Source organism: Bacillus sp. JJ1532 (assembly GCF_036965085.1).
Taxonomy (GTDB): Bacteria; Bacillota; Bacilli; order Bacillales; family Cytobacillaceae; genus Cytobacillus.
This window is the reverse complement of sequence record NZ_JBALOW010000003.1, coordinates 183,825-236,182: the sequence shown is the minus strand read 5'-3', so window position 1 is coordinate 236,182 and position 52,358 is coordinate 183,825. Positions and strand designations below refer to the sequence as shown.

Annotated in this window: 88 protein-coding genes, 1 tRNA gene and 1 riboswitch (1 of these 90 only partly in view); of the genes, 17 read left to right on the top strand and 72 right to left on the bottom strand. The window is 36.8% G+C overall.

Annotation, left to right across the window (positions count from 1 at the left end; translation table 11 throughout):
* The 3 genes from V7122_RS02690 to V7122_RS02680 form a co-directional block, all read right to left on the bottom strand.
* On the bottom strand, positions 1–209 hold the 5' portion of the coding sequence (locus tag V7122_RS02690; RefSeq protein WP_335525742.1) for a hypothetical protein. Its footprint begins 208 nt before the window's first position; 209 of the gene's 417 nt are visible here — the first part of the coding sequence; it begins with the start codon at positions 207–209; its stop codon lies off the left edge, out of view.
* A 135-nt stretch (positions 210–344) separates the two neighbouring features.
* Positions 345–914, bottom strand: coding sequence for a replication-relaxation family protein (locus V7122_RS02685; protein WP_335525741.1), 570 nt, complete (start codon positions 912–914; stop codon positions 345–347).
* The gene (locus tag V7122_RS02680) at positions 862–2,160 is read right to left on the bottom strand and encodes an FtsK/SpoIIIE domain-containing protein (RefSeq protein ID WP_335525740.1); all 1,299 of its coding nucleotides are present in this window, start codon (positions 2,158–2,160) and stop codon (positions 862–864) included. The genes V7122_RS02685 and V7122_RS02680 overlap by 53 nt, the downstream gene beginning before the upstream one ends.
* Positions 2,161–2,449: 289 nt before the next feature.
* Here V7122_RS02680 and V7122_RS02675 point away from each other — a divergent pair, with 289 nt between their 5' ends.
* Together V7122_RS02675 and V7122_RS02670 are read left to right on the top strand one after the other, a co-directional pair.
* Positions 2,450–2,674 carry a helix-turn-helix domain-containing protein gene (locus V7122_RS02675; RefSeq protein ID WP_335343984.1) on the top strand — a complete coding sequence of 75 codons (225 nt, stop codon included), beginning with the start codon at positions 2,450–2,452 and terminating at the stop codon, positions 2,672–2,674.
* Positions 2,675–2,690: 16 nt separating this feature from the next.
* On the top strand, positions 2,691–2,843 hold the full coding sequence (locus V7122_RS02670) for a hypothetical protein (protein WP_335525739.1): 153 nt from the start codon (positions 2,691–2,693) through the stop codon (positions 2,841–2,843).
* Between the two features lie 39 nt (positions 2,844–2,882).
* Here the strand turns inward: V7122_RS02670 and V7122_RS02665 are convergent, their stop codons facing one another.
* Both V7122_RS02665 and V7122_RS02660 read right to left on the bottom strand, forming a co-directional pair.
* Positions 2,883–3,122 (bottom strand): YolD-like family protein, encoded by a 240-nt coding sequence (locus V7122_RS02665; protein WP_335525738.1) that lies wholly within the window; start codon positions 3,120–3,122, stop codon positions 2,883–2,885.
* 2 nt (positions 3,123–3,124) lie between these two features.
* Complete coding sequence (locus V7122_RS02660) at positions 3,125–3,343, bottom strand: hypothetical protein (RefSeq protein ID WP_335525737.1); 219 nt, start codon at positions 3,341–3,343, stop codon at positions 3,125–3,127.
* Positions 3,344–3,445: 102 nt separating this feature from the next.
* Here V7122_RS02660 and V7122_RS02655 point away from each other — a divergent pair, with 102 nt between their 5' ends.
* The 4 genes from V7122_RS02655 to V7122_RS02640 all read left to right on the top strand — a co-directional run bounded on the left by V7122_RS02655 (position 3,446) and on the right by V7122_RS02640 (position 6,205).
* Positions 3,446–3,778, top strand: coding sequence for a YolD-like family protein (locus tag V7122_RS02655; RefSeq protein WP_335525736.1), 333 nt, complete (start codon positions 3,446–3,448; stop codon positions 3,776–3,778).
* Positions 3,779–4,132 (top strand): hypothetical protein, encoded by a 354-nt coding sequence (locus V7122_RS02650; protein WP_335525735.1) that lies wholly within the window; start codon positions 3,779–3,781, stop codon positions 4,130–4,132.
* Positions 4,133–4,289: 157 nt separating this feature from the next.
* Positions 4,290–5,834 carry an HIRAN domain-containing protein gene (locus V7122_RS02645; RefSeq protein ID WP_335525734.1) on the top strand — a complete coding sequence of 515 codons (1,545 nt, stop codon included), beginning with the start codon at positions 4,290–4,292 and terminating at the stop codon, positions 5,832–5,834.
* 128 nt (positions 5,835–5,962) lie between these two features.
* A complete protein-coding gene (locus V7122_RS02640) occupies positions 5,963–6,205 on the top strand; it encodes a hypothetical protein (RefSeq protein WP_335525733.1) in 243 nt (80 codons plus the stop codon).
* Positions 6,206–6,262: 57 nt separating this feature from the next.
* Here V7122_RS02640 and V7122_RS02635 read toward each other — a convergent pair whose 3' ends face one another.
* Positions 6,263–6,436 (bottom strand): hypothetical protein, encoded by a 174-nt coding sequence (locus V7122_RS02635; RefSeq protein WP_335525732.1) that lies wholly within the window; start codon positions 6,434–6,436, stop codon positions 6,263–6,265.
* Between the two features lie 206 nt (positions 6,437–6,642).
* Here V7122_RS02635 and V7122_RS02630 point away from each other — a divergent pair, with 206 nt between their 5' ends.
* Positions 6,643–6,819, top strand: a complete 177-nt coding sequence (locus V7122_RS02630; RefSeq protein ID WP_335525731.1) for a hypothetical protein — start codon at positions 6,643–6,645, stop codon at positions 6,817–6,819.
* Positions 6,820–6,915: 96 nt separating this feature from the next.
* Here V7122_RS02630 and V7122_RS02625 read toward each other — a convergent pair whose 3' ends face one another.
* The 36 genes from V7122_RS02625 to V7122_RS02450 all read right to left on the bottom strand — a co-directional run bounded on the left by V7122_RS02625 (position 6,916) and on the right by V7122_RS02450 (position 30,729).
* Positions 6,916–7,755: an N-acetylmuramoyl-L-alanine amidase family protein gene (locus V7122_RS02625; RefSeq protein ID WP_335525730.1), complete on the bottom strand. Its 840-nt coding sequence runs from the start codon at positions 7,753–7,755 to the stop codon at positions 6,916–6,918.
* Between the two features lie 15 nt (positions 7,756–7,770).
* Entirely contained in the window at positions 7,771–8,004 is a 234-nt protein-coding gene (locus V7122_RS02620) for a holin (RefSeq protein WP_335343974.1), read from the bottom strand.
* Positions 8,004–8,300 carry a hypothetical protein gene (locus tag V7122_RS02615; protein ID WP_335343973.1) on the bottom strand — a complete coding sequence of 99 codons (297 nt, stop codon included), beginning with the start codon at positions 8,298–8,300 and terminating at the stop codon, positions 8,004–8,006. The genes V7122_RS02620 and V7122_RS02615 overlap by 1 nt, the downstream gene beginning before the upstream one ends.
* A 98-nt stretch (positions 8,301–8,398) precedes the next feature.
* The gene (locus V7122_RS02610; RefSeq protein WP_335343972.1) at positions 8,399–8,764 is read right to left on the bottom strand and encodes a hypothetical protein; all 366 of its coding nucleotides are present in this window, start codon (positions 8,762–8,764) and stop codon (positions 8,399–8,401) included.
* A 238-nt stretch (positions 8,765–9,002) separates the two neighbouring features.
* On the bottom strand, positions 9,003–9,311 hold the full coding sequence (locus tag V7122_RS02605; RefSeq protein WP_335525729.1) for a hypothetical protein: 309 nt from the start codon (positions 9,309–9,311) through the stop codon (positions 9,003–9,005).
* Between the two features lie 183 nt (positions 9,312–9,494).
* Complete coding sequence (locus tag V7122_RS02600) at positions 9,495–9,638, bottom strand: hypothetical protein (protein WP_335525728.1); 144 nt, start codon at positions 9,636–9,638, stop codon at positions 9,495–9,497.
* 34 nt (positions 9,639–9,672) lie between these two features.
* Positions 9,673–9,807: a hypothetical protein gene (locus tag V7122_RS02595; protein ID WP_335525727.1), complete on the bottom strand. Its 135-nt coding sequence runs from the start codon at positions 9,805–9,807 to the stop codon at positions 9,673–9,675.
* Positions 9,807–10,028, bottom strand: coding sequence for a hypothetical protein (locus V7122_RS02590; protein WP_335525726.1), 222 nt, complete (start codon positions 10,026–10,028; stop codon positions 9,807–9,809). The genes V7122_RS02595 and V7122_RS02590 overlap by 1 nt, the downstream gene beginning before the upstream one ends.
* Positions 10,028–10,948: a hypothetical protein gene (locus V7122_RS02585; RefSeq protein WP_335525725.1), complete on the bottom strand. Its 921-nt coding sequence runs from the start codon at positions 10,946–10,948 to the stop codon at positions 10,028–10,030. The genes V7122_RS02590 and V7122_RS02585 overlap by 1 nt, the downstream gene beginning before the upstream one ends.
* Positions 10,948–11,496, bottom strand: a complete 549-nt coding sequence (locus V7122_RS02580; RefSeq protein ID WP_335525724.1) for a putative phage tail protein — start codon at positions 11,494–11,496, stop codon at positions 10,948–10,950. The genes V7122_RS02585 and V7122_RS02580 overlap by 1 nt, the downstream gene beginning before the upstream one ends.
* The gene (locus V7122_RS02575; protein WP_335525723.1) at positions 11,489–12,580 is read right to left on the bottom strand and encodes a baseplate J/gp47 family protein; all 1,092 of its coding nucleotides are present in this window, start codon (positions 12,578–12,580) and stop codon (positions 11,489–11,491) included. The genes V7122_RS02580 and V7122_RS02575 overlap by 8 nt, the downstream gene beginning before the upstream one ends.
* Positions 12,580–12,984, bottom strand: coding sequence for a DUF2634 domain-containing protein (locus V7122_RS02570; RefSeq protein ID WP_335525722.1), 405 nt, complete (start codon positions 12,982–12,984; stop codon positions 12,580–12,582). Before V7122_RS02570 ends, V7122_RS02575 begins: the two co-directional genes overlap by 1 nt.
* Positions 12,981–13,334, bottom strand: a complete 354-nt coding sequence (locus tag V7122_RS02565; protein ID WP_335525759.1) for a DUF2577 domain-containing protein — start codon at positions 13,332–13,334, stop codon at positions 12,981–12,983. The genes V7122_RS02570 and V7122_RS02565 overlap by 4 nt, the downstream gene beginning before the upstream one ends.
* 1 nt (position 13,335) lies before the next feature.
* Complete coding sequence (locus V7122_RS02560) at positions 13,336–14,292, bottom strand: XkdQ/YqbQ family protein (protein ID WP_335525721.1); 957 nt, start codon at positions 14,290–14,292, stop codon at positions 13,336–13,338.
* Positions 14,289–14,972 (bottom strand): LysM peptidoglycan-binding domain-containing protein, encoded by a 684-nt coding sequence (locus V7122_RS02555; protein WP_335525720.1) that lies wholly within the window; start codon positions 14,970–14,972, stop codon positions 14,289–14,291. Before V7122_RS02555 ends, V7122_RS02560 begins: the two co-directional genes overlap by 4 nt.
* Positions 14,973–16,982 (bottom strand): tape measure protein, encoded by a 2,010-nt coding sequence (locus tag V7122_RS02550; protein ID WP_335525719.1) that lies wholly within the window; start codon positions 16,980–16,982, stop codon positions 14,973–14,975.
* 168 nt (positions 16,983–17,150) lie between these two features.
* A complete protein-coding gene (locus tag V7122_RS02545; protein ID WP_335343959.1) occupies positions 17,151–17,564 on the bottom strand; it encodes a hypothetical protein in 414 nt (137 codons plus the stop codon).
* Position 17,565: 1 nt separating this feature from the next.
* Positions 17,566–17,910: a hypothetical protein gene (locus V7122_RS02540; RefSeq protein ID WP_335525718.1), complete on the bottom strand. Its 345-nt coding sequence runs from the start codon at positions 17,908–17,910 to the stop codon at positions 17,566–17,568.
* 299 nt (positions 17,911–18,209) lie between these two features.
* A complete protein-coding gene (locus V7122_RS02535) occupies positions 18,210–18,638 on the bottom strand; it encodes a phage tail assembly chaperone (RefSeq protein ID WP_335343957.1) in 429 nt (142 codons plus the stop codon).
* Positions 18,639–18,694: 56 nt separating this feature from the next.
* Positions 18,695–19,168 (bottom strand): phage tail tube protein, encoded by a 474-nt coding sequence (locus V7122_RS02530; protein WP_335343956.1) that lies wholly within the window; start codon positions 19,166–19,168, stop codon positions 18,695–18,697.
* Between the two features lie 13 nt (positions 19,169–19,181).
* Positions 19,182–20,417 (bottom strand): phage tail sheath family protein, encoded by a 1,236-nt coding sequence (locus tag V7122_RS02525; protein WP_335525717.1) that lies wholly within the window; start codon positions 20,415–20,417, stop codon positions 19,182–19,184.
* A gap of 86 nt (positions 20,418–20,503) precedes the next feature.
* Entirely contained in the window at positions 20,504–20,701 is a 198-nt protein-coding gene (locus V7122_RS02520) for a hypothetical protein (protein ID WP_335343954.1), read from the bottom strand.
* A gap of 4 nt (positions 20,702–20,705) precedes the next feature.
* A complete protein-coding gene (locus tag V7122_RS02515) occupies positions 20,706–21,128 on the bottom strand; it encodes a phage tail terminator family protein (RefSeq protein ID WP_335525716.1) in 423 nt (140 codons plus the stop codon).
* A complete protein-coding gene (locus V7122_RS02510) occupies positions 21,115–21,666 on the bottom strand; it encodes an HK97 gp10 family phage protein (RefSeq protein WP_335354953.1) in 552 nt (183 codons plus the stop codon). Before V7122_RS02510 ends, V7122_RS02515 begins: the two co-directional genes overlap by 14 nt.
* A complete protein-coding gene (locus V7122_RS02505; protein ID WP_335525715.1) occupies positions 21,666–22,025 on the bottom strand; it encodes a hypothetical protein in 360 nt (119 codons plus the stop codon). Before V7122_RS02505 ends, V7122_RS02510 begins: the two co-directional genes overlap by 1 nt.
* The gene (locus tag V7122_RS02500; RefSeq protein WP_335343950.1) at positions 22,026–22,379 is read right to left on the bottom strand and encodes a hypothetical protein; all 354 of its coding nucleotides are present in this window, start codon (positions 22,377–22,379) and stop codon (positions 22,026–22,028) included.
* A 2-nt stretch (positions 22,380–22,381) separates the two neighbouring features.
* A complete protein-coding gene (locus tag V7122_RS02495) occupies positions 22,382–22,552 on the bottom strand; it encodes a DUF7210 family protein (protein ID WP_335343949.1) in 171 nt (56 codons plus the stop codon).
* A gap of 44 nt (positions 22,553–22,596) precedes the next feature.
* Positions 22,597–23,646: a major capsid protein gene (locus V7122_RS02490; protein ID WP_335343948.1), complete on the bottom strand. Its 1,050-nt coding sequence runs from the start codon at positions 23,644–23,646 to the stop codon at positions 22,597–22,599.
* 16 nt (positions 23,647–23,662) lie between these two features.
* The gene (locus V7122_RS02485) at positions 23,663–24,022 is read right to left on the bottom strand and encodes a hypothetical protein (protein WP_335525714.1); all 360 of its coding nucleotides are present in this window, start codon (positions 24,020–24,022) and stop codon (positions 23,663–23,665) included.
* Between the two features lie 14 nt (positions 24,023–24,036).
* Complete coding sequence (locus V7122_RS02480; RefSeq protein ID WP_335354957.1) at positions 24,037–24,636, bottom strand: phage scaffolding protein; 600 nt, start codon at positions 24,634–24,636, stop codon at positions 24,037–24,039.
* Between the two features lie 95 nt (positions 24,637–24,731).
* The gene (locus V7122_RS02475) at positions 24,732–25,721 is read right to left on the bottom strand and encodes a minor capsid protein (protein WP_335525713.1); all 990 of its coding nucleotides are present in this window, start codon (positions 25,719–25,721) and stop codon (positions 24,732–24,734) included.
* Positions 25,722–25,743: 22 nt separating this feature from the next.
* Positions 25,744–27,183 (bottom strand): phage portal protein, encoded by a 1,440-nt coding sequence (locus tag V7122_RS02470; protein WP_335525712.1) that lies wholly within the window; start codon positions 27,181–27,183, stop codon positions 25,744–25,746.
* 9 nt (positions 27,184–27,192) lie between these two features.
* Entirely contained in the window at positions 27,193–28,521 is a 1,329-nt protein-coding gene (locus tag V7122_RS02465) for a PBSX family phage terminase large subunit (RefSeq protein WP_335525711.1), read from the bottom strand.
* Positions 28,490–29,389 (bottom strand): terminase small subunit, encoded by a 900-nt coding sequence (locus V7122_RS02460; RefSeq protein ID WP_335525710.1) that lies wholly within the window; start codon positions 29,387–29,389, stop codon positions 28,490–28,492. Before V7122_RS02460 ends, V7122_RS02465 begins: the two co-directional genes overlap by 32 nt.
* Before the next feature lie 69 nt (positions 29,390–29,458).
* Positions 29,459–29,968 (bottom strand): hypothetical protein, encoded by a 510-nt coding sequence (locus V7122_RS02455; RefSeq protein ID WP_335525709.1) that lies wholly within the window; start codon positions 29,966–29,968, stop codon positions 29,459–29,461.
* 350 nt (positions 29,969–30,318) lie between these two features.
* The gene (locus tag V7122_RS02450) at positions 30,319–30,729 is read right to left on the bottom strand and encodes a sigma-70 family RNA polymerase sigma factor (RefSeq protein ID WP_335525708.1); all 411 of its coding nucleotides are present in this window, start codon (positions 30,727–30,729) and stop codon (positions 30,319–30,321) included.
* Positions 30,730–30,875: 146 nt separating this feature from the next.
* On the opposite strand from V7122_RS02450, the gene V7122_RS02445 reads away from it, so the two are divergent.
* The gene (locus tag V7122_RS02445) at positions 30,876–31,043 is read left to right on the top strand and encodes a hypothetical protein (RefSeq protein ID WP_335525758.1); all 168 of its coding nucleotides are present in this window, start codon (positions 30,876–30,878) and stop codon (positions 31,041–31,043) included.
* A 102-nt stretch (positions 31,044–31,145) separates the two neighbouring features.
* Here V7122_RS02445 and V7122_RS02440 read toward each other — a convergent pair whose 3' ends face one another.
* Both V7122_RS02440 and V7122_RS02435 read right to left on the bottom strand, forming a co-directional pair.
* Entirely contained in the window at positions 31,146–31,814 is a 669-nt protein-coding gene (locus tag V7122_RS02440) for a hypothetical protein (protein ID WP_335525707.1), read from the bottom strand.
* Positions 31,815–32,250: 436 nt separating this feature from the next.
* The gene (locus tag V7122_RS02435) at positions 32,251–33,609 is read right to left on the bottom strand and encodes a DNA cytosine methyltransferase (RefSeq protein ID WP_335525706.1); all 1,359 of its coding nucleotides are present in this window, start codon (positions 33,607–33,609) and stop codon (positions 32,251–32,253) included.
* 78 nt (positions 33,610–33,687) lie between these two features.
* Between V7122_RS02435 and V7122_RS02430 the strand changes: the two genes are divergently transcribed.
* From V7122_RS02430 to V7122_RS02425, 3 genes are all read left to right on the top strand, one after another.
* Complete coding sequence (locus tag V7122_RS02430) at positions 33,688–33,864, top strand: hypothetical protein (RefSeq protein WP_335525705.1); 177 nt, start codon at positions 33,688–33,690, stop codon at positions 33,862–33,864.
* 160 nt (positions 33,865–34,024) lie between these two features.
* On the top strand, positions 34,025–34,189 hold the full coding sequence (gene sda, locus V7122_RS25690) for a sporulation histidine kinase inhibitor Sda (RefSeq protein ID WP_438824074.1): 165 nt from the start codon (positions 34,025–34,027) through the stop codon (positions 34,187–34,189).
* 27 nt (positions 34,190–34,216) lie between these two features.
* A riboswitch (cyclic di-GMP riboswitch) is annotated at positions 34,217–34,302 on the top strand.
* Between the two features lie 67 nt (positions 34,303–34,369).
* Entirely contained in the window at positions 34,370–34,729 is a 360-nt protein-coding gene (locus tag V7122_RS02425) for a response regulator (protein WP_335525704.1), read from the top strand.
* A 52-nt stretch (positions 34,730–34,781) separates the two neighbouring features.
* Here V7122_RS02425 and V7122_RS02420 read toward each other — a convergent pair whose 3' ends face one another.
* The 21 genes from V7122_RS02420 to V7122_RS02320 form a co-directional block, all read right to left on the bottom strand.
* Positions 34,782–34,955, bottom strand: a complete 174-nt coding sequence (locus V7122_RS02420; RefSeq protein WP_335525703.1) for a hypothetical protein — start codon at positions 34,953–34,955, stop codon at positions 34,782–34,784.
* A 58-nt stretch (positions 34,956–35,013) separates the two neighbouring features.
* Positions 35,014–35,727: a hypothetical protein gene (locus V7122_RS02415; protein WP_335525702.1), complete on the bottom strand. Its 714-nt coding sequence runs from the start codon at positions 35,725–35,727 to the stop codon at positions 35,014–35,016.
* Between the two features lie 26 nt (positions 35,728–35,753).
* Positions 35,754–36,125: a replication terminator protein gene (locus V7122_RS02410; protein ID WP_335525701.1), complete on the bottom strand. Its 372-nt coding sequence runs from the start codon at positions 36,123–36,125 to the stop codon at positions 35,754–35,756.
* A 12-nt stretch (positions 36,126–36,137) separates the two neighbouring features.
* The gene (locus V7122_RS02405) at positions 36,138–36,548 is read right to left on the bottom strand and encodes a RusA family crossover junction endodeoxyribonuclease (protein ID WP_335525700.1); all 411 of its coding nucleotides are present in this window, start codon (positions 36,546–36,548) and stop codon (positions 36,138–36,140) included.
* Positions 36,548–37,099 carry a dUTP diphosphatase gene (locus tag V7122_RS02400; protein ID WP_335525699.1) on the bottom strand — a complete coding sequence of 184 codons (552 nt, stop codon included), beginning with the start codon at positions 37,097–37,099 and terminating at the stop codon, positions 36,548–36,550. Before V7122_RS02400 ends, V7122_RS02405 begins: the two co-directional genes overlap by 1 nt.
* Positions 37,100–37,287: 188 nt before the next feature.
* Positions 37,288–37,416, bottom strand: a complete 129-nt coding sequence (locus V7122_RS02395; protein WP_335525698.1) for a hypothetical protein — start codon at positions 37,414–37,416, stop codon at positions 37,288–37,290.
* Positions 37,406–37,645, bottom strand: a complete 240-nt coding sequence (locus V7122_RS02390; RefSeq protein ID WP_335525697.1) for a hypothetical protein — start codon at positions 37,643–37,645, stop codon at positions 37,406–37,408. The genes V7122_RS02395 and V7122_RS02390 overlap by 11 nt, the downstream gene beginning before the upstream one ends.
* A complete protein-coding gene (locus V7122_RS02385; protein ID WP_335525696.1) occupies positions 37,645–37,860 on the bottom strand; it encodes a hypothetical protein in 216 nt (71 codons plus the stop codon). Before V7122_RS02385 ends, V7122_RS02390 begins: the two co-directional genes overlap by 1 nt.
* Before the next feature lie 231 nt (positions 37,861–38,091).
* Positions 38,092–38,304 (bottom strand): hypothetical protein, encoded by a 213-nt coding sequence (locus tag V7122_RS02380; RefSeq protein WP_335525695.1) that lies wholly within the window; start codon positions 38,302–38,304, stop codon positions 38,092–38,094.
* Positions 38,288–39,226 carry a DnaD domain protein gene (locus V7122_RS02375; protein WP_335525694.1) on the bottom strand — a complete coding sequence of 313 codons (939 nt, stop codon included), beginning with the start codon at positions 39,224–39,226 and terminating at the stop codon, positions 38,288–38,290. Before V7122_RS02375 ends, V7122_RS02380 begins: the two co-directional genes overlap by 17 nt.
* Before the next feature lie 25 nt (positions 39,227–39,251).
* Positions 39,252–39,413: a hypothetical protein gene (locus V7122_RS02370; protein ID WP_335525693.1), complete on the bottom strand. Its 162-nt coding sequence runs from the start codon at positions 39,411–39,413 to the stop codon at positions 39,252–39,254.
* Positions 39,410–40,216: a recombination protein RecT gene (gene recT / locus V7122_RS02365; RefSeq protein ID WP_335525692.1), complete on the bottom strand. Its 807-nt coding sequence runs from the start codon at positions 40,214–40,216 to the stop codon at positions 39,410–39,412. Before recT ends, V7122_RS02370 begins: the two co-directional genes overlap by 4 nt.
* A 14-nt stretch (positions 40,217–40,230) precedes the next feature.
* Positions 40,231–41,166 (bottom strand): YqaJ viral recombinase family protein, encoded by a 936-nt coding sequence (locus V7122_RS02360; protein ID WP_335525691.1) that lies wholly within the window; start codon positions 41,164–41,166, stop codon positions 40,231–40,233.
* A 99-nt stretch (positions 41,167–41,265) separates the two neighbouring features.
* Complete coding sequence (locus tag V7122_RS02355) at positions 41,266–41,466, bottom strand: hypothetical protein (protein WP_335525690.1); 201 nt, start codon at positions 41,464–41,466, stop codon at positions 41,266–41,268.
* 214 nt (positions 41,467–41,680) lie between these two features.
* On the bottom strand, positions 41,681–41,872 hold the full coding sequence (locus tag V7122_RS02350; protein WP_335525689.1) for a hypothetical protein: 192 nt from the start codon (positions 41,870–41,872) through the stop codon (positions 41,681–41,683).
* Positions 41,863–42,126, bottom strand: a complete 264-nt coding sequence (locus V7122_RS02345) for a helix-turn-helix domain-containing protein (RefSeq protein WP_335525688.1) — start codon at positions 42,124–42,126, stop codon at positions 41,863–41,865. The genes V7122_RS02350 and V7122_RS02345 overlap by 10 nt, the downstream gene beginning before the upstream one ends.
* A gap of 146 nt (positions 42,127–42,272) precedes the next feature.
* A complete protein-coding gene (locus tag V7122_RS02340; RefSeq protein WP_335525687.1) occupies positions 42,273–43,067 on the bottom strand; it encodes a phage antirepressor in 795 nt (264 codons plus the stop codon).
* An 18-nt stretch (positions 43,068–43,085) separates the two neighbouring features.
* A complete protein-coding gene (locus V7122_RS02335; protein WP_438824758.1) occupies positions 43,086–43,355 on the bottom strand; it encodes a group-specific protein in 270 nt (89 codons plus the stop codon).
* 61 nt (positions 43,356–43,416) lie between these two features.
* Positions 43,417–43,575 carry a helix-turn-helix domain-containing protein gene (locus tag V7122_RS02330; protein WP_335525756.1) on the bottom strand — a complete coding sequence of 53 codons (159 nt, stop codon included), beginning with the start codon at positions 43,573–43,575 and terminating at the stop codon, positions 43,417–43,419.
* Positions 43,576–43,593: 18 nt separating this feature from the next.
* On the bottom strand, positions 43,594–43,752 hold the full coding sequence (locus V7122_RS02325) for a hypothetical protein (protein WP_335525686.1): 159 nt from the start codon (positions 43,750–43,752) through the stop codon (positions 43,594–43,596).
* An 11-nt stretch (positions 43,753–43,763) separates the two neighbouring features.
* Positions 43,764–44,006, bottom strand: a complete 243-nt coding sequence (locus V7122_RS02320; protein ID WP_335525685.1) for a helix-turn-helix transcriptional regulator — start codon at positions 44,004–44,006, stop codon at positions 43,764–43,766.
* Between the two features lie 181 nt (positions 44,007–44,187).
* Between V7122_RS02320 and V7122_RS02315 the strand changes: the two genes are divergently transcribed.
* From V7122_RS02315 to V7122_RS02295, 5 genes are all read left to right on the top strand, one after another.
* A complete protein-coding gene (locus V7122_RS02315; RefSeq protein WP_335525755.1) occupies positions 44,188–44,628 on the top strand; it encodes a helix-turn-helix domain-containing protein in 441 nt (146 codons plus the stop codon).
* An 18-nt stretch (positions 44,629–44,646) separates the two neighbouring features.
* Positions 44,647–45,081, top strand: coding sequence for an ImmA/IrrE family metallo-endopeptidase (locus tag V7122_RS02310; protein ID WP_335525684.1), 435 nt, complete (start codon positions 44,647–44,649; stop codon positions 45,079–45,081).
* A gap of 39 nt (positions 45,082–45,120) precedes the next feature.
* Positions 45,121–45,639, top strand: coding sequence for a hypothetical protein (locus V7122_RS02305; RefSeq protein ID WP_335525683.1), 519 nt, complete (start codon positions 45,121–45,123; stop codon positions 45,637–45,639).
* Positions 45,640–45,661: 22 nt separating this feature from the next.
* Positions 45,662–45,919, top strand: coding sequence for an excalibur calcium-binding domain-containing protein (locus V7122_RS02300; protein ID WP_335525682.1), 258 nt, complete (start codon positions 45,662–45,664; stop codon positions 45,917–45,919).
* A 73-nt stretch (positions 45,920–45,992) separates the two neighbouring features.
* The gene (locus V7122_RS02295; protein WP_335525681.1) at positions 45,993–47,156 is read left to right on the top strand and encodes a tyrosine-type recombinase/integrase; all 1,164 of its coding nucleotides are present in this window, start codon (positions 45,993–45,995) and stop codon (positions 47,154–47,156) included.
* A 79-nt stretch (positions 47,157–47,235) separates the two neighbouring features.
* Here V7122_RS02295 and V7122_RS02290 read toward each other — a convergent pair.
* Positions 47,236–47,307, bottom strand: a tRNA-Arg gene (locus V7122_RS02290).
* A gap of 316 nt (positions 47,308–47,623) precedes the next feature.
* Here V7122_RS02290 and clpP point away from each other — a divergent pair.
* Complete coding sequence (clpP, locus tag V7122_RS02285; RefSeq protein WP_335344048.1) at positions 47,624–48,223, top strand: ATP-dependent Clp endopeptidase proteolytic subunit ClpP; 600 nt, start codon at positions 47,624–47,626, stop codon at positions 48,221–48,223.
* Between the two features lie 43 nt (positions 48,224–48,266).
* Here clpP and V7122_RS02280 read toward each other — a convergent pair whose 3' ends face one another.
* From V7122_RS02280 to V7122_RS02255, 6 genes are all read right to left on the bottom strand, one after another.
* Positions 48,267–48,524: an HPr family phosphocarrier protein gene (locus tag V7122_RS02280; protein WP_335344049.1), complete on the bottom strand. Its 258-nt coding sequence runs from the start codon at positions 48,522–48,524 to the stop codon at positions 48,267–48,269.
* Between the two features lie 36 nt (positions 48,525–48,560).
* Entirely contained in the window at positions 48,561–49,502 is a 942-nt protein-coding gene (gene whiA / locus V7122_RS02275; protein WP_335525680.1) for a DNA-binding protein WhiA, read from the bottom strand.
* Positions 49,503–49,552: 50 nt separating this feature from the next.
* Positions 49,553–50,536, bottom strand: coding sequence for a gluconeogenesis factor YvcK family protein (locus tag V7122_RS02270; protein ID WP_335525679.1), 984 nt, complete (start codon positions 50,534–50,536; stop codon positions 49,553–49,555).
* On the bottom strand, positions 50,533–51,426 hold the full coding sequence (gene rapZ, locus V7122_RS02265; protein ID WP_335344052.1) for an RNase adapter RapZ: 894 nt from the start codon (positions 51,424–51,426) through the stop codon (positions 50,533–50,535). The genes V7122_RS02270 and rapZ overlap by 4 nt, the downstream gene beginning before the upstream one ends.
* Before the next feature lie 27 nt (positions 51,427–51,453).
* Positions 51,454–51,912 carry an 8-oxo-dGTP diphosphatase gene (locus V7122_RS02260; protein ID WP_335355290.1) on the bottom strand — a complete coding sequence of 153 codons (459 nt, stop codon included), beginning with the start codon at positions 51,910–51,912 and terminating at the stop codon, positions 51,454–51,456.
* Positions 51,913–52,171: 259 nt separating this feature from the next.
* On the bottom strand, positions 52,172–52,358 hold a 187-nt coding region (locus V7122_RS02255), incomplete at its 5' end, for a hypothetical protein (protein WP_335525678.1).

Here is a 52,358-nt window from a genome sequence, read left to right as displayed (position 1 = left end):
GCTAACATGGAAAGAGTTTGTTCTCCCATCCACTCTTTAGCTGTTACCGGGACTGCCTCAGCTGCAAACACCGGCTGAGCCATAATTAATGGAACAGCGACAGTCGTCCCTACTCTTTGAATCAGTTTGCCTATATTCTTCTTATTTTTAGGCCGCTTATATTCACCAGACATAAATTCACTAAACGATATAGTTTGTGCCTTAGCCACCTTGATCACCCTTTCTTTTTAGTGTTTTTTCTCTTCTTACTAGTTTTGTTTTTCTTTTTTCTTTGCTTTAACCCGTAATCAATCGCTAATAAACCAATCTGTAACGCTGCCTTCTTCCAGGACATAATATCCCTCCTATTTAATTTCATTCCACAAATACACTTTGCAGTCCATTTCCTTGCACAGATCCGCAATTCTCTTTTTTCTGTAAGGGGTGGTTGTCACCCAAACTAATGCAAATTGTGGATTATATGTGGATAACTTTTTATATCTTTTAATCTTTTGGATATTTTTTGACATGGATTGTTTATAATCGATTTCTACAAAATGATGGAGTTTATTGAAGATGTAGGCTGCATCTGCTATGAGTGATATGTCATTTACGGATACTTTTACTTCGTTCTTCCAATTTGAAGGCCGACCTTTGATGATGTATAAATCATTTCTCATTAAAAAGTGATTTACCTGTGGTGTTTTCTTTCTGATCTTTTCAGCTTGCACCATTTCTCGACCAACTGCATTTAAGTAGTAGATTTTCTTTTTTTCTTCATTAAAGTAGGAAATATATTCACTTAAGCTAAACAGAATCCGTTGAGCGTTACGAGTTTGACCAAGGTTGTGCATTTTTTGCAACTGTTCCCTTGAAAGATAATCACAGTTCTTCAAGCTTAAAAGTATTTCCTCTACTCTTTGTTGTTTCTTCAATGATCAACTCCTCCCTTCGTGGTTTTATGGTGATATGAGGGGCAATCATCTTTTCTATTTGATCATTTTCAATAAATGGAGTTTGAACTATTCGAACTCCATCTGGTGTTTTATAAATTGCGCGACCAGGTACTTCTAGTTTTTCTGCACCTGATTCATCCAGCACTACTCTTGATGCAACCGCATCCCTTAGCTTATAAGTAATCACTGTATCGCAATTCTGCTTGATCTGCTTATTCATGACATCTGCTGTCGGGTATTGGCTGCAATAAATAAGCCTGTATCCTAACCCGGCCCCTATTCTAGCTATTTCCGAAAGCGTTCCTTCACATTTGCGGGCTTTTTCCTTTTCTTCTTTCCCCGTGATGATGTTTGGCGAGATTTGCGCTGCTTCATCAACGAAAATGAAATGTCTAGTATCAATCCCAGCTTCTTTAATATCTTCGGATCCATTCTTATCAAACCAACATTTCATTTGGTCCATCTCACTTTTTATCTTTTGCAATGCTGATAAAGCCTCATCTATGTTTGTAGCAACCTCTAGCACTTGTTTAGCATTTTTAAAACGGGTGAACGCTAAGCCACCTTTTAGATCAATGAGTGTTAACTTTGTATTTTCGGGTTGTTGGTGTATTAATGATGTAATTATGATCTTTAAGAGAACTGTCTTTCCTTTTCTTGTCGCCCCTGCTAATGTGATGTGGCCACGTTCCATATCATGATTCACAAAGCCATATCTGCTTTCCCCAAGAGGAATTTCCCAATCAACACATTCTCCTAGCATACCTAAGTTGAAATTAATCTTATTTGGAATATGTCTATCTAAAACTTTGATATTGAGCATTCCATCATAATTCAATTCGATATCTTTATCCGATATATAACGATCTCCTAATATTTGCTTAATTTGAGGTAAAAGCTTTTCTTTAAAGTCCATTTGTACTAATCCTCTAAAGTTTATTGGTTTTTTTCTATTATTAAGACCATCCCTTAAATGCTCAGTCTTCTTTTCGAAATCAGTCAAACACATACCTAGTGGAATGCGATAAACATATTCCATTCCCCATTCATGCTTTTTCTTACGATAAAGTTGCATGGTACGAATTTCTTTTTCTTCTTTTACATACAGGCCACAATTTAAAGCGATTTTCTTTATCTTTTCTCCATCGTCTAACTCTGACCGTTTAAAATAACTAAATCCAACTAAACCAGCAGCCAAAGAAGTTGTAACGATTTCAAACAGCATTTCCTCACCCCAAATTTTTTATTTAATAATAAATAGTTGCACTGACAACGAATAGAAAAAATTTGATTACCTCCTTGCTTCGATTAAGTTTGTAAGTTTCGCTTAACTGTTCATCTAACGAAATTACAGACGAAGGTTTCTGCGAATAAGTTAGCGAATAACTAAGTGAATAGTAGATGTTATGACATACGGCTTGTACATAATTCCCAACTTTTTTAAATCCGATCGTATAATTTTGGGATTCATGGTCAAGAATGCTGATACAACTACTTTTTGGAGGTATAAAAATATGTGGGGATTAGGCAAACCACGAAGTAAATTAGGGAAATGGATGGATCGGAATGGTTTAGACCAACAAGATTTAGCTAGGACTGCCAAGGTAAGTAAAAATACCGTTACGAAGGCATGCAACGAAAAGGATTATATTCCAAGAGCAGATGTTATGAAGAAATTATTGAAAGCAATTAGAGAGATTGAACCAAATGCAAAAATGAGTGATTTCTGGGATATGTAAATTTGAGGTGATTTAATTGACTATAGCTGATGACTGGCAAATGTTAATTGAGGATTTGCAGAAGGTAGAGATTACCCCTATTGAGGTTCGAAAAGTCCTTTTGTTTTACGACTTAATGCTTGAGACACATAAAGTTGTGATGAATGGCGATCTGTTTGAAGAAAAATGAAATGCGCCCTCGTTATTGAGGAGCGCTTTCAACTTTTAGTTACAATATAGAAACTTTCATTATGTCCATAAACGGAACTTTGGTAATGTTAGAATCCTTTTCGATATGAATTAATCTTGTGCGACTATCCATTTTTATTATCTGCCCTTGAATCGCCTCTTTTTCCCAGATATCTAATATTACTTCTGATTTTTCATCATGCGCTTCTACAAGTGAATTACCAATCTCTTCTAGCTCGAATTCGTCTCTCGTTGGTCTTTTTTTCTTAACTTTAGACATAATTATGCCCCTCTCCTCATACTTCGTACTGGTCCGACCGATAAGATGTTACTTATTTTAAAGGTTCTCTGTTGCTTTCGGACGTAACAATAGGTTCTTAATGACTCCTTATTTACTGATAACACCTTAATTTTACGCTGGCTAATATTCCCCTTACAGTCCAAGTATATCATTTCTAATATTCCTCCACTTGCTGCCGCCTTTAATAGTAAACTTCTCATCAATCTGACCTCCTTTACCATAATTATATAAGAACCTTTGTTCGATTTCAATTGAATAAAGAACTAATGTTCGCATATAATAATCTAATAAGGAGATGACTAATGATGATTCGTGATCGCGGATTAATAAAATGGCAACCAGCGCATTTCATGCCTGAGCACCGAAAAATGCTGAGAAATCTTGCTAATGATGAAAACAGACAGAATATGCCACAACTGGATGAGCAAGAACTCGAAGAGATCGGCATTCTTGTTATGGACTCGCTAAACTACGCAATTCCAATTAAAGTAACCATTTGGAATCACGGCTATTATATCCATCGCTTTGGAGTGGTTAGTAAGGTGGATCAATTTATGAAGCACATACTATTAGAGAATGAAACTAATAATGAACGAATAATGATTAGTGATATTACCTGTGTGGAGAGGATTTAATTGACCAGGATTCCGAATGATGACAGAGATATTATCGAACAAGCAATGTACCTTCCGATGGTCCTTACTGTACTCGAAAAAGACCGATTAATATTCGATAAAGCTGCTTTTAAGCTAAAGCAGCCATATCTTAACTTAGTTGATGAAACGATTAAGAGTGTACAAAGGGATTTGAAAGAAGTGAAGTTGAACATGAGGAAAGGAAACATGAAACTGCAACAGATTGGGCACGATGAAGCTTTCACGCAATTTATGTTTTTCTATAAGGGATATGAGGAGCAGCATAATTATTTTAATCCGCGGATTCGTAATAAGGTGCAGGAGTTGATCGAGTATTATTTATATAATCGATAGTAAACCCGTTTTAAGGTGGCTTTACAGGGGCGAAGTTTATTAAAGAAGACATACCTTTTAAAAGCTACAATAAAAATATAGTCTTTTTTTATATGAAAATTTTGTCACTTTGAGTTATAGTTGATTTAGTAATCAAAAATTATTAAGGATGTAAGAAATGAAATATCCTATTATAGATGTAACAGATTGGTTAGTGGATACAGAAAAGGGAGAAGGTAAAGGACTACGTGAAAAGGTTTGGTTAATAAACCCTTCTACTAGCGAAAGTGCAATGTTCAAAATCCCAAGAGAAAACCGAGGAGAACATTGGGCCGAAAAACTTTGTAGTGAAATTGCAAACATTTTAGACTTCAATTGCGCAAGAGTAGATCTTGCAAAAAGAGGTAATACATATGGTTCATTAAGCTATTTTTTTGTTGATAAAAACAATGGTTTCTCTCATTTTGATGGCGGAACTTACTTTCCGTTTGATTATGATGATGAAAGAAATATTGGGTACAATGTACAATTAATCAAAAAAGTGTTGGATGAGCAAAACATCTCTTTTGGTGAATTTTTGTTTATTATAATTTTTGACGCACTTGTTGCAAATGGTGATCGGCACCAAGATAATTGGGGTATAACTCGGCATGACATAGAAGATATAAAATTCATTTCTCCTTTATACGATAATAGTGCTTGTTTGGGTAGAGATTTAAATGAAGTTAGTATTAATAAATACTGTGACTCTAACGAAGATTTATTAAGATACATATATAAAGGAAAGGCTAAAATAGGTTGGGGAGATATTAGAAACGAAAATCATTTCGCATTAATTAGAAAAATACTCAAATTATTTCCCCTAAGAACATTAGCATCAATTGATCGGCTAAGTCATTTAACTGATGTGATAATTGAAAACATCATAAATAAACTTCCTAATGAAGTAATTACAGAAAAACATAAAGAATTCGTAAAACTATTTTTAATTAAAAGACGCGATATTCTAAAAAGAATAGGTGATAGTATGGTAAATACAGTAAATGAATTATTATTAATTTGGAAAGATCCTGTTTCTCGTCAAAGATTTACTGTAGGGAAATTAATGTACAATGAGCTAACAAATATATATCGGTTTATTTATCTAAACCCTGATTTAAATGACGCAATTCAACACGGATTTAAAAATTACCCTAATTTCCCGTTTCTTTCGCATCATTATGAAGTAAACGGGAGCCTTTTTAAGGATATTAGGAGTCGTCTACCTCAACCACGGCGCCCGGATTATGCTGAAATATTGGAACGTTATGGTCTTGATTCATCGAGTTCTGAAATGGAAGTATTGGAGGCCACTAGGGGGCGCACTGCAACGGATAATTTTGAATTTGTAAAAGACTTTAAATACATCCCTAATAATTCCTATGACTTTACCTTTGACTTAGCTGGAGCACGTTATAATAAATTTAGTGAAATAACCTCAGATTTAAAAATTAATGATTCGATTGAACTGCAAAAAGATATTGAAAATGAGCATGATCATTACGCTGTTAAGGTGCTAGCTAAAGGTGTACATATTGGATTTGTTCCAAAGTATTACTCAATGGAATTTACTAAGATGATAGAGGATAACGCAAGGTATACTGCAACAGTTTCTAAATTGGATATACAAAACGCCTCTCCCGATGAATGGTCACAAATTAGAGTAAAAATCAATGTATTGTAATCTTTTAATACCCCTCTCATTTGAGAGGGACTTTTTTTTATTTCACCAATTCGTCACAAGGACTTCCCTCCTATTTGTCAAATATTAACATCATAACCTTCTGAAAGTTTGAAAATGAGGCGATTTAAATGGAGAGATTGGGTGAAAAGTGGTATGAAATTTGGGAAACGATTTGGCTTGAGTATGTATGTAGATTTTGGGATTGGTTTTGGTACTACCGAAGAGGGAAAATAAAGTTTCACGTTATTGATCAGGGAGATTGCTTTAAAGTCTCTGCTTGTAATGGTAAAGAAACAGTTTGGAATTGCTACGGAGGCACATTAGAACAAGCTAAAGAAATAGCATTGTGGAGATTAAGGAACGGAAAATAGCAGAGATTGAAAGCCCTTCTTAACGAGAAGGGCAATTTTATTTAGACATTTAAGTCACTAGCCAATACGATCCCAAATTTTATGTAAATTTAATGGTGTGTAAATTTCTTCTCCATGAATCTGCCGATGGATAATTGGATCTTGAAAGTAACGATCTAATGATTCCATTTCCTTCTTATAACCTCTTCTCGGGTGTTCCCCTGATATAATTCTTAATTGAGAATAATGCATTCTAACCTATCTCCTTCAAAAGTAATATTACATAATTACTATTTCCAGAAATCCATTTGTTATTTAAAAGTCCTTATCTTTTTTTAGGTAAAGAAGCAACAAAAGAAGTATGTAATTTCCCATAAAAAACTTCGGTTTTTAAATAATAAATAACAAACCCTATAAATGCTCATATGAGCAAAACCTTATAAGTAGGTGAATGGGATATGAGAAATAACATTCAAATATTACCGATTATTGCTTCTGTTGGAATTGGAGCAGCTGCTTATAGTTTAATGACTGGACGTGGTGGACAACTTCAAAATATGATCCCACAAATTTCTAATATGGGTAATCAGGGTAATCAAAATGCTCAATCAGGTACCGGAGCAAGTAATCAGTAATTACAAAAAAAAGAGCCAAGAAGTTTAAACACTTTCTTGGCTCCTTTAGTCAGAAGTAACATTCAATTAATTGGTGATAATATCCCAAAGTGAACATTATTTATATACTTCTGCTGCTTTAGCTAACAATACTTTTGATGGTGTTTCATACTTAACGTATCCATCAATCTTAGTGATCCAGTGGTTTGCACCAACATCATATTGTCCGCCATAATTCTCACGATAACCATACACACGATACTGCTCATCTGGCTGTAAAATACGGACCATTTGCAATTTACCAGCTGCATCTTCGGTCCACAAATTTATTGGTTTTAGAATAGTTATTCTACCAATCTGCCCTTTCTTAAACTCTGTCTTCCCCCACATTAGGACTGATTGAGCTTTTGTCTTTAGGTTTAATGCTTGTACTAATCCATTTATATGACCTTGTGCTATTGCATTCAAAAAATCATCATCTTTGAGTAATGCTGCGTCTGCTGCTCTATCTATAAATAAAGTCTCAGACAATACAGCTGGCATATGAGACTCTCTTAACATGTGAAAGTTTTCAGCCTTTGCTTTACGGTCAACTACACCATAATCTTTAATCTCCATCATAACGGCAGAGTGGATAGCTGCTTGTATAATCCCAGAAACTGAACTAGTTGACTGTGATGAATGTCTAAAATCCTCATAGCCGGTACCGCCCCCTGCGTTAATGTGGACGGACAATAGAAAATCGGCTTCCCATTCATTCGCCATATCAGTACGTTGTTTGAGTGATAAAGTTTGGTCTCCTTCACGACTGAGTTTTACTTGGGTGTTTTCGAATCCTATTAACAAATCTCGAATACGTTTAGAAATTTGCAATGTTAAATCTTTCTCTAGCAGTCCATTCCCTACTGCTCCCGGGTCCGTACCGCCGTGCCCTGGATCAATAAATATTTTAACCATGTATGATTCACCTCCTTATTTTTTTGTAACAATTTTTGATTGATCAAACAAACCAGAAGCTGACAAACCAATCATTAATCCAAACATAATTTTGTCCTGAAGAGTCACTACATCTACATAAAAAATACCCGCTATTATTCCAAGTAAAACGGAAACAGCAGGTAAATATTTTTCCGGCATAAAGCCCAATCTTTTTATTAATTCAGTAAGAGCCAAAACAACAGCGATTACAATAGCAATTTCAAACATTATTTATCATTCTCCTTTTCAATTTTATCAAGCCTCTTATGAGCTTGTTTGCTAGATTCCTCAACCCTCGTAACCCGTTCACTTAATGCAAGAGTCTGTTTTTCATTTGCTTTTATATCAATCCTAATCGATTCAACTCCTGCATTGATATTGTCCAATTTGGTTTTGATGACAGCAGATTCAGACGCATCTGTTCTGACATCTTTATCTCGATTACGGCTAAATGTTAAAATTCCAATCACTGCACCTAGCAAGGTACATAATAATCCAATAACTGCTACGACTTGAGTGTCCAAACTATCACCTACTTAAAATTAATAGGCCCGATCGGTTCGGGGCAAGCTTAGATCTTGATGGCAATATAAAAAGAGCCCTTGAAAAGGACTCTTACCAATTAATTATTTATTACCTTCATTCCAGTTAGTATAATTTTGGCATCGCTATTTAAATAAACAATGATGTCTTCTCTCAAAAATAACTTTGCATTTTCTTTAAGCATTACCTTTATTCCTCTTAAATCAAATTTATAGGCATATGCATTAATTGCATTAATAACGGTGAGTTCCTTTCTGGATAAGGGTTCAACGCCGGAGTTTAATTGTTCTATTAGGAAATTTAGAATCACTCTTGCATTACCTTTCAGTAATTGCATTCTCCCTTCTAGAACACCAATATTTTCCTCAATGTATTTTCTTGCTGAAACATAATCAAATTCATCAACACATTGATTTATTTTATTTACCAGCTCATCCAATTTCATTTACCCATCTCCCATTCACTCTCCAAAAGTATCTCTTTTTAATAAAATGATAACCTTGTTTTTTGAATGGGTAAATAGGCATAGTTAAAAAGTATCAAAAATAATCCCGATCGGTTCGGGTAAAACTGTGGACATCATGAAATAAAAAGAGGACTGAATTTCTCGGTCCCCATACATTTATTAATATAACTCTTTATACACAATTACTTTTAATGCCGTTAATTCTTAGAAAAGGTAATTAATAATCTTCTAGATATAATATTCTAAATTTCAACTCGTCATTGGCATCTAAAACCCCAATGACAATCTGATTATCTTCAGTCAATGTGACATACCTTAAAGTTTCATCACCTTCGGTCATAAAGTTTGTATCCGAAGGTGTCTCCATCTTTGCAAAGACAGATTGTGTGTATTCAAGTGGAAGAATATCATCTATTCCTTTTTCCGGTCTATCGAGCCACTTAAACATGAAATCTTTCAATTTCATTTGTTCAATTATTGATAAACTTTTCTTAAATACTAGTTTGTTTGCAGTTACTTCTTTCAACTTTACCACTCCTTAATAGTAGGTAAAGTTTATACGTAAAAAATCCTAACAACAAGGATATTCTAATGACAATCGCTTTACATTTTAATTACTTGCTAAGTAAGTAGTAATATACCTGCTTATTGCATAAAAAATACACCTCGCCGGGTGTTAGTTGCTGCACATTATCGTCCTAGAGCGTCATTAAACTACTTCTTCACCAGTTAAGATGGATACAACAACTTCTCGCAAATTCCCAACATTCGGCACTTGTTCAAGTGTGATTTCACCAGCAAGGATAAGAATAGAATACGAGATAGCGATTTGTGATTTTTTAGTAAATGTCATTTTAAAAAACTCCTTTATTAGTAGAATTTGTAATTTAATTAGACTGAGCCAATACATCCGAAACAACCTTACGTAAGTTTTGAAAGTCAGGAACATCCGCAATTGTTTTTTCACCATTTTGAATAAGTAGTACATAATCTTTTACGATATTACTATTTATTTTAAACATCACATTCCACCGCCATTCATCATCAGCATGGTTTCAAATAATTCTGCATTTCCTCTCGCCATTTCAAGACGAACTTGTTCATCTTCTTCTTTAGCAATTTGTCGTGGTTCATAACTTGCTCTTGGCTCAACTTTATAGCCATTAACTAAAATAGTAATGGTGAAGTCATTAGGATTATTACCTGCATCAATTATTTGTTGTACAATCTTTTCATACGTCATTACTCCTCACCCCAAACTCTATACACTTTTGTGATTGCGTCTCCACTAGCAACTGCAGATGAAGATGCAGATGATAATTTAATATAGTAGTTGCCCGACAAAGACCCTACATCTAGTGAAAACACCTTACGGGGATCAGAAGGAGCTGAAACACCTAAAGATGCTACTATTCCCGAATTATCACTCCACGAAGTAGTTTTGTTTTTCGACACAGTGAATATGGATTGATGTCCCGAAAATTTTTCAGCATCGAAAAATAGGTTTTTTATATTACTAAGGTCGATTGCTAAATTAGTAACGTATGTTCTTTCGTTATTATTTGAAGTGTATTTATCCGCATCTATAAATAGATGATTTGCCTGCTTGCTTTGTGTTCCAGTACCCAATGAATAGCCCGTAACCCATCCGCCTGTCAATGTCTCTTTTTCGTCACCTTCATTGTAGAAATAGGTAATTGTGGCTGCATCACGTAATTGTTTTATCGCGGTGTCTAACTCTGTAAAAGTAGCGTATTCTCCAACTTTGGAAACCTTAGCTTTTTTGGAAATGAGCGTGGTTTCCAACAAGTTCTTACCGTCATTTCCATATTGCTTTAAATTATCAATCTCCGTTTGAACATTTCCTCCACTTATCGTAGTTACATTTGAAGCAGACATTTCAGGTAGAATTAGATTCCCTTCTTCATCTGTCTCTGCTTTTACATGACCTAATTTTGTAGGTGACGCTTTTTCCGCCAAATGCGTAGCAATATCTTGACGTATTTGCTCTAATTCCTGTTCAGTAGCACCAGAACTTATGGCTTCTTGTAATGTCTTTAAGGCTTCATCAATGGTGTCCATATTTGCATTTTGATCATTAACATTATAAAACTCATCTTGACCAGGCTTTATTAAGTTAAAATTCGTTGTCTTAGTAGGCATTAGTTCAACACCTCTTCCCTTAAGTGCCTATGTTTAAATGCTGCTAATTGAGTGTGGGTATATTTGGCTAATTTAGAATTCTGGTTATATCGAAGTTCAACTGTCAGAACAATGTTTTGGGGTGTGATACGCTCCAACATGATAACAACTGCATCAAATTGCCCTTTTACAGTCAGTTCAATTTTTACAGTTAGTGTTTTATTGGCTACATCTCGTTTCAACTCATATTGCCCTTCACCAAGTAAACTATCGAGTAGCTGTTTTAAAACTCGATATGTGTAAGGTGCTTGCTCTTGATAACGGGTTAATAAACGGAATCTTCTCGTTTCAATTGAGTCCGTTGCAGGCACTTTTATTTTTAGCATTTTTTCCCTTCGTGCTAACCCTTCTTCAGTAGCTGACAATATAAACCGATTATTAAAGCTATCCTCAATTGCTTGCCATGTAGCATCTAACAGTTTGTTTTCTACATTTGCAATTTCAACTAACTCTTTAATTTCATGCAAAACTGACGGTAAATAGCTTAGTATATCTACTTCTCTAGGCAACTAAAACACCCCTTACCGGAATGGACTCCTTATCTAGTTGAATGTTTGATGCTCCACCATTAAGTAAAGTGTTAGCTATATCAAGTACACCTGGTACTCCTAGCAATCTGGTTTCGATTTGGCTAATACGAACGACTACCCCCGAGTGATCGCCATCATAATCAATTGATTTTGCCCACTCTTCTGCAAGCTCTTTAAAATAGTTATCTATGGTGGATTGCACATTTGCTTCAATGTCAGGCCAAGTCCAACCGTCTTGATAAGTGATATTTAATACGATTCCAATGACCGTATTATTCACTCCCGAAATTGTAACAATATGGTCAATAGGTGCAATCCCTACACCTTCACCTTGCATACCTAACGGATCCACTCTCTCTTGAATAGCATCGATTAGCGTTTGTGTAGGCTTTCCAAATAAGGAGTTGATAATTGTAAGACCTACTGTACTAGCGCCATACTTAGCGCGATAGACACGCACACCCCCAACACCATCTAACTCACCGACTTTTTGTTTATAGTCAGCACGATTACCACCGTATGCGACAGATTCAAATGAATTAAAGTAACGTTCTCTGAATGCTTCAGTATCCTCTTCACCTCTAGCTGGTATTAACAATTCTGTTAGTTCAGCATTTGTTAGCCCGTCAATATATTCAATTGGAATTAAAGGACCTGAAAATAAATTTCCGATATTTCCATAAGTTTCACATTCAAGAGTGAATTCCCCCTGTGCCGTACGTTCAATTACGACATAATTTAATTCATCTAAACTGAAGCGAGAGCTGATTGGTACATCAATATTAAATACACCTTTCCATTTTGCCTTTGTTGCTGGGAAAGGTTTCAGTCCTCGTTCCATCGCAATACGAATTAAATCCTCTCTAGGAGCAGTATCAGCAAAAACTCGGTCATTATTTGCTTGAATAGTAGCCAACATTTGAACAGTTTCTATACTATTCGCTGCGGTAGCATTATAGATTAAAGATGTTCCTTCTCGTGTATCAAGTGTCGGATCAACTCCAGCGAGCTTCTGAGTCATTAAATCTTCATAAGAAATATCCAAATTTAGAGGTTCGGCCATCAATATTCCACCTCTTTCTCCCCTGTAAATTCACCATAAATGCTATGAACCGTAAATGTGACATGTACCTTTTTCTTTTTCACTACAAAAACAAAGCTATCAACAGCATTAATACGATCATCCTGAGTAAGGCATTCAGTAATTCGTCTCTTTATTTCAGGTAATACATAGGCAGTTGGCTTGCCAAATAAGTCTTTAAACTCCACACCAAAATTCCATGAATATATAATGTGTTCATATCTTTCAATATTAAGCATTAAAAAAATCGCTTGTTTCAAAGCTTCAATTTCATTAACGAAGCCTACACAGCGATTTTTATCCATATACAATTTATAATTTTTGGTTGGTGGTAATGCCGCCTCATCAAAGTCTGAAATTAATCCGTCATTCACTTGAGGAATCATTTAACCACCTCTTTATCTAACACAATATATTTTTGACCACCTTGCATTTTAACCAACATTACTGTGTCCCCAACTTTTAGAGCATTATGGACTATAAACTTTTTTCGACCTTTATATTCATGAGTATGAGCCTCAGCAACTTCTGTTACATGATTTACTGTCATCTCAATCTCGAAATCTCGAACATTTCTTGTCAGAATCAATTGAGCAGTTGTTAATTCTTTCTTTTGCTCAACCAGTATTTTTAATGGAGATGTGCTTGTTACATGGCCGAATTGAATGGTGGTCGGATCTGCAGCATCAATTGCTTCTCTAGCTGCCTTTTTAATTGATATTACAATGTCATTCATATCACGCAACAAAATCACCTCCAATTAAAGAGAGATCCATGAAATGTTCACTTTCCTTAAAGGTGTGCTTAACACTATTTACAAGCATATAGTTCATTACTTTAATATCATCAAGATCTAGCCTCACAACGACCATATTGCCGCCACGAACATAAATATTACCAAATGCTTTTTTCATGCTTAGATTTCTAGTTTTTCGATTGTAAAGTGACAACAGTACATCTGCTTTGATCTTCCCATTCGTTGATTCCTTAATGGTTCCAAAGTGTTGTAGCATTCCCCAATTATTAATATTGTTATTGTCTTGAGCAATAAAAATTTCTCGCTTTCCAGTTTTCTCATTTTCATAGGAAAGCTTAATTTTGTTGTAAGTATTAGAATCAATCGATGAAGTGTAGTCAAAACTTTCGCCTGTTTCCTCGTCAATGAGCACGTCTAGTTTCATCTTCTCAAGGTCTCTGAGAGTCAATTTCCCGAAGTTATCATATAGGATATACATTTTCTTCGTATTATCCATTGTAAGATCTAGCGCATTCTGAAACATGTCGAAAAGCTCTTTATTATCCTCTACTCGACTGGGAATCTTGTATCCAGTATCCTGAATGGTTCCAGTGTTCAAACGGAAATCAGCAGCCACCATTTTAATAAATTCTGATGCTGTTTTGTTAGTGTAAACATAAGTATCTTTGTTTTTTAAATAGCGTAGTTGGTCATAGGCCGTCACATTTATTAAGCCCTCTTTGGAACGTTTTTTAGTAAAAACAAATCCATAAAAGATATTCTTTCCATCCTTTTTTAAACGAACAGCGTTGCCTTCTTCAAAGTTTAACGCTACATCCTTTAATACACTAAAGGTCAACTTACCAGGTGCACCTTTTCTAGTTGTCTCCCAAACTATTCCTTCTTCCACAGCAGGCTCCATAAATTTCTCACCATTTTGGATGATTAATTCAATCAAAATTTAATCACCTGCCCAGGATAAATAAGATTAGGATTCTTAATACCGTTTTTAGCAGCTAACTTATCAGTCATATCTTTAGTTGCTTTTCCATAATACTTCTTGCATAAAGCCCATAATGTATCACCTTTAACAACTTTGTGAGACTTAGGGGGAGGCGGAGCATTTGTTGTTGGCCTTGGCTTAGTAGTTTTTGCAACTGGCTTAGCACTTGCGGCCGCCGTAGAAGCACTTGGCTTTTTAATTTCAATAACCTTAGTACCGTACTCCCGATACTGTTTTAAAAGAATTGTAACAACTACATCAAATCCCTGATCTGCATTTTCTTTAATTGAATACTCTTCCAAAGATACCTTCATATTTGTATCGAATAATAAATCGTCACTCGGCTTTAATCGAGAGACGATAAATTGAAAGGGTTTATTATCAACCTTTAGTTTTTCAAGCTTATCTAAATAAAAGCTAGCTGGTTGATAACCATCAGGGTAAACGGCGAATGGGTACTTCGAATTTGGTAGTAATAAATCAAAAGAAAGTTCAGTCAATCCTGCTTTTTTCAGCATATTAACCTCACCCTCATTTATTAAGGTAATTGTTGTATTTTTATTTCTAATCTTTGTTTCTAAGCTAGAAGGAGCAACCGGAAGCTGTACATCGTCTATAAAGAAGTTATATGCCATCTAATTTGCTCCTTCCGCAATTACATCTAAAGTTTCCTCAAGTTTTTCTCCAAATTTATCAATAATTCCATCTAGATCAAGATCAGAGTTAACCGTATTATGGTTGGTCATATCAACTTTAACCTCGGCAGTCGTAAATCTATTAATTACATCTCTCTCAGCTAGATCACGAAGATATTTTAAATCTTCTTCTGCCATTTCCATCGAATCTGCCATCTTTTTAGTGTTTCCAGCTGTTTCTTTTCCTGTTTCGTTAACCGCGCTTTTTATGCCTTCTAATCCAGATAGAGCATCTTTCATGGTAGATGTAGGGTTATTTTTATCCCCAGAAAATAAATTGGAACCCCAATTGTACCCAGCATCCCAAGCTCCGCTATACTCAATCCTTGATTTGATAGCTGGTGCATTTCTACTAAGGGTTATTGCGCTATCATTTTTGCCCCAAGCAAGTACGCTGTCTTGTAGGGAAGAAAGACCTGCAGTCCAATTTGTTCCAAAAATAGAATCTATTATATTAGTAACTACTTTTCCAAGAGATAAAAACCATGAAATTATTTGTCCTAGTAAATTTGCAACAGCATCACCAAAACTGTTGAAGCCACCATTGAAAACATTCAAAACCCATTCAATTATCCCTATCCAAGGCTCTGCAAAATTTGTCCATAAGATTTGAATAATTGCATTGATTACACCAACTACTGTATTCCAAATGAAAGCACCTAAAACTGCAAAGGCACCTGCGATAATACCTGTGGCACTGTATGAAGTTCCAGCGAAGTGATTTACCGCAGCTACAGCACCATAAACAATTAGGATTAATACAACAATCGCACCTATTAACCAGGCAATAGGATTAGCAGCAATAGCGACACTAAGTGCAGCCATAGCCGCAGTCAACCCGTAAGTAGCTGCCGTTGAAACAATTGTTGCAGCTACATAAGCCCATTTTCTAATAGTTGCTGTTGCAGTTAGAGCTGCAGCAATAATTTGTTGACGGTTTATCCATAGAAGCGCTATTCCATATGCTACTAACGCAATTGTTGCTGCAACTATGGCTGGTTCTGCATATGACCAAGTATCATAAACAAATCCACCGATGGACATTAGAACTGAAAGAGTGGATAATGCAATGTTTGAAAGTATATGCAATGAATTAACTGTGCTGTTTATTACACTTTGAAACTTTTCATTGTTTGCTATTTCATTTAATTTTTGAAGAACTGGCTGAAAGGCCCATAACGCTTCGTTTTTAAAACTGGTCCATATTTGCTCAAAGGTCAAAGGCATTGATGCAAAGTCCTTGTTTATTTGATCTGCTGCCGCGAACATGGCTTGCTTTATTACATCTGCCGACAGTTTTCCATCTGCTGATAATTCTCGAATTTTCCCTATTGGAATTTCTAAGTAATCTGCAATATTTTGAATAATATTAGGAGCATGTTGAAAAATACTGTTTAATTCCTGTCCTCGTAATACTCCACTGCCTAGTGCTTGTGTTAATTGTATTGTTGCATTCTTTACACCATCGGCATTTGTTCCAGCAATGCTATACTGTTTATTTAACAATTCAGCAAAAGCAATGGCTTCTCTATTGGAACCGAAAGCATCTTTAGCATTCATGCTCAGTTTCCCAACTAAATCTGCTGTATCCGCATAAGATCCGTATGAACGCTGAGCACTATCAAATATCATTTGTTGTAATTCAGCTGTAGTTTGTAATCCGTCATTTACCATTTTTAAGCGCGCAGTAATGTTGGTCATTTGATCCGACAGTTCGATTATCGATTTCCCAGCCTGAAGGGAAAGGTACGTACCAACAATCGCAACCAACTTTGATAAAAATCCACTAGCAGCAGATGAGCCTTGATTAATACTATTATTCAGCTGTTGTTGCTGGTTATTAGCTTGATGAATTTGTTGTTCGATTTGATTAAAAGAGTTTTCTGCTAGAGCTAATTGCTGTCTAGCTGCTTGTATACTTGCCGTATCAACAGCGTTACTTGATTGCATTTGTAATTGCTCAAAACTATTGATGACAATGTTCATGGCGTTATTCATTGATTGAAAAGCACGAGACATGTTGTCTTGTACTTGTACTACTGTTCTGATAGTAGCCACAAAATCACCGCCCTTTTAAACAAAAAAAGAATACATCGTGTAGATGTACTCTCTTCGTGTCTATATATTTTTAACCTTTTTAATATATTTGATCCATAAATCGATGTTCTCAATATATTCTTCTAGGCTAACATTTTCTATTTGTTTAAAATCATACAAACTTAATAGAATTTGCATCCACGTATTATTTCCATGCATTTTAATTCTTCCTATAGGGAAACCGTTATAGGAAAAATCAATCGCCTTATCACTCATTCTTCTTAATTTTAATGCTCCATGTTCATTGCTTTGATTCAATTTAATAAGAAGATTTTTTATGAAAATTTCTTCATTATCAGAAATAGAACAATATTTGCTGTCCTCTATATCCCTTATTAGGTGAATGTAATAAGAAGAAATTTTTCCATTTTCATTAATAGGATTATTTTTCGGGAATTCTTTTTTAAATATTACTGAAAATAGTCTTTTTATCATGTTAAAACATTTTCTTAATAAAGGCTCTATAAATTTTTTCATCTATTTCAATCAGACTTTTCTTCTCATTTTTAAATTCAATAGCTAATAGATGAGTCCCCTTATTTTTTGCAGATAAACCGGCTAATAAACCAACTGGCCCTAACAAGGCGCCCCCTACTAACCCTCTTGCGATACCACTAACAGCGCTTTTACGATGTTCTTCAGTAACTAACTCATAAGATTCCACAGTCGTCTTGTCTAGTGGTATTGATTTGGATAAATTCAATGCAATACTTGGACTACCTAGAAAGATGGTCACTTTATTTCCTTCATAATCTCCAGCAATAACTTTATTTTTAGCCATAGACAATCCCTCCCTAACCATAAATATACAGAAAGGGAAGGAGGATATCTATACTAATTGCTAGATTCGAACATCAAAAAAGCTGAGCTTCAACTATCTTTTCCTTCTTTTTCCTTTACCTTTGTTTCTTATTCGCTCAGCTTCTTTTTGTTGCTTTTTCTCTGAGTCAATTTTTATTTGAACTGAAGCTATAACAAAGGCTTTTTCCTCTTTTGGCAAATTGAGATATTCAGACGGCCACTTTCGAAGCTTATGCAAACAATAATGAACGACATTTGCTTCTGAGTCACCGTCTTCAATTAGTTTTTTGCCTCTTCCACCAACTCTTCCATAGTAACATCAAAGTTGTTTACCTCTTGGATAAACTTAGTTAATTCTGCATATTCACCTGGAAGGAGCATCTTTTTAAGCAAATTTTCAGCCCCCATAACACCGTAGCTATTTTGAAGTTCGGAGTTATTAAGGTCAGGGAATTTGACACAAGCAGTAGTCAACTTCAAAACATAAAGATCATAATCTGTTTCAGGTTGATAGATATTCTTCTTACCAGGAATAGGTACTCGTTTTGTAGCACTTTTACGATACGCTGCATCTTCATCTGCAGTGACCGGTGCTATCTTCCATTTGATTGGGTTCCCGTCTTCCCCTTTGAATCTATTAGAAACAAAAACTTCTTTCATCGTTGCTTTCTCTACATTTTGCGCGAAAAATGCTTGTAAACTACTCATTTATATCACCATTCCTTTAATTTTAATTAAAATAGCTCACAGAAATGAGCTCTAAATTAGGATTGCATTGCCTGTAAAATAGAGAATTTCTCTGGGAATTCAAAGCGTTCAAAAGTAAAGTCGAATGAATCCTCGAGATATTCTGCATCCGCATCAATCAGGGCTACAATACCTCCATCCATATTGCAGTCTTTCAAAATGGTAGTTTGTCGACCTACATCTGAGGAAGCATCCTCATTCGTTACTTGAATATCGAAGTAAATGTCCTCACCAGTTTCTTGATATCGATAAAGTAATTCTCTGAAAATAGTAGTGTTGTAATGAAATGTTGCTGATCCAGTTCCTTCTCCTCCTGCTGATTTGTTTCCTTTCGAAACTTGACCCATAATAGGGACTTTCGTTTTGGATTTCTCATATCGAGCTTCTAAGTTGATAACATTCGCAAATTTATAGCGATTGCCTGCAATGGTTACAAAAGCTTCGCCTTGTGCACCATGAACTGAATCTTTAGCATGCATTGTTTCATTCATTGAGATACCTCCCTTACGCTATTGTAGTTGTAATATAGAGTTGTGACATAGCCACTGTAGGCTCAATCACTTCATCTACAACAACAGATTTTTTTGAGTTTCCTTGTTCAACTACAACTTGCTCTGGATCAAAATTTTGAATAGCTCTAATACCTTGCAATTCTCTACGATGTGTCACAATGTCACCCCATAAAGAAACACGCCCACTTTGGTCATTTGGAACTTTACCTAGGTAGCGCGTGTTAAATAGTGTTGCTGTATCAATTGCGATTTGATCTAATACACGAATGACTTGATTCATGCTAAAATCCTCGTTTTTAACCGGTGTAAATGAAGTGAATGTATTCACATCTTCAAGAACACGAATTTCATCTCCAACACGATGGAAAACATATTTCCCTGCCTTAAGTAAAGCAGTAAGCTGTGGTTGGGTCATGGTTTCACTCATAACAAGTGTGTGTTCACCATCATATTTTTTGTTTGTATTTGATTTATTTACAGCTACACCAGCCTGAGCTCCAACTGTCCAATAAACGGCACCAAAGATTTCCTCATCAGTACCATTAGCATCGTTCTGTACATCGATAATTCCCTCGTGATCAGCAGCTCCTAGCTTATGTCCAACGATTTGTAATTTTGCACCCACTTGATCACGTAACCGTTTTGTATACTCAACGTACAGCGATTTAATTGTAGGCTCTGATGATAGGCAGCCAATCGTATTAAATCCATACGCTTCTAATGAATCCAATGCTTCTTGGTGTGCACCGCCAGTAACAGCGCTGCCGTTTGAACCACCAGTTAATGCTGTTCCAGCAGTTTCAGCAAGTGTTGCATCTGATTTAAACATTACATAATCATTTTCGGTGAGTCCTTTAGCATCAGTAACAGCTGTTTGCTCGTCCACTAATACGTTGTCCAAAAGTGTTTGTACATCAAATTTTGTTGGTTCGTCTACGTTCGCATGAATGACAATTTTAATATCGTTTCCACGAACACCTTTGTATTTTGCAATTGCAAAAGTATTAGTAGCTGCCGCTGCACCAACTACAAGTCTATAAAAATACACAGTGATAGCATTTTTAAATACATCACGAATTCCTTTTAATTTGGGATCAGTATAATCGTAACCAAAGATTTTACGAGAACTCTTCTGTAAATCCTCTTGAGTGACTGTGAAAACATCACCGTCTACACCCCAATCAAGGACAATCGGTAAGCCGACGTAACCACGATTACTAAGATTCACAAACGCACGAGCCTTACTAATGAAATTATGATAAGTACCTGGAAGTACTTTGTTTTGAGTTAAGAACGTTCCGCCACCTAATGCCATTACTTCTTGCCTCCTTTATCAAATTTATCCAAAATCTTTTCTACTTCAGAAAATGAATATTTCTTGTCATCTTTTAGCAATGCGTTTAATGCATCGCGTCTAACTGCATATCTTTTACTTTTGACGATTTGTGATTTAGAAAATTTAATTTCTGAGTCTTCGGCACCTGCAACTGCTTTTTCCTTATTGGTAGCCATATCCTCACCCTTTCTTTTTAGAGCGTTGTTCTAATGAGCCCATGAATGTTTTTTCTTCTTGTTCTTGGAGAAAGAAGTTGAAATGAATAAAGTTGTGAGCTACGCCATCAACAATCTCACTATTTGCACCTGTACCAAGCATTACCGAGCCGTTTAACAGCGTTATTTCCTTTAAAGATTGTTGTACCTTCAAAGTCATATTTGCGCTCTCTGACGCACCGCTAGAGGGAAAATATTGAACGTTGAATAGAGTCGTCACCCTCCGTCTATTGCCAATCTGCCTAATATGCTCTAGGGATAAAAATTGAATAAAAAAAGCAGGAGTCTTAAACCCCTGCGGAACATCATCAACATATTTTTCATAGCTATCTCCAAAGGCCTCGTGAAGTTTAATGGAAATAGCAGTGATGATATCATTGATCTCCATCAAAAGCCTCTCCTAACAACTTCTTAAGTTTCTTTTCGATTATTTTTGGCGCTTGGCGCTCCACTTCATCAGCAGAAATCGTCATCATAAAGCGACCTTTTACCCAGCCTTTTTTATTTCTTGTCCTATGTCCAAATTCAACATATGAAGCATATTCCACTGGATTAATGACTTCTAATATATACAAATTCCCTTGCTTGGTCACTTTCAATGAGTCTGCAAAAGCTTTTGCGTTCTTGCCTTTGCTACTAGCTTCAGCTTCTTGATGTGTTTTCGTTGTCCATCCACGTCTAAGTGTTCCACCTATTTTTTCAGTACTAGCGGTAAAGGACACTTGTTTCCCATCTTTTGTAACAAAGTTGACCTCTTTGCTGTAAAGTCCAACAGGTGTCCTTCGAATAACCTTCGCTAATAATCTTGCTGCTAGTTCTTTTGAACACTCTTCACAAAACTTTTCATATTCAACACGTTCCAACTGTTGCATTCTTTTCTGTAGCCGTTTTAATTGCTCGAAATTCACACTGCCCCAACTAGCCATCAAGCATACCCTCTAAACAATTCGAGCATGATTTCTTGATGATTGGTATAAACTGCAGGCTCTCCGCTTCGAGAGTATTCAGTTGTCCTACTATTTTGAGTGACGATAATCTTTGATCCGGGCTTGATTTCAATTTCGGGAGCAACAAATAGTTTTGTAGACTGTGCAATGACTGCAGGAGCACTTGTATTAGTAGCTGCTGTTTGCTTTTCAAATGATAGCTTGCAAAGTTGATTTTCAAGGACAACTACCTCTTTTTTACTTGTTATATGAGTAATCGGGTCTTTTACCGACTGATACTCTTTAACGGTACAAATACCATGGTACTGGCTTTCAATGGCTTTTCTAACCGCATTCACTTATTTCCACCTCAATTTTCTAAAACGATTTAATTGAGATTGATAATTGTATATAACTTTTTGAGTGGACATTTCACTGGCAGATGTCCTCACGTTACCAAGTTCCACTCGAGTATCTCCCTCTTGAATTGAAGTAGCAACTTTTGAGTTCTCAGGATCTATTCTACGATTTTCCTCGCTGATCAAATCAACAACCATATTGGCATGAACAAAAGAGAGTTCAGGCGGAATATCATTGCGGTTACAGTGTATTAGGACTGCTTGCCTTACCTCTTTAACGTACATAGCCAACAACGTATCATCCGGAAGTTTTTCTGCTGGTACCTTTGCTTTAACGATTTCTAATACATCCATAGTTAATCATCATCTCCAGCAGCAATAACCTCCGCCTTTAAAAAGACTTCATAATCTTCTGCGGAAACTTCAGTCTTCTCACCTTTTTTATAACGCAAGTCATTATGTTTAACATTTTTTATTAAAGTAATTTTATATAGCTCTTGTTTTTTAGTTGTTTTCTTTTCGGACACTTAGAACACCCCTTTCAAAGAAACAAGGAGAGGTTTCCCTCTCCTTAGTTACCTGCTACTTTTGCAATAAAGATATTATCGATAGTTTCAAAGCTTGGTAGGACAATCTCGGAAACTACGGTCATTACGTTAACAGGGTGTTCTTCTTTAATTGATGTAATTGCTACACCAGTGTTAACAATATTTACCTCAGCTTTTGTTGCTCCCGTCATTAAATCAGATTCCTCTGGAGTTGTACCGTAATATGTTTGTCCCAACTTACCATCAGGGATGAGAGTAAAATGATCATCCGGATAGAAATTGTTAAGAGATCCATTTTCTGCACGATACTTTTTGTTGTAAACGGCAACTTTGAGACCTAGTTTAGTAGTTAAGTACTGTTTAAGCATAGACTCTGTCATAATGACATTCTGGCCACCAAGTGGGTTCATATCTAAACGTATGCTCTTATGGTCTAATAGATAGCCAAGTGTTTTTCTTGTCATAATAGCATTTGTTGGGCGAACACCAGTGTTATCTTCCACGGTATCCATCCAAGTTAAAATATCTTGAATTGGTGTAGAATCCGGTGAGCTCCATTCTGCCCCAGCAGTCAAGGTTTCTTTATGGTCATCCTTCATTTTGTAATCATAATCAAGGTTTACTCGATTGGCTGTAACTGCTATTTTACCCGTTGACAGAAGTTGCATGATCATTCGTTCAGGCTGAACTGCAGCACCGTTGACCAAGGTTGTCACATCATCATAGATATTATTTACAATGGTTTTGTAGGCTTCTTCAAGATTAGATGCGAGAAGTCTATTTAACTCTTGACGGTCCTTTTCCCCAATTCTCATTGACTCCCTGAAAAATGGCATTTCCGTTTGAATCTTGCTAAATCCAATTCGATCACGAACAGTCGCTTTTGTATCGAATTCAGACGGCATAAGAGCAACCGGTAACCCATTTGAGCCTTTAATCCAAGATAGATCTAATCCTAACTGCTTCTTCGCCGGAAAAAGCGTAGATCCTAGGTAAGGGATCTTGTTGGATGGATTATTTTCAAAATAAGTAGCAATTTCTTTGGCGTTTACTAAATCAAAAATTGTTGGCATTTATATCATTCCTCTCTTATTTCAAAAATGTGATTTGCTTTAGTGCGGTAATCGCTTCCGCTGCAGGTGCTTCTGGCAATTTATCTAGAGCAACAAAGCCATGAATCATAGCTGCACCCGGAGCTGGCCCATAAGTGACATCTACATCATTAAAAAGGACACCTTCTGCTCCAGCATCATTCTTTTTAACGGCCAGTACAGATTCACTTGCTAAAAATCCCCCACCTACAATAGTGCCTGCTGGGACGATCTTTTTGCCCTCTGCATTCGCCGTTACACCAGCATCACTCACCGTAACAGTAAGGTTGACGTAATGATCAAGAAACTTTACAATTCCTTTTTTATTAGTGAATGTTGTTTCAACAAATTTACTCATTGATTTTTTCCTCCTTATTCAAAGTAAGATTTACGAGCTTCTTCTAAGCCTGTATTGCTTTTTGCTGCTTCTTCAGCAAGTTTTTTTCCAAAGCTATTAGCATTTCCATTATTCCCAGCATTGGGATCTCCCCCTGGTGGAGTAGCTCCTTTTATTCCTGGTATGTTAGTTTCTGTAACAAATAAAAAGGACTTCGATGTTTGCAGTTCTTTAATCTGCTCATCAAGCCCTTTAGTGACGTTTCCGTCCGTACCTAATTCAATTTTGGTTTTGTCTATAAGACCAGATACCAAATCCGCATCATGGACCTTACCAGCAAGGGCTAGTTTAAGAGCTCCAGTCAGTTGAGTTTCTTTTAATTTACCCTCATACTCAGTTTTTGTTGTTTCATTAGCTTGTTGCAGTTCGGTAATTTTCGTTTGAAGACCTGCAGCATCCACTTTCTTCAGTTCCTCAAGTTGTGTATCACGTGTTGTAATTTCTTTCTTTGCTTCATTTAATTCTGTTATTTTATCGTCCAAACGTGATTTCGGTACCATTTGACCGAAACCACTGACCACCTTATCCGCTTGCTCTTCTGTTAAACCTAATGCAATTAATTGTTCCTTATTCATGCTTATCTGCCTCCTAATTCGTGTTTTACAGGCAACGCCCTGTTAGGTAATAAAAGCTTATTCTTTAACGTCTACAAGCTCGAAAAAGACGAATGTTATGCAACAAACCTCTTTTCCCATTCAGGGAATTTAATCTTGCTATCAATGTAATAAACCTTGCCATCCCTGCCTCGCGCAATCCGTTGGCTATAATCATCTTCAAAATAGGGAACTGTAGTAGTTCGGCAGTAAGGATGAAATGGATTAGCCGTCACACCAGGCTCAAACTCACTCATTTTAAACACTTTCCCATCCATTAACTGGCATATATCGCTTGTCTTACTATCTAGCGTTGCAACAATCTCATAACGTTCCACATCTAACTCACCAAATGTTTCCTTTTGAGCTGAAGCACTAAAAAACGCTGATTCTGTCATGACAAGACGTGCAGCGTTAGATCGGGATGTATTTAGTTTCTTTGATATTGTGGTAATTACTTTATCTGGAGCTTGTCCTCTGGCAATCGACTGAGTTAGTTCTGTATGCAGTGTATTGACCAATAGCTGCTTATCGCGCCAAATTTTATCACTGAATGTCTGTCCATCTACCGTCCATGGTTTGCTAATGATTTTAGTTAATTTCGTTTCATCGATAGCGTGCATTGTAAAACCAATACCGAAAGTACTTTGAATTTCGAATGCTGTATGAAGAAAAGTGCTTTGATATGTTTCTTTCATCAAGCGTTCAACGGCTTCTATTTGACCTCCATACAGCTTTTCGACATGTTGTTGTAGTTGTATCTGCAAGCTTTCTAAACGGCTAATATGAACCCGAGCAGAAGCGTTTTCAAGCTGCTTCATCCAGACTTGATTGATTGCATTCTTTTCACCATATTTAATGTATTCTTCAACTGTCCATCTAAATTCTTTTAACTCATCTGATTTTAAAAGACGTTTTGCTTCAGTCAGTGATATTTCATTATTTGCAGCAAAGCGACCATACCATTTGGCTATATCCTTTTCGATCTCAGACATCGTTTGAATATAAGCTTTTTCCATATCGATGAGATACGTTTCGCTTCTATTTAACTCCGCATTAAGCAACAACTCAAAACGCGTGCGCCAGTAATCACGACTCTTGGCCATCTAGACCACCATGCTTTTTCTTGAAAGTAGACATGTAATTATCGTAATTATCCATTTCTTTTTGCATTTGCTCCTCAAGGCGCTGCTCCACTTCCTCGTTATACCAAGGATGATTTTCGCGGATTGTTTTATCATCAAGAATCCCAACTGAATTTTGACAATCTTGGATAGCCTCTGATTCAACAATGATAATATCTTTATTAAAAATGATATTAATAGACTCATCAATGAAATTACCTTGCCCAGTCATTAGTAGATACCTATCAACGAACCACAACATGTGCTCAATACTCGACTGGAATTCAGATTCAAGAATATTACAGTCTAGGTCTAAATCTGTATAACGATAACGTAATGCTACTCCAGAAGCATTTCCAAGCACATCGTCTTGAGTATCAACACCGCGCCCAAACTCATAAATAGCTTTACGGTTACGTTCAATTTCCTTTTCTACAGCTTCAGTTTGAATTTCTGCTTGCAGCTTGTCTACATCGCCGTCTTGATCTAACTTTACTGCCATGTATTCGTTTAAATCAGAAAGGAATTCCGCAAGATCCACACCGCCGTAGTTGATGAGTTTATAAATAAATTTTGGGATATCAGCTAGTAAATCCGCATTTGTAGAAGCTTGTAAATTGTAATTGTCTACGAGCGACTTAATGATATCAATTAACGGCTGTTCTTCTTCGTTATACTTGAAGTGTATTAGAGGAGTCTTTTCCCACAAGTACGGTTCTCCGTCAATGAGAAAGTGATAATTCTGCTCCACTCCTGCAGGTACATCAGAAATTAACCCGCCAGCTTCTAGAATATAGAAACTTATGCCGGCTGGATGATAGTACTCTACCTTCTTTTGTTTTTTCTTCTTTCCATCCTCATAAAAACTAGTCTCATAGACTCGCAGAAACGAGATTACCTCCATATGCTCACTATCGCCCCAAAACGGGATGATTTGTTCAGATGGGAATTTCATGAAAGATAGCGCACCCTGCTCATTAATATATGGATATAGATAAGCAATCCCTTTATTGATTGCTTCTTTTCCGATGTTCTTAATTTTTCTTAGTAGTCCACGGTCAAAGGTGTTTTTTATTATTTCACGATATGCTTTATTCTCAGTTCCAAATGTTGGCTCTTTAGATAATAAGTATCCGACCTTTTGGTCTACTAATTTTCTTGTAAATGCGTGTGCTAGTTTTTGATTAGATTTCCAAGAGATTTTTTGCTTCTTATCTCGGATATCGACTTTGTTTTTATAATAGCGCTCACCTATTAGCATGTTTTTTCGAGTTTCGCTATTTTCCCATTCTTTAATCTCGAGCAGCAGTATCGCTTCATCAGAAATCACACTGTCCACCATTGCTTGTATCACCCCTTTCATCTGTTCATGCCATGGGGCACGAAACAAGTCCTCTATTAGCATTGAGTCACCTCATTTCAGAACAGCCACACTTTGATTATTAAATAAGATAGTATTTACAAAGTATCTGTCACCATCCATCTGGTGGTCATTTTGCTTTACTGGCTTATCTTCGCCACGATCGGCGGCTTTTTCATCCCAAATGTAAGACGAATACTCTCGGAATGTTTCTTTGCAGCAGTCATTATATTTAATCAAACCATTGTTCAAAGCATTGCTGACATTCCTAATTCCATCAATAACTTCATTTTTTGCCTTAATAACTTTAAATCTAGCCTTTTTCAAAAGAGCAATAAAAGATGCAGCTGACGGATCCACGATGACACCTTTTAAGTCGGATAACCCTTCAACGAATTTTTGCAAATCCTCTAGGTATTCCTGGTCCGTCTTTTGTTTACTCTTCTGGCGGCCATCATAGTGATATTCCTTCACCTTGTACCAAACACCAGCATAAAAACCCCAAAGACCGAATGTCGTTGGGTTCTGCGTTCCATAGTCAATACTGACATAGTATTTGGTATACCTTCTTTCAATCGTAGGAACAACATGCTTATCTTTATTAAACATGTCGTAAATAATACCCTCTGCAAGCACCCATAAGCCCAATATAAAGCGCTGATAGAAAATACCCTTATACATTCTTTTGTAGCGCTCTTTGGTCTTTTCTGTAAGTGAAAGGTTATCATCCATCGTGAAATGGATGTGCAGCATGTTCTTTTCTTTTAATTGGTCAAGGTACTCTAATTTGAACCAATGATAAGGACCTTCCGGGTTACAATTAAACCAAAACTTTGCACCATCAACGGAGCAACGTGCAGTAGCCTGATTAACAAAAGACTGCGGCATTAAAGCTACTTCATCAAAGAACATTCCAGCAAGCGTAATCCCTTGGATTAAGTCCTGGGAGCCTTCGTCTTTACCTCCGAAGATATAAAAGTAATTGGTTTTGCCTTTATATGAAACGGTTAGAAAGTTATCTGCTCGATGGTCTTTTACTTTGAACCCTCTGGCCTTCAACATTCTCTTTAAAGGAGTGATGACGTTCCTTCGAAAAGAGCCGATTGTTTTACCGGCCATTCCTAAATTAACTTCATCGAAAGTATCCATGGCCCACATGACATAAGAAAGAGACATAACGACTGTTTTACCAGCACGAACAGATCCATCACAAATGATTCCGTCTTTATCTTTTACTGGAGAACCTTTTCGCCACCAAGTCAGCACTTGCTTTTGCTTATATGAGAACGGTTTAAATGTAAATGGAGCTGGCTTCTTTCTCTTTTGTCCCTTAGTTAAAAACGAGAACCCTTTAATTATCTTCTTCGATTGAGTCGCTAACATTAGCCCACACCTCCGAAGTCGTTGCATTTAAAGCATCTTCAAAGCCATCATCCTCGTATTCTTCCTCTTCCTCGCCACCAAATACTTTATGATGAGCAATCTTAAGTTTCTCTTCTTCAATTTGTCGTTTGAACTTGTCAGGAAATAAATCAAAGTAAAGGGAAAGCTTATCCAAAGCCTTCATTCGATCTTCAAGCTTAATAGAAACTCCATCTTTCCCTTGCTTCACTTCTGAAATAATCGTACCATCCACTACCCCAGATTCCTTGAAATCAACATAATTGACCTCTTCCATTACCTGACGACCATCTTCATCTTGTACAGGACCCATCATACCAATAACAGGTACCATCTTTTGGCCAAATGTAAGGAAGTCTGTAATGTCAGAGAAAGCAATCTTGATATACTTATTTAGCACATCCATGGCTTCAATATAAAGCTCACTTGTCATTGCCTGCTTGATGCGTTTGATTTCTGCTGCTACCTTAGCATTTCTTAGCAAGCGGCTGCCTTCAACATGAGCACTTACCGGAACATATCCAGCGTTAATTGCTGACTGAGTTGCGTTAAAACTTTTTACATAATAAAGGCAGAAAAGCCTTTGTCTCTCAGTCAGTTCGCTATCTTCCAAAAAATTATCTAACGTTATTCCTTCGTCATCGAATGACTCTTTTTTGGTTACAACTTCTTTCTTTAAGGTTGCATCCTTTTTAGGTTTGGTTGCATCCTTTTTAGGTGAACCTCTTGACCAACCTTCACGGCTTTTTCTACTCTTTAAAGTACCTAATTTAACTCCATGCTTTTCAGCTAATGCAACAAGGGTAAGTTTTGATGTTTCAAATTCTTCTCTAATTTCATCCCAGTTCACTACATGGCCACCTACCTCCAATAAAAAAAGCATGATGTTGAATTTTAACATCACGCTTACTAAATGTAATTATCGATTCATTTTAAATAATTCGTAATTCTTTTTGAACTCATCATCATCCCACTTTTGATTATTTTCAGGGGAGAATGTCTTAAGCGTAATCTTTTCCCAAACCAATAGTTGGTTTATTGAACGAGGAGTAAATTCAGGATCCTTTAACCTAACAAGTGTCTCTTTAATGGTCTGTACCATGTCGTGACTTCGATTATGTTCAATTGCCCTTTGTAGCAATCGTTCATTCCTCTCTATTGCAGTATCAAGGTTTTCGTAATTATGTTTTAAATTATTGGTTACAGCCTGAACAAGAGCGTTAATTAAAAAACTCTCAAACATTTGAGTTTTTATAAGAATGTCTTCGATTGTTTTCTTCAGAGTAACTAATGGCTCCTCTTCGTCAATTATATCCATTCCTATTTGAAAACCCACTAAAAACACTAAATCCCTAAGTTCTAGCGTTTTATCTAATGTAGTCTCATCCCATTCCTTCAATGCTTCAATTAATGATTCAGTTCTTGTCATGTATTCACCTCCCATTGACTACACAATTCGACAAAAGGAGATATTTTCCTTCAACTAATTTCCTAGTTTCTCCTAATCGCTCCACGTACTCTTCTATAGGTAGCCCTATTGGTACCCATCAACTCTGCTAGGTCACGATCAGATAGTTTTTCATTTGATTTATTATTAGAGGATTTATCTTTATTCTTGAGGTTATTCAATTGATGTTTATCTGCAGAAGAAAGATGATCAATAATTTTCATATAATCACCTAATTTCGGAAAATAAAAAAACGCCACCGTAAGGTGACGCTCATGCACTACATAGCGGAACGGCCGAGGGAATCTGCCGCGCCGATCCTACCTCCCATTTTACACTGCAGATTTTTCCAGTTTCAAAAGTTGCACAAACTGGCATTTTTGGCTCAATTGGCTCAATATGGATTCTTTGGCTTTTTTGACCTGATTACGTGAAATACCTATATGGTAGGCTATCTCTCGGAATGACATGCCATCAATCATACAATCATAAATCACTTTTTCTTTCTCATCTTCTAAAAACTCTGCTGCAATCTCAAGAGCATAGACAGTGTCTTGAAATTTAGCTAATCTCTTATATGCACGTTCTTCACGTATATCCATTTTTTTTAATTCAGCCTGACTCTTACCTGAGCTACCTCTAGGCATAGTTGCTTCAATTCCATATAACGCTACACCCCAACTTCTCATAGGTGTTGAATGACCATAAAGAATTCTTTCTAAGCGATCTACTTCTTTTCTCATCCAAGGGTAATCCTTAATTAGTGCTTCAATTTGTTCAACGTACTTTAACTTGGCGGCTTCTTTCAAGAGGACCCCTCCCATGGTATAATGTTTTTGGGTTAGTCGGGACGGGGTCTCGGCTTTTTTTATGTGAAAGGCGGGAATATATCATAGACAATCAGATTGATGTAAACATCATTTATGATTTTAATGAGTATCCAGACAAAAATAGTGGCCGTTGCGACAACTGTGACAAAGCGCACTTTCAAAGCTCAATAAGCGCAGGCAAATTAATTAGAGAGTGTAGTAACTGTGGGATGAAGAAGAGCATTTAGCTTTTCTCATCCTTTATTTAATTAACTGGCTCTATCATTTTGTTTATTTAATTTACAGTACTAGGGGCTGCTGATTTACGGAAAGCCGGTGACAAGTAAAAATCATTCAATCACCTCTTCCACCTTTTCTGCTTTACTTTTTAAACCTTCATAAACTGAAACATAAGATTGTAAGGAATTAATATCATGAATATATGTATTTATAAGGCCTTCATCCTTATTCTTATTTATACTTATATTTAACTCTTCTTTCCACCTATCTATCTGCTGCTTTTTTTCTTCAATTTGACTTTGCCCTTTTTCCCGTTTGAAGTATGATACTCTATCCAAAATCCATTCATTTCCTTTTTTAATCATATATACACTTATTTTTATGCTACCTCCATAGGCGCTATCATAATTAAAGTATGTAGTAAATTGATATGTTCCGTTACCCCAATATTTAGATTCCATTTCTTCAGTTTTATTTGGAGTTAATTTTGAGGTATAAACCAATGAAGGATACTTCCCGTCAAATAATTCCTTCGGTATCTCATAAGTTGTTAATACATAATTTTTAAAGGAATCCCATGCTAATTGTTCATTACTTGAAGTATATAATTCATCACTATATCTCCATTCATGAACCTTGTCAGAAATCCAATTAAACCCTGCGATTATCAATGCAAGCAATATAATAAATCCTATGCAACCTTGACCTCCGGTTACTTCCTCTACACGAACATATTTTCCATTAACGAAAAAACTTCTATCCTTTAATCTTGGAAACATTTTAATTTCCTCCGCAAAATTTGATAGACTGCTAAATTAGCATAACATCTTTCCTACCCATTTGATAAAATTCATAAAAATTTCACCCGCTTCACATTTATTTCGAACTGCATTAACCTTCATTCTTTGTGAAGAAGCCATTTGTTTTTCTTCACTGCAGCATTAAAATTCTCCTATCCTGCATTTAACCCATAAGTCATGGGTATTTTATACTTTAGAGCTATATCAAACCCCTATTTGAAGCTCTACAGGGCAAGGTCCAAAAAATCCTAATCGTACCTAACGCATGCCTTGCCCTGTAAAAAAATGCTTATTTGGAATTCTTCTTAGTGCATTTATCGCAAACACTTATAACACCATTCCATGTAAAGTTTGAATATTTATTGCATTTCTCACACCAGTAAATAGCCATCTACTTTACTCCTTTACTCCTTTTTTAATAAGAAACTGCTGGTTTATAGCGATTATGTTTAACGCAAAACTCTGGAAGATTCGCCCGTACTAATGCTTCTGCAAATGGTGGAGGAACTGCATTACCGCATCTGGCCACCTGTTCTGTTTTCGGATAGGTTTTTCCATAATAATCCCGGTCGATAATATAAGTTCCTGGGAATCCGTTACCGTTGAATAATTCTCTTGGCTGGAGCATTCTCATGCCAATATCTACAATCCTGTAGTCTTGCCCTTTAACTGTCACTAAACCGAATCGATCTTTCGTTGTAATTGTATGAAGTGGATCCAGCAATGATTGTCCTATATCGGACCCGTAATACTTGATTAAAAAGGCAGTTACTAAAGCATGATGGTCTTTCATCGTAATTGTGTGCAACGGTTCCTCTAAACTAATTCCTGCCCCTGAGTAGTTCCCTCCATAGTGCTTGGCAAGAAACGCAGTTACTAGGCCAAACCTGTTTGCAGTAGGTATTGTCGCCAGTGGCTCATCCAAGCTGCTTGCCCTTGTCTCTTCTCCTTGGTGAGTGTAATAATGCTGAATAAAACAGGCTTTATTTTCGACTATATAAGGGGTCTGCGCTTCAATAACAAAATTTTGTATTCCCCTGCCAATACGTAGTAAAGTGTTTTTTGCTAGTGGCTTCTTTCGCTCGAAAATAGAAGGAGTACCAATATTCCAATCTATTATCCCTGCTGACCTTTTCCATGGTAATAATTTACCGGCTTTTACAGCTAAGCTATCTGGATCCCCATGTGTTGGTTCTGGCCATTTTATTGGTCTACCATCGCACCGGGCAATCATGAAAAATCTTTTTCTTGTCGTTGGTGCCCCATAATCACAGGCCCTAAGTTCTTTAAACTGAACTTCGTATCCCAAGGCTTCCAGTGCCTTTACAAAGGATTTGAAAGTCTTGCCCTTTTTAGATTCATCTGGGTAGCCATCTTTTAACGGGCCCCACGTCTTGAATTCCTCGACATTTTCGAGCATAATTACCCTTGGCTTGACTGCTATTGCCCATTTAACAGCAATCCAAGCAAGTCCTCTAATTTTCTTTTCAACTGGCTTACCGCCCTTAGCTTTGCTGAAATGCTTGCAGTCAGGGGAGAACCACGCAAGACCGACCTTTCTCCCTTTGACTGCTTCTTTCGGATCCACATCCCAAACACTCTCACAATAATGCTCAGTATCAGGATGATTTGCTTTATGCATAGCAATGGCTGCTGGGTCATGATTGATTGCTATGTCTACCGATAAGCCGGTAGCCATTTCAATTCCCGTACTGGCACCGCCACCGCCTGCAAAGTTATCGACTATAATTTCTCTGAATAGGTCAAGCTGCATTACTATCCTCCTAACCTAGGAAACTTAATACAATGTGTTATAATTACATTAATTTTGCACAAAGGAGTTAAAATTATTATGGAAGCTTTTGCATTGATTCCACTTTTATTTATGCTTGTTATTTATTTGGTGATTATTGGTTTTACTGTTTGGTTTTGTATTAGCCTAATCAAGGCACAAAAAGAAAGAAATCAAATTTTAAGAGAAATCTCGTCAAAATTAGATGGTGATAACTTTTTAAAGAAGGAAGAGTAATTAACTCTTTCTTTTTTATTTTCTAGTAAACTTAATAATTCTTGTGTTACTAAGTTCTCATACCATTTGCACAACTAATTTCCCATTGGAATAAAATAGAATTTACGTTAATATAATCTATGGTTTAATTTTCCAATGGTTGTGAAAAGAGAGGATTAATTTGTGCTCATTAAAAGTATTGACAAACAGTATGTTGCTTTGCACCTATAGAAAGGCTTGTAGCCTTAATCTTTCGCAGGACTTTATAAAGATTTTAGAGACTGAGCTTCATAAACGAGATATTGATTATCAAAAGAAGCCAATTGAAGTTAAAAGCCAAACATAATTTTCCCAATGTGACAAAGTATGTTAATCTTTATTAGGGCAAATTTTACGAAAGTAAAAGACGCAAAGCCACGGGCCTAAAACAATTCATGTAATGGTAGCCGGGTTGCAAAAAATCTAAATAACATCTAGAGGATTCCCTTTCCTAATTTGCCTTAGTATTTAGTGAAAGGTGTTTTAAATGAATAAAACCGTATTAATTGCTGATGATTCAAGGTTTCTAAGAAATTTAATAAAGAACATCTTACATAAAGAAGGCTTCCGAGTTTTTTTCGAAGCTTCTGATGGTACAAGTGCCGTCTCTTTATACAAAGAGAAGTCTCCAGACATTGTGCTACTTGACTTAACTATGCCTACTTTGAATGGCTTAGAGGCACTTAAAAAAATTATTGAATATGATCCAAAAGCAAATATTATTATTTGTTCAGCAATGGGTCAAAACAGATTAATAGTAGAAGCAATTAACTCTGGAGCAAAAGACTTTATTGTCAAGCCCTATTTTAATGAGCTGGTTCCAGCAGTTAGAAAATTATTTATTTAGTTCGCATTTCATAATGAAGTGCTTTTTTTTATTAAACTTAATACAAAGTCAGTTACTTAAACTCGTATTCACCTGCTGTCTTTTTACAGAGCACAGCATGCTTTTTAGTAAGCCGGCTTTCTTTTCTAATATCCTGCTTTGACACGCCTTCCTCATAGATGACTAATACCTGAAGTAGTTCTCGATCAAGGCTAACTCCATTTGTTTCGACAACTCTTCTAGCCACTATCGTTCACTCCTTAATAGTCAGGCGCCTCTCATAACGAGAAACGCCCTTTATTTAATTAAGCAATAATAACGATCTGCCCTTTTTCAATTTCCAATTCTAGTGCAGCTTGTAAATAATCTTTGATATTTCTCATAGCACTCAGCTTCCATGCTCCTCCATCAGCTTCGAATAAAGCGCATGAAGGCCCTTTTTGCATTCTGAAAATAAATTCTGACTCAGGTTGTTCTACCTCAACAAAAGTCCGAAACGGGGCAAGAACCACAGGGTTGGGAACAAGCACATTTCCTACTGTTGCAACACCAGTTTTGGCAACTACCGATTGACTCACTCCATCATCACCAACCGTCTGTACAGCCTCCTCTTTGATGTTGCCAACAACCTTTAGCATGATGTCTCTATCCTCATTTTTTACGAATGCTGACTGCAATTTGATATTGAAGTCTTCAGAATCGTAAAAGCGGTCAAATGAAAATGATGGCAACATCGCCTTTGCTTGGATATATTCATTTCGGTTATAGTTGCCATTAAAAGAACTAAAAACAACAACTTCTGTTGGACTCAAAACATGAACCATTCTTTGATCAAATTCATCTTCATCAAATTCTGATTGTAAATATTCAACTAATCCTGAAAGGCTTCTAACGTGCAACGATGCTGGAGTTGGCTCCTTTATTAAGTGCATTGGTTGAGTGGAATAATCCTGGCCACCAACTTCCTCGACTCGAGTATTTCCTAAACCAACAATGTATTTAATAGCTTCTTTAATCATTTTTCATTCCTCCAAATAGTAGATTATTAGTTTTTGAAATTAACAATTTTAGATCCGCGGTCATCTTGTATTTCACCAGTTTCCATATCGATATAAGTCTGACCTTTGATACCTGATTTGAGTTCAGCACCAGTGATGTTCCCCCTACTATCCATATCCATAATGAATTTTGCTTCGATTTGTTTAGCTGGGGCTAGTACACTTTTTGCAACCACTGTCGATAGAACGACATCCCTTTTATCATCAGCTGATAAAGTGATTGTTAATGTTAGTTTTCTTTTCTTGGTAGCATCTGTGTTAGGATCGGCAATATTTTCAAGGATTTTTTGAAGTTCAACATTTGCTCTCTCAGCAAGAGCACCGTCTGCAAAAGTGTTTAAATCAATAATTTTCGGCAATATAATAACCTCCTATATTTCTGTAATTGTTACTTCAATTCGTGGTGTCTCGCTGTACCATTTGCTAATATGTAAATCCACGACTTGGCTATCGTCTTTCCAAATGACTGATTTGAGAGCATCTTTAATCCCTTTGACGTAGTTATCAACGTCTGGCTTTGTTAAGGGTCTTAACTCCCCCCTCTCAGCAGCTAAAGTTTTCTTTTTACTAAAACTTTTTAGGGATGGTTTATATATTTTTACCTTCATTTCGACTGGACCAGTAATTAATGTTGGTGGACGATACCGTGAAGCAACCAGCTTTACATATTTTTTGAAATCCTTTGATTTTGCCGGGTCATACATTCTTACTTGCCCATTTATGGTTGTTGCTCGAGGCCTTCCTTGCGCCACTGGTTCCCCGAAGACTGTGAAGTGAATCATCAGTATCCACTCTCCTGCCTTTGATGATTTATCTTGTTCTTTTCGAAATAGGCTTGTTCGATTTGTTCCCAAGTGAATCCAAGCATTTCACCTAAGTGATAGTAAGCAGCGAATAAATAAGGGAAATTGAAATCGTAATTAACGGTTGTAGTAAGATAAAAAATATAACTAAATTGTTCTGTGATCGTTTTACTTTTTTGACTCTTGCCACGGATTTCATCGGCAATTTCTTTAAAATAATCTTCAACATCAAATTGAATTTCTTCTGCTATTTCAATGCCAATTTCAAAAACAAAATGCAAGCCGTCCACATATTCTTCAAGCAAGGGATTATAAAATTCTTTATCCTCATCCATCATGCAAGGCACCCTCACAGCAGAGGTATGCGGCAATTGATTTACACTCCAAAATTTAAACCCTCGCCATTCGTTCGCACATTCTCCAAGCTCAACTAGGAGAGCAAGCACCAATTTATTAAACCGATCCGGCTCATTGTAATTAATCCGATCACGAAGCACTTTTTGTATTTCAAATAACTTTTTTAAATCCACGTCAATCAACCTTTCTCAACTTGGCTATCCAGCAACTGCTTTGCGTATTTTCCACAAAGATTTTCCTGTTAAAGCTATCCCTATCGAAAAGCTTTCCCTATCTTGAATGCTCAGTAAGAGGATAAATCACTTTAAATACCCTTGCTTCCAAATCTTTGATAGCCTATTCAGCCTCGTATTTCCTTTGTCTACGAATTGTGACCGGAAACATAGGTTAGCCTCCTTTGCAATTCCTCTATAGCAGCTGTTTTTAGTTCTGTATACCGACTTATGTACTGTAGCTGACCAAGGTTTGCTTTATTAAGATCAATGTTCAAGGAGTAGCCCTCCTTCACGTCTGGTAATCTTGTCTTCTCGAGCAAGATGGATAAGAGCAATCAATACCTCATCCGGATCTCTCTTAAAGTACTCTGCTATTTCTTCAACAGTATTGCCTTCATGCCACATGCTCGATATATCGAAAAGCTCTTCTTCATCCCAAAAGTAATTTAAATTCTCGCAAACTATAATTCTGTTTTTTCGAGAATTGATTAAATGTAAACCCATCATTTTACCTCAAAGTATTCTTTACCAAAGTGTTCAACAATTATTTTCATTGTTTTGGGTCCTATCCCCTTAACTTTTTCTAAATCATCAAACTTAGTAGCAAAAAACATACAAGCACTATATTTTCCTTGCTCAAACCCATGTTTACTTCCGACTTCAAAACCCTTTCGGTATCCTTCTTCCCTTGCCTTTTGAATAACTGGATTCTTACTCATGACGATCTATATTTCTGCGCATAGCATCCCATGCACGGGCCTTCCACTACAAATCCATTCGGTTGGCCGCAGTCCTTGCAGATTTTTGAATACGTTTTCCAGCGGTGCTTACATTCAGGACATTCCATGGCTACCAGCAATTTTTCTTTCCTGTGAACAACCCCAGCAGCTAAACATTTTGAGCAACAAGTGACAGGCTTAACATTTGTTATGCTCATAAGTTCTCTCCTTTCAGAACCAGGCATTCTCAGCTGATTCAGTTTTTATTTCTCGAAATGTTGCTAGAGCAACTTCCCGTTTTAATTCGTGATAATCCATCAAGTAAACTGATTTTCCTTGCTGCGATTCTGTGATGCCATTCTCTAGTAACTTTTCAAGAAAACTATTTTTCATCATTTCTTTGATCAATTTTTGGTTTTTCACAGAATCATACAGAATCCCCACTCACTAAACCTCCTGCTTTCAATTTTTTTAACATTTCAGCAAGCTCAGCTTTTTTTCGGCTAATATCATCAACGGGCAGTTTAGAGGTTTCCTGCACTTTATCGTCTTGTTCCTCAAACCAGTCAGGTAGCTTTTCTGTACGAATAACTCCTTTTCTCTGGTAAGGCTTAACTTTCAATTTATTAAATTTCTCTTGTTCAAAGGCTCTTACTCTATCAATAGTTGTAAGTTTGTTATTGGCCCATTCTTTTAAGAGGTACTCAACAAAGCCGTAATAACGTTTATTTTTGTTATCCGCAATCGTGATAGCCTCATTCACTATTTCCGTTTTCCCTTCAAAATCATCCACCCACTGAAATAATGAGTGCGACTGATTAGGCGACAAACGGCATAGTAATTTTTCAAAAAGTTGAACGGGATTTTCTGGTGCAGTGGTAGTAGTAGTATCTTTTAATTCTTTAATTCTTAAATTCTTTAATTCTTGTTCTTGTTCGGAGTTAGTTCGGACTTCGTTCGGAGTTAGTTCGGCATTAGTTCGGACTTCCTCGTTTTGGGTGTTCGGAGTTTCTTCTGAATCACTCTCCAAATCTTGATACTTCGCATAATTGACTATGGTGAACAGTGTTCCTACTTCCGTTTCTTGAACGTTCACCCTTTCGGACTCAATTAGTTTGTTAACGCAACTCTTAATTGTGCTTAGAGAGTACTTTTTATATCCTCTTCCTTCTTTATAAGACAGGTCATCTGCTAATTTTCGGTAGGATCGGATGTACTGCCCGCGCTTTAATTCGATGCCTTTTGTCTTAACCCCGTCCCTATGGCTTGCTTGTGATATTAAGTAAAGAAAGAGCCTAAACGTTGAAACATCATGCCATAAATCCGTCTCAAACAATTCTCGATGTAATTTAAACCAACCTTGCACGCTTGTACCTCCTCCCTATCGAAAATCACTTTTTAGTGCAAACAGCCATTCCGTTTTTTATTGACTTGATGGTATAATCCGGATATTTTTTCATATACTCTAGTACAAGCTTTTTTAAATGATCTTTATCCTTTGCCTGCTCGAATATCCAGGCAGGCAGAAGGACATTTGTTTTAAAGTTAATCATTCAAAATCAATCTCTTCTTGTTCAAGTGCAGAAGGCTTTTCTTCCTGCTGTTCTTGAACATGAATGGGATCCATTTCAATGTATTCTGGCTCAGCAGTGACATCTTTTCTTATCACTTCATCCTGAATTGCCTGCTGCTGGATCTCTACACTTATCGGTAAGTACTTCCACATATGACGAATAACAGTCTTTTTGGCCATTTCTTCAAAGTCGGTAACCCAAGGGCCATTTTTGGCTGCTTTAGAACGTCCTCTACGCCTTTCAATCTCCTGCATATCCATTACTTCAAATTGATATCCACCGTCTTTAAAATGAGCAACCGCGTACACATATTGCATCTTACCTCGCTCACCCGTTGCTGGTTTGTGCTTAAGTTTTGGCTCAAGTCCTAGTTCATATTCAAATTCATCATTCTCATAAGCAGCATGAGCATATATGTTTTGAATCTGCCCAGATCGTCTTGCAAGATCAATCATTCCCTTATAGCCAATAATAAAAGTGGCTTCTTTTCCGTAAGGAATAATGTAGCAATGACCAATCAATCCAGGTTCTAAACCTAATTGAGCTGCCTGCATGACCGCACCCATTAGTGATGGAACATTACATTCCAATAATTTAGGAGTGGTTCTGATGGTAGTTAGTGCAATTCTTCCAAGCCTGTCTGCATCCATATGCTTTGGTAGCGCCTTTTCAATTTCCGGCCCCATCTTCTTTAGGTATGCGGCAATAGTTGTTGCCGGGGATGCTGGTTTGTTATTAACTTTGTTAGCTAATTGATTTTTAATATCTTGATTAGTTGCCATTTATGGATCCCTCCTTATTTAACTGCAAATCGGCGGTAGCTTGATTGCTTTGTATATTTGTTATGAAGTTCCGGATACTCTGCAGAAAAGCGCTTGCTATCAAATCTGTTTGAAGTAATTGACTTCCAAGTGATTAGGCGATCTCCAACAATGGCGTTCTCGTTATCACCCATTAACGCTTTGATTTTGTTCTCGTACTCTTTCTTTTGATCCTCTAATTCCTTTAGTTCCTCATTTACTTGATCCAGAGCATTTAAATAAGTGTTTGTATCCGGAGGAAGAGAAATTTCTGTATCTGGAATTGACTCAGGGTACATTGTTTTTAAAAGATCAACAGAAGCATCAGAACCGTCAAATGCAGGAGGAATTTGTTTTAATACATGCTCTTCCCAAAAATTCTTTTCAATATCTATGAGGTATTGAATTAGCTCCTCGTCACGTTCCACTTTTTTATAAACGAATTTGTTCCCACCGATTAAGACGGCTATGTGCCATGCTACATACCCTGTGACAGCCATGTAGTGTTGACACTGTAGTAAATAAGAGGCTGGGATTTCTTCTCCTTCCCATAGGTCCTTAAGGTATTCAGAAGCCGTTTTGCATTCAAGACCCTCTCTTGCTCCAACAATCAATCTGTCCACATTAGCTAACATAAAATGATGTTCAGGATGTTTAAGGATGGCGTTCCTTCTACGAACCTTTAAGCCAGTACGCTTTGAAAACTCTTGAGCAACAATATCCTCCATCATATTGCCCCAATATGCAGCCTCCCCTGCCTTATCTTCATCAGGTGCCTGTCCAGTCTTATCTAAATAAACACCTATTGGCGACTTCCATTTATTAAGGCCAGCGATAGCAGCTGCATCTGATCCACCGATACCAGCTTTACGAGCTTTTAACCATTCTTCACGAGACATATCAACTGTTAGCGTTAAGACTTGTGCTTGCATTCTAATCCTCCCTTTACCGCATCAATAGATTGTGATAGTATGACGGTAATTAAATTGTTTTTTAATTACTACCTCCTGCCGCAAACAGGAGTTTTTTCATTATCCAGCTGTTTTACACATGGACATATTTGCAATGTATTGCTGGCAGCAGTCAGAGTCCTGATGTACCCAACCACCATCAAAATCATAAATGTCGTCACCTTCGTAAATATCTTCATGACACCCTTCGCATTCACCGACAACCTCTGGGTCTTTTTGGTCATTCCAAAGGCGATCAATGACCATTGGGTTTTCAATCATGCTAAATCCTCCCTTTTATTAATTTTTCAAAGATCAATTAGTGCTTTTATTCACACCGTCACGACCAGGAAGTAAGTGAAAAAGTGTGTAGTGGGAAACTCCCTGGCCATGACGGCAGGAACAAAGGTTCTTGCCGCGCTACTCTAAAAATGGTAGAATAGGAATATGTTGTATTGGTTGTTGATTCTGTGCAGTTAGTTAAGTAGCCGCTTAGCTAGCTGCTTTTTCTTTTGTTTTTGACTTCAAAAGCCTGTGCTTTTGCATCAATGTAAGCTGGAGCCATTCGCCTGCTTTGATTCTCATTAAGTCCCCTCCTTTCATCCGTTACAAATCCACCAATCATAATTCCTAGAAACAGAACGAATAGGGTAAAGAAAAAAAATGCTGCTATGTAACCTAGATCCATGTGATCAACCCTCCAACCAATTTAGTAAGCGTCTGAACAACTGTTGTAACATCAACTCCGCATAATACAGCTACTAGCATTTCCGGGGCCTGTGTTGCCTGGAACCACCTAATAGCATCCGATATCTTTAATTCCATCTTGTCGTTTTCAACTTTTGAAATAGTGCTCCTTGGCATAAACATTATTTCTGCTAAGGCTTCCTGACTTAGCCCCGACAATTTTCGTGACTTTTTAAAAATTTGACCCAACTGCATGATCTCCACCCCCCTCCCAAATGTTCTAAATCAGAACATGTTCTTTACTTGAACAGAATTGATGAATAAATAGATTTAAAATTAATATATGAAGGAACTAGCACCGATTTTTTGGCTTGGCGGCTTCTTTCGGTGCAAAACCTCTTTCAAATGGCTACCTTTACGTTTTTTAATAGAATTTCTGCTAGTTTTACTTGACCCTTTCCAGTAATCAGAGTTGTTAACTTTTCTACATCGCCCTCTGTTCTGGTTACAATTGTTGGTTTTACATCAAATAGGCCTTGCTCTATGTAAATCTGTTTAGGGTTGTTATACTCACGGCCTTGTTTGATTAAGTAACCATTTTCACGAAGCCATTCGAACATTTTGTTGCGACCAATCTTAATACCGTGTTTGTCATACATCATCTTTGCAAAAGCACCAATACTAATTGCTCCACTTGAATTAGATACGACTTTACCGAAGTTTGTATAAGGGAGATCAGCTTGTTGCTGGGCAATTACCTTATCTCTTTGTTGTTCAGCTTGCTCACGTAACAATCGCTCTTCTTTTATTGTGGTAAGTAGTTTAATCCCGAAGTCTGGATCATTTAGGATGTTTTCAATAGTCTGTGGGGTTCCATAAATACCGTGTTTTCGTATGGATGGAAGGACTTCTTGCTTCACCCATTTTTTAAACATTTTTGCTTCCAGTTTGCGGCTGGCAAAAATAAGTTCATAAAGACCAGATTCGTTAACGATTGACAATTGTTGCTTTCCCCCAGGGGTGTCGGTAATAGCTACCCCCTTTTCATCTGGTTCAAGTCTAGCTATAGCATCACGACTATTACTGATTTGTAGAATGTTACAAACATCTTTTGCAACGAACCAAGGTTCATCCGTTTGTATTACCATTCGAAGATCTTGGCCGTTAAAATCAAATACTTTTTGCAATTGATTCATTAAATAGCCTCCTTGCTATTAATAGGTTGATTGCTCTTGCAGCCATTCAATTAAAAATTTTTCTGTTTCTCTTGCAGGAAACAACCATTTGCGACCAACTCTGTACTTTTGAAACCTTGGATCAAAGAAGAAATGTTCTTTAACAAAAGGTTCACTCATGCATGTTTGTCGGCAAAGTTCTTTCATGTCCCAGAACACTGTTCTATTAGATATTTCATCAAGATGCTTTTGTAATTCTTCGTGAAACTGTTGTTCAATTTGCCTTTGGTCTATTTGCACACTTAGCAAGGGTGCTACCTCCCTTCTTCTGGCCAATCGCAATTGTCGTTTAGGTAATCCCAATCAACACCTATTGCTTTGCAACTTTGCTGATTTTTATGGCAGCTGGACTATAAGGTTTGTTTGCTTCGATTCGTTTTACAACATAGAGTGAGACCCTTGCTTTGTCGGCTAGTTCTTGTTGCGATAATCCCAATTTTTCTCTTTCTTGTCTCACAAAATCGAACACATACAATGCTATACCTCCCTAGGTAATAGGAATTTGAATAACTTGCTGCTGGCATAGGTGATCAAGTTCTACTTCCAAGCTTTTTAATATTTCTGGAACCTCAGCGTAAGTTACATTGTGGATTGCCAGAGCATTAAGTAGGTCGTTAATGAGTTTTTCTTTTTGTTTAGCGTTCATTGATGAGCTCCTTAGGCTGTTATAGATTTTTTCATTGATATATCCATTTGTTCCTTTAAGGAACATTCATTATTAAAAAAAAGCGTCCATTCAAATTCCAATGTTTTTGCGATTTTTTTTGCAACATCAACACTTGGAGTCTTAGTACCATTTTCAATATGAGTGTAAAAACTTCTTGAAATTTCACTCAATTTGGCTACCTCTTCTTGGGTCAATTTTCTTCGATTGCGGAAACTTTTAAGCCAAATTCGCAAACTATTCACCTCCGTAATGTTCTTTTGAGTAACTTTGTAATTTCATTATAAGTTCCTTTTAGTAACATGTCAACTGGTTTTAAAAATATTTTAATACCAAAAGGAACATTATATTTAAAGTTTCTTTAAGTAACATTATACTAGAGGTAAGAAATATAGAAATGATGTGGTATTTATGGATATATTAGGGAAGAGATTGAAATATTTAAGGGAACTAAAGAAAAAAGAAAATAGTAAATTTACTCAAGGATATATCGCTAAGTTAATCGGGGTCGCTCGACCTACATATACTGCTTATGAAAATGGGACCAAACAACCACCCATTGAAACAGTAAATAAACTAGCAGACCTTTTTGAAGTTACTACTGATTATTTGCAAGGGAGATCTGATTCTCAACACATTCCTGAACTAACCACAAAGGATGAAAAAGACATCGCAAAACGAATGGAAGAAATAAAAAAGGACCTTACTAAGGAAGATGGATTACTGTTCTCTGGAGAACCAATGAGCGAAGAAGCGATTGAATCTTTAATGGAAGCTATGGAACATATAGTCCGTCAAACACAAAGGATTAACAAAAAATATATACCTAAAAAATACAGAAAAGACGATGAACAGTAGGGATTTGGGGCGATTTCGTTGACGTGGATCAAGCACATAGTAAATAAAATAACAAAACAATATCAAACAAACGATCCCTTTGAACTAGCAGCATTAAGGAATATTCATGTAATCCCTTGGAACTTACACCCTGAGATAAAAGGTTTCTATAAGTACGATAAGAAAAATAAATATATTGTTATCAACAACAATCTTGAAGAGAGTGAACAAAGATTCGTTTGCGCACATGAACTAGGTCACTCGCAATTACATCCTAGAGTGAATACTCCCTTCTTACGTAAAAGTACACTACTTTCTAACGATAGGATTGAAAGAGAAGCAAATCGTTTTGCTGTTGAATTGCTTATGCCAGATAAAACGTTTTATGAATATAAGAATACAAGTTTATCAATTTCAGAGATTAGCGAGATGTATGGAGTTCCTAGAGAGGTCTGTCATCTCAAAAAATTTTAACCTAACACAGAACATACATTCTAATCGAGGAGGTAAAGAATGAAGAAACTTTATATTTTATTTCTTGCTACCTGTTTATTTGTTTTATCTGCTTGCAGTGATACAACAAATAACACAACAATTGAACCTATACTGAATGTAGAACAATTTTCTTTGGTAAGTCAGACTTCTATAAAAGAAAATCTAGGTGAACCGAAATCTTATGAGGAAATCAATTTTCAGACACCTTCTACCGGAGCAAATAACCTTTTAACTTATTTGTATTATGACTGGGAAGGCTATTATTCTGAATTTGTATTTGATGATAAGGACCGACTTATCCAGATCAATATATACCCTAATGACAATAAAGAATCGAAGTTTGTTAAAACTTCATTTGAGGACCTTTTGAAACAATTAAGTATTACTCCTGGTAAAAGGATGAAAAAAGCTGCAGACACTGGTTATGCATGGCGCTACCAATCTGTTTCAGATAAGGTAGATGAAGTTTGGTCTATGGGTGATGAGAAAGGATTTGACACTATTAAAATATCATTTGATGTAAGACCGTTTTTATAAATTAAATTAGGAGTGATTTTTGATGAAGAAACTATTCACTGTAATCTTAGGTGCAGGGATACTATTCAGTTTTTCAACAACCGATTTTGCTCATGCAAAAGCAAAGTCATATAAAAACTGTACAGAGCTAAATAAAGATTATAAAGGTGGAGTTGCTGAATCCTCATCTACTAAGAACAAAGGCGGGAAAACAAAATATAAGCCACATGTTTCAAAAGAACTTTACGATGCAAATAAAAGCAAAGACCGTGATAAAGACGGTATTGCATGCGAAAAGTAAAGAATGCCCATTTGGGCTTTTCTTTTCAACGTAAAACAGAACGTACATTCCTTTATTGTAAGGAGGATTAACTATGGCTACATTCCGAAAACGCGGGAACACCTGGGAATATCGAGTTTATTATAAGTGCAAAAGAACTGGTGAAGGTAAACAACTTTCAATGAGTGGGTACAAATCAAAAACCGAGGCCCGTTTAGCTTCAGTTGAAATGGAAGGAAAAATTAAGCGCGGCTTTGATCCCAGCGATGCAAACAAAACATTAAATGAATTTTTCGATTGGTGGTTTGAAACATATAAAAAGGGTGCAGTTTCAATTAACACTGAGAAGAATATTAAAAATGCTATCGAAATGGTTACTAGGAATATTGGATACGCAAAGTTATCAGAACTAGACAGACCTGAGTATCAAAAATTAATTAATAAGGTTGCTCCAGAATACACGAAAAGTACTCTACAACGGATGAATACAACCATTAGAGAAGCTTTTCTTGATGCAAGTGAAGAAGGACTTATTGTTAACAACCCAGCAGCAAGAATTAAATATCCTACCACTTGCAAAAAATCAAAGAAGAAAAATGAAAAGTTTTTGGAATTAGAGGAATATGAAGAACTGATTAAAGTGGCCATTGAAGAATGGACTGAAGAATATGCCCAATACCTTTATATCTCATATATACTAGCCGGAACTGGCGCTAGAATAGGTGAAGTTTGCGCACTACACGTTTCTGACCTTGATTTAGATTCCAAGTCTTTAAATTTCGATAAAACGCTCGTAAGAGAAAATGGAGAATATAAAACGAAAGATACAACGAAAACAGGTGAAACCGGGGAAAGGAAAATCGGTTTAGATGATTTTACGATCAAAAAATTAGAAGATTGGCTCCATATTCGAAAAAAATGGGTGATGAAATTAAAAAAACGTCCTGACTTTTTATTTATTAACCCAATTGGTGATCTTGTGAAAATGCCTAACTATGCAGGCGCTCTAAAAACCTTGTGCAAAAGGAATGGACTTAAGCATATAACTCCTCACATGTTCCGTCATACTCATGAAACCATCATGTGGGAAGCTGGTATATCTGACTTAAATTACATTGGTGGCAGACTAGGTGATATAGACAAAACCATTTTATTAGAAACTTACGGCCATATGTCTAACAGATCCGAATTGCTCAACACCGAAAAGATAAATAATTTTATGAAAGACTGGTCCAAAAGAATAGAGAGCGTAAATTAAGAAATTTACGCTCTCTAGGACAAAACTAGGACAGTCATACTCGATAACTGCTATAAAGTTTGATACATCAATAGTTTAACGCCCTCGGCAGGAATCGAACCCACATCTTAAGAACCGGAATCTCACGTGCTATCCGTTGCACCACGAGGGCATATCGAAATATAGTAAGGCACAATGGGCTTGAATGGACCTAATTTTTGATGCACCTTTTTTTATGCTACGATTACATATTATACGATATTTTTTGGAACTTTGCAAGCCATTATTTGTTTAAAAAACGGTGAAGCGGGTATGATGGATACGAGGGAATTTTTCGAGCAAACGGTGTCGAACGATAACTTTCGGTAATGAAAGTGAATTGTTTGACCTTTATTGACCATCAGTGTATCATAATATTACATAAAGAAAAACATCTTTCGTCTATATGACTTTGAATGTTTACCTTACTTTTAAGGAGGAATTTAAAGATGAACTTAATCCCTACAGTTATTGAACAAACAAACAGGGGAGAGCGTGCGTATGATATTTATTCCCGTCTTTTAAAAGACCGTATTATTATGCTTGGAAGCGCGATTGATGATCATGTGTCGAACTCGATTGTTGCTCAATTGCTATTCCTAGAAGCAGAAAACCCTGAGAAGGATATTACCCTATACATTAACAGCCCAGGTGGAAGCATTACAGCTGGTATGGCGATTTATGACACTATGCAGTACATTAAAGCTGATGTTTCAACAGTATGTATCGGGATGGCAGCTTCTATGGGTGCTTTCCTGCTTGCTGCGGGTGAAAAAGGAAAGCGCTACGTTCTTCCAAATAGTGAAGTCATGATTCACCAACCACTTGGTGGAGCACAAGGTCAGGCAACTGAAATCGAAATTGCTGCAAAACGCATTTTATTCTTGCGTGACAAGCTAAACACGATTCTTTCAGAGCGCACAGGCCAGCCGCTTGAAGTGATCGCTCGAGATACAGACCGCGACAACTTCATGACTGCTGAAAGAGCTCTTGAGTACGGTCTCGTGGATAAAATTATTACTCGTTTAGATGAGAAAAAGGATAAGTAAAACAAAAAAACAACTCGCATTTTTTATGGCGAGTTGTTTTTTATTAATGCTCTTGTTGGATATAGTCAGCAAGCTCTTCAATCGCTTGGGCTTCATCTTTGCCATCGACAATTAATGTAATGACTGTACCTGAACTAACCGCTAGGCTCATTAAGCCCATGATGCTTTTCGCATTTACCTTCTTACCGTCCTTTTCAAGGAAAACATCTGATGAAAACCGGTTTGCTTCCTGAACGAAAAGTGCTGCAGGCCTTGCCTGTAATCCTGTTTTTAATCTTACTTCTACCTGTTTTTCTACCATTTCTCTTCTTCCTCCCCTACAGAATCTTCATTATTATTAAATCGATTCTCCTGCTCTCAATTTATCTGCTATCTCATCTATTTTTCTTAAGCGGTGATTGATGCCTGACTTGCTGATTGTGCCGCCAGAAACCATTTCTCCAAGTTCTTTTAATGTAACATCTTGATACGCGACACGCAGCTCTGCAATTTCTCTTAATTTATCCGGTAAAATATGAAGGCCTATAGTTTCGTCAATGAACCGAATATTTTCCACCTGTCTTAAAGCGGCACCAATGGTTTTGTTTAAGTTCGCTGTTTCACAATTTACGAGACGATTAACTGAATTACGCATATCCCGCACAATACGAATATCTTCAAATCTAAGTAGAGCGTTGTGAGCCCCGATAACTCCCAAGAAATCTGTAATTTTTTCAGCTTCCTTTAAGTATGTGATAAATCCTTTTTTTCTTTCTAGTGTTTTACTATTTAGGCCAAAAGTATTCATCAATTCACAAAGAGAATCATTATGTTCCTTATAAAGTGAAAAAATTTCAAGGTGATAGGACGATGTTTCCGGATTATTCACCGAACCCCCTGCTAAAAAAGCTCCTCGCAAGTAAGAACGCTTACAACATTTCCTTTTAATAAGCTCTTCAGAAATATTATTTGTAAAGACAAATCCTTCGCTAAGGATCTTCAACTCATCCAGAATTTCACTTGCTTGTTCAGACAATCTGACAATGTACACATTATTTTTCTTCAGCCTCATCTTCTTTCGTACAAGAAGCTCAACTTGGACATGAAAATTCTTCTTAATCAAAATATAGATTCTTCTTGCAATCGCTGCATTTTCAGTTTGAATATCGACAATTAACTTTCTGTTAGAAAAGGAAAGGGATCCGTTCATCCGAATAAGTGCTGATAATTCAGCCTTCCCACAGCAATCCTTTACTTCAAGATTCGTTAATTCCTTTTTCGTTTCTGAAGCGAAAGACAACTCCTTCACCCCTATTCTTAGAAAAGCGCAAGAGGCGCTGACCACTAATATTATTTTTTAAGATGTTTTTCTTTTTCATCTATTAGCATAGAGTATAGCATGGATGCCACCTCTTTAGTATCATGACGAATAGCCCCGTCTTTCAGGCAGACAATTTCCCCTGGAATCACTTCGAGCCCTAACTCATGAAGTCTATCTATATCAAAGACGACCGGCTGAGACTTTTCTTCATTATAACGCTCCCGAACCTGAGAGGGAATATCCTCGTTATTCACAAGAATCGTGTTAATGAAAGCACAGCTCATATGATCATAGATGGCCTGAACATGATCGGCCGCAGAATAGTTATAAGTCTCTCCCGCCTGTGTCATTAAATTGCATATATATACCTTTTTTGCTTTTGCACGGCAAACTTCAGCTCCAAGCTTAGGAACGAGAAGATTCGGCAAAATACTTGTATATAAGCTACCAGGCCCAATAATGATTAAATCCGCTTTCCTAATAGCTGAGATCGTTTCAGGAAGAGGTTTAATATGTTTGGGTGTAAGGAATACCTTTTTGATCTTTTTCCCAGAGTACGGGATTTTGGATTCGCCAGAAACGACAGTCCCATCCTCCATTTCAGCATGCAAGACAACGCTTTGATTCGCTGCTGGCAATACCTTGCCCCTTACATTTAAAACTTTGCTCATTTCCTGAATGGCATGAACAAAGTTTCCAGTAATGGAAGTCATAGCTGCCAAAATCAAATTCCCGAGAGAATGTCCCGATAATTCATTTGACGTTGTGAAACGATGCTGAAACATCTCCTCAATTAACGGCTCTACATCAGATAGCGCGGCCAGTACGTTTCGAATATCACCCGGAGGAGGAATATGCAAGTCGTTTCTAAGCCGTCCAGAGCTTCCTCCATCATCGGCAACTGTCACAATTGCAGTGATATCAACGGGATATTGCTTTAATCCCCGCAACAGAACAGGCAATCCAGTCCCCCCGCCAATGATGACGACTCTCGGCTGTCGGTTCGTCTTCATTTTCCATTTTCCTTTCTCCTCTGAATATCACGATGCGTAATTCGCGTATGATAATCATCTTTAAAGTAATTGGCAATGTACTCAGCTAACGCGACAGAACGATGCTGTCCACCTGTACATCCTATCGCAATAACGAGCTGAGCCTTCCCTTCTCTTTTATAATGAGGAAGCATAAAGCTTAGCAGCTCTGTAACCTTCTCAAGAAATTTAGTCGTTTCCGTCCATTTATGAACATAGTTGTAAACTTCTTCATCAAGCCCAGTTTTCGGGCGCATATGATCAATATAATGAGGATTTGGCAGAAATCGAACATCAAAAACAAGATCAGCGTCAATCGGAATACCATGTTTAAAGCCAAATGACATAACATTGACCGTGAACATCGTTGTTTTATTCAAAGAGAATTCCGTTAGAATTTTTTCACGAAGCTCCCTTGGTTTTAACTGAGTCGTATTATAAATAATTTGTGCTCTACCTTTTAACTCCTCCAATAGGTTGCGTTCAAGCTTAATTCCTTCTAGAGGCAATCCTGAAGGAGCAAGAGGGTGAAATCTACGAGTTTCTTTATACCTTCGCACTAATGTCGAATCATCCGCATCTAAAAAAAGAATTTGCGGGGTTACCCATGAGGTTTCAGAAAGATCATCGAGTGCTTTAAACAGGTGATCAAAAAATTCACGCCCTCGTAAGTCCATGACTAACGCTACCTTATTCATTTTATTCCCTGAATCTTTCATAAGTTCAAGAAATTTTGGCAGCAGCGTTGGCGGCAGATTGTCAACACAGAAAAAACCAAGATCCTCAAAGCTTTGGATTGCCACCGTTTTTCCTGCACCTGACATCCCTGTAATTATCACAATTTGAGTTTCATTCACAGCACCCGTACTCATACTTTTTTCCCCCTGACACGTTCTAACTTAGCTTGGATCTAATCGATAGCTTATCAGCTCAAAATCTGGTGTATAGGTGAAAGTCCCGTAAATAATACCTTTTCCATGAATCATATATTCAAGAATATGGCTATCACCTGCGGCCATTGGCAGGTTCTTAATTTCCTCAAACGGATGCCAAAGAATTTTCCCCTCTTCGGACTCATCCACATTCAAGCCATCTGCTTCCGTTGCCAAAAAGGTAAACATCATCCATTCCGATAGAACCCTGTCTCCTTCTTTCATGATAAAGGTGAAAATTCCCTTTATATTCGGGTTACGTAAATAAATGCCTGTTTCCTCTCTATATTCACGAATGCAGGAGTCCCGAACCGATTCCCCCGGCTCCATCTTCCCGCCGGGAGCTACCCACCAGCCTCGTCTCGGCTTTTGCAATAACAGCACTTGATTATCCTTAATTAACACACAGTTGGTGACTCGCTGCATCATTATTCACCTCATTTTTTCCGTTATGACTTCCTCAGGTTACTTTCATCAGCATATGTCACTTCATTATACTATTTTTGTTATACGGTAACAACGAATTGAAAGTTTCAACATATGGAAGAAAACATGATTTTAACAAAAAAAAAGAGCACAGACGTATCTGTGCTTAAAAGGGTTATATCTTTAAAAGGGGGTCAATTTCTATATCTATAATAACTGATTTTTATTTCACTATTGTTACAGGAAAATTAAAACAGAGTTACTTTTTGTTAAGGTTTTCCTTTATGCAGTTTTCTAATTTACTTAGTTTGTTTTTGGAGAAGTCATTTATTGGACAGGTTTTCTGTTTTTCTCTGTTTCCTCTCCAATAAACTCTTTTTGTTGGACAGTTTTCTGTTTTCTCACGTTTCCTATCCAATAAACTCTTCTTGTTGGACAGGTTTTCT

What these genes read in the sequence shown, in the direction of transcription:
- V7122_RS02600 (WP_335525728.1), bottom strand. Translation starts at nt 9,638, where the DNA reads ATGACATTTACTAAAAAATCACAAATCGCTATCTCGTATTCTATTCTT.
- V7122_RS02305 (WP_335525683.1), top strand. Translation starts at nt 45,121, where the DNA reads ATGAAGAAACTTTATATTTTATTTCTTGCTACCTGTTTATTTGTTTTA.
- V7122_RS02540 (WP_335525718.1), bottom strand. Translation starts at nt 17,910, where the DNA reads ATGGCTAAAAATAAAGTTATTGCTGGAGATTATGAAGGAAATAAAGTG.
- V7122_RS02550 (WP_335525719.1), bottom strand. Translation starts at nt 16,982, where the DNA reads ATGCAATCAAGTAACGCTGTTGATACGGCAAGTATACAAGCAGCTAGA.
- V7122_RS02360 (WP_335525691.1), bottom strand. Translation starts at nt 41,166, where the DNA reads ATGCAAGCACAAGTCTTAACGCTAACAGTTGATATGTCTCGTGAAGAA.
- V7122_RS02300 (WP_335525682.1), top strand. Translation starts at nt 45,662, where the DNA reads ATGAAGAAACTATTCACTGTAATCTTAGGTGCAGGGATACTATTCAGT.
- V7122_RS02680 (WP_335525740.1), bottom strand. Translation starts at nt 2,160, where the DNA reads ATGCTGTTTGAAATCGTTACAACTTCTTTGGCTGCTGGTTTAGTTGGA.
- V7122_RS02585 (WP_335525725.1), bottom strand. Translation starts at nt 10,948, where the DNA reads ATGCCTACTAAGACAACGAATTTTAACTTAATAAAGCCTGGTCAAGAT.
- V7122_RS02260 (WP_335355290.1), bottom strand. Translation starts at nt 51,912, where the DNA reads ATGCAGCGAGTCACCAACTGTGTGTTAATTAAGGATAATCAAGTGCTG.
- V7122_RS02340 (WP_335525687.1), bottom strand. Translation starts at nt 43,067, where the DNA reads ATGAATCAATTGCAAAAAGTATTTGATTTTAACGGCCAAGATCTTCGA.
- V7122_RS02660 (WP_335525737.1), bottom strand. Translation starts at nt 3,343, where the DNA reads ATGAGAAGTTTACTATTAAAGGCGGCAGCAAGTGGAGGAATATTAGAA.
- V7122_RS02295 (WP_335525681.1), top strand. Translation starts at nt 45,993, where the DNA reads ATGGCTACATTCCGAAAACGCGGGAACACCTGGGAATATCGAGTTTAT.
- V7122_RS02565 (WP_335525759.1), bottom strand. Translation starts at nt 13,334, where the DNA reads ATGAATGACATTGTAATATCAATTAAAAAGGCAGCTAGAGAAGCAATT.
- V7122_RS02665 (WP_335525738.1), bottom strand. Translation starts at nt 3,122, where the DNA reads ATGTCTAAAGTTAAGAAAAAAAGACCAACGAGAGACGAATTCGAGCTA.
- V7122_RS02630 (WP_335525731.1), top strand. Translation starts at nt 6,643, where the DNA reads ATGAGAAATAACATTCAAATATTACCGATTATTGCTTCTGTTGGAATT.
- V7122_RS02470 (WP_335525712.1), bottom strand. Translation starts at nt 27,183, where the DNA reads ATGCTAATAGAGGACTTGTTTCGTGCCCCATGGCATGAACAGATGAAA.
- V7122_RS02350 (WP_335525689.1), bottom strand. Translation starts at nt 41,872, where the DNA reads ATGGATCTAGGTTACATAGCAGCATTTTTTTTCTTTACCCTATTCGTT.
- rapZ (WP_335344052.1), bottom strand. Translation starts at nt 51,426, where the DNA reads ATGAGTACGGGTGCTGTGAATGAAACTCAAATTGTGATAATTACAGGG.
- V7122_RS02675 (WP_335343984.1), top strand. Translation starts at nt 2,450, where the DNA reads ATGTGGGGATTAGGCAAACCACGAAGTAAATTAGGGAAATGGATGGAT.
- V7122_RS02610 (WP_335343972.1), bottom strand. Translation starts at nt 8,764, where the DNA reads ATGAAATTGGATGAGCTGGTAAATAAAATAAATCAATGTGTTGATGAA.
- V7122_RS02530 (WP_335343956.1), bottom strand. Translation starts at nt 19,168, where the DNA reads ATGAATGAAACAATGCATGCTAAAGATTCAGTTCATGGTGCACAAGGC.
- V7122_RS02370 (WP_335525693.1), bottom strand. Translation starts at nt 39,413, where the DNA reads ATGATTAACTTTAAAACAAATGTCCTTCTGCCTGCCTGGATATTCGAG.
- V7122_RS02425 (WP_335525704.1), top strand. Translation starts at nt 34,370, where the DNA reads ATGAATAAAACCGTATTAATTGCTGATGATTCAAGGTTTCTAAGAAAT.
- V7122_RS02390 (WP_335525697.1), bottom strand. Translation starts at nt 37,645, where the DNA reads ATGGGTTTACATTTAATCAATTCTCGAAAAAACAGAATTATAGTTTGC.
- V7122_RS02385 (WP_335525696.1), bottom strand. Translation starts at nt 37,860, where the DNA reads ATGAGTAAGAATCCAGTTATTCAAAAGGCAAGGGAAGAAGGATACCGA.
- V7122_RS02590 (WP_335525726.1), bottom strand. Translation starts at nt 10,028, where the DNA reads ATGACGTATGAAAAGATTGTACAACAAATAATTGATGCAGGTAATAAT.
- V7122_RS02435 (WP_335525706.1), bottom strand. Translation starts at nt 33,609, where the DNA reads ATGCAGCTTGACCTATTCAGAGAAATTATAGTCGATAACTTTGCAGGC.
- V7122_RS02575 (WP_335525723.1), bottom strand. Translation starts at nt 12,580, where the DNA reads ATGGCCGAACCTCTAAATTTGGATATTTCTTATGAAGATTTAATGACT.
- clpP (WP_335344048.1), top strand. Translation starts at nt 47,624, where the DNA reads ATGAACTTAATCCCTACAGTTATTGAACAAACAAACAGGGGAGAGCGT.
- V7122_RS02440 (WP_335525707.1), bottom strand. Translation starts at nt 31,814, where the DNA reads ATGTTTCCAAGATTAAAGGATAGAAGTTTTTTCGTTAATGGAAAATAT.
- V7122_RS02490 (WP_335343948.1), bottom strand. Translation starts at nt 23,646, where the DNA reads ATGCCAACAATTTTTGATTTAGTAAACGCCAAAGAAATTGCTACTTAT.
- V7122_RS02645 (WP_335525734.1), top strand. Translation starts at nt 4,290, where the DNA reads ATGAAATATCCTATTATAGATGTAACAGATTGGTTAGTGGATACAGAA.
- V7122_RS02515 (WP_335525716.1), bottom strand. Translation starts at nt 21,128, where the DNA reads ATGGAGATCAATGATATCATCACTGCTATTTCCATTAAACTTCACGAG.
- V7122_RS02455 (WP_335525709.1), bottom strand. Translation starts at nt 29,968, where the DNA reads ATGACAAGAACTGAATCATTAATTGAAGCATTGAAGGAATGGGATGAG.
- V7122_RS02465 (WP_335525711.1), bottom strand. Translation starts at nt 28,521, where the DNA reads ATGTTAGCGACTCAATCGAAGAAGATAATTAAAGGGTTCTCGTTTTTA.
- V7122_RS02430 (WP_335525705.1), top strand. Translation starts at nt 33,688, where the DNA reads ATGGAAGCTTTTGCATTGATTCCACTTTTATTTATGCTTGTTATTTAT.
- V7122_RS02325 (WP_335525686.1), bottom strand. Translation starts at nt 43,752, where the DNA reads ATGAACGCTAAACAAAAAGAAAAACTCATTAACGACCTACTTAATGCT.
- V7122_RS02635 (WP_335525732.1), bottom strand. Translation starts at nt 6,436, where the DNA reads ATGCATTATTCTCAATTAAGAATTATATCAGGGGAACACCCGAGAAGA.
- V7122_RS02510 (WP_335354953.1), bottom strand. Translation starts at nt 21,666, where the DNA reads ATGGCTAGTTGGGGCAGTGTGAATTTCGAGCAATTAAAACGGCTACAG.
- recT (WP_335525692.1), bottom strand. Translation starts at nt 40,216, where the DNA reads ATGGCAACTAATCAAGATATTAAAAATCAATTAGCTAACAAAGTTAAT.
- V7122_RS02625 (WP_335525730.1), bottom strand. Translation starts at nt 7,755, where the DNA reads ATGGTTAAAATATTTATTGATCCAGGGCACGGCGGTACGGACCCGGGA.
- V7122_RS02480 (WP_335354957.1), bottom strand. Translation starts at nt 24,636, where the DNA reads ATGAATAAGGAACAATTAATTGCATTAGGTTTAACAGAAGAGCAAGCG.
- V7122_RS02570 (WP_335525722.1), bottom strand. Translation starts at nt 12,984, where the DNA reads ATGATTCCTCAAGTGAATGACGGATTAATTTCAGACTTTGATGAGGCG.
- V7122_RS02405 (WP_335525700.1), bottom strand. Translation starts at nt 36,548, where the DNA reads ATGATTCACTTCACAGTCTTCGGGGAACCAGTGGCGCAAGGAAGGCCT.
- V7122_RS02535 (WP_335343957.1), bottom strand. Translation starts at nt 18,638, where the DNA reads ATGAGTAGTTTACAAGCATTTTTCGCGCAAAATGTAGAGAAAGCAACG.
- V7122_RS02355 (WP_335525690.1), bottom strand. Translation starts at nt 41,466, where the DNA reads ATGATTGAAAACCCAATGGTCATTGATCGCCTTTGGAATGACCAAAAA.
- V7122_RS02415 (WP_335525702.1), bottom strand. Translation starts at nt 35,727, where the DNA reads ATGATTAAAGAAGCTATTAAATACATTGTTGGTTTAGGAAATACTCGA.
- V7122_RS02520 (WP_335343954.1), bottom strand. Translation starts at nt 20,701, where the DNA reads ATGGCTACCAATAAGGAAAAAGCAGTTGCAGGTGCCGAAGACTCAGAA.
- V7122_RS02485 (WP_335525714.1), bottom strand. Translation starts at nt 24,022, where the DNA reads ATGAGTAAATTTGTTGAAACAACATTCACTAATAAAAAAGGAATTGTA.
- V7122_RS02555 (WP_335525720.1), bottom strand. Translation starts at nt 14,972, where the DNA reads ATGGCATATAACTTCTTTATAGACGATGTACAGCTTCCGGTTGCTCCT.
- V7122_RS02280 (WP_335344049.1), bottom strand. Translation starts at nt 48,524, where the DNA reads ATGGTAGAAAAACAGGTAGAAGTAAGATTAAAAACAGGATTACAGGCA.
- V7122_RS02655 (WP_335525736.1), top strand. Translation starts at nt 3,446, where the DNA reads ATGATGATTCGTGATCGCGGATTAATAAAATGGCAACCAGCGCATTTC.
- V7122_RS02500 (WP_335343950.1), bottom strand. Translation starts at nt 22,379, where the DNA reads ATGGATGTATTAGAAATCGTTAAAGCAAAGGTACCAGCAGAAAAACTT.
- V7122_RS02270 (WP_335525679.1), bottom strand. Translation starts at nt 50,536, where the DNA reads ATGAAGACGAACCGACAGCCGAGAGTCGTCATCATTGGCGGGGGGACT.
- V7122_RS02450 (WP_335525708.1), bottom strand. Translation starts at nt 30,729, where the DNA reads ATGAGAAAAGAAGTAGATCGCTTAGAAAGAATTCTTTATGGTCATTCA.
- V7122_RS02545 (WP_335343959.1), bottom strand. Translation starts at nt 17,564, where the DNA reads ATGATAAAAAGACTATTTTCAGTAATATTTAAAAAAGAATTCCCGAAA.
- V7122_RS02345 (WP_335525688.1), bottom strand. Translation starts at nt 42,126, where the DNA reads ATGCAGTTGGGTCAAATTTTTAAAAAGTCACGAAAATTGTCGGGGCTA.
- V7122_RS02640 (WP_335525733.1), top strand. Translation starts at nt 5,963, where the DNA reads ATGGAGAGATTGGGTGAAAAGTGGTATGAAATTTGGGAAACGATTTGG.
- V7122_RS02595 (WP_335525727.1), bottom strand. Translation starts at nt 9,807, where the DNA reads ATGTTTAAAATAAATAGTAATATCGTAAAAGATTATGTACTACTTATT.
- V7122_RS02620 (WP_335343974.1), bottom strand. Translation starts at nt 8,004, where the DNA reads ATGTTTGAAATTGCTATTGTAATCGCTGTTGTTTTGGCTCTTACTGAA.